This window comes from Paraburkholderia sp. GAS82 (assembly GCF_050436285.1).
GTDB classification, from domain to species: Bacteria; Pseudomonadota; Gammaproteobacteria; order Burkholderiales; family Burkholderiaceae; genus Paraburkholderia; species Paraburkholderia phenazinium_B.
In genome coordinates, this window is sequence record NZ_JBNDLX010000007.1 from 172455 (window position 1) to 229589 (window position 57135).

Below are 57135 nucleotides of genomic sequence, written 5' to 3' on the forward strand. Positions count from 1 at the left end.
TTCGGTCGCGCGGTCAAAACCGCCGTCGGGCATGGGCTACTCCTTGTCGTTGCAAACCGGATCATCACTGAGACGAACCTTCCTAACAAACGAATCGGGCAGTTGCGGTCGATCGAGTTTTAACTTGCTCGGTTGGACAAAAGACCACCCCAAAGTATTGCGAGTGAAGCGTTGCGGGCTGTGTGCGATAACGTACGCAGCCTTGAATTCTGAGGTGTCTGCCTTGGTACTGACTGTTAATAGAGCGGCGCGGGGATAACTGAATCGTGCGTCTCCCCGCAATGACATTTGTCCAATAGCGGGTGAGCGATGACGTCGAGCGGCCGATAGTGGCCGGCTGGTGCCAACTGTTTGGCATCAGTGACCTGCGCCGACGTGCGGGCCGCACATCCCTTGCTGGCGGCGTACTGCCTTTGCTGTGCCGGTTTGGGGCGTAGTGCGGCATAATGTGGCTCTGTCGGGTTTTGGCGCGGCCCTCGGAATAGCCGGAATCATTAGCCGACCTTAACCCGGTCGGCTTTTTTTCGACCCGAGCGTACCCCATCAGCGGCTACGAGCGTTCGCGAGTGGCCGCACATTTGCTTGCCGGCCATCGGCAGCACGCGACCCTGAGCGGTCCTTCGATTCCCCCCAAAGCGGCCGTTCCTCTGTTCGTCCTCCCTTCGCTTGCTTTGTAGCAAGGTACGCTAAAGCGCGGGCCGAAAATGCCAGCGGTTTCGACCCGCCGCCTTCCAGAAAATCGATTACACGGCCGACAGGACATGACTTGCTTGTGCCATCCGGGAACCCAATCCCGTGGTCGTCGCCCCGATAATCATGCCGGTAGTGTGCGATCAAACGACTGTCTTCGTAGATGCGGTACCGGCAGTCCCCGAAGACGCGCCTGTAGGAGCGTTGGAGGGATCAACGATCAATGTCGCGTCATCGAATGACCGTAGATAGCCGGTTCCTTAGTCCCGCTTATGGTTCGGCATCAAGCAGGGCATTCCGTACCTCAGGAAGCGGATCCGATTTGCCTGCTTCAATCCATCGGTCCAGCGTCCCGTCGTCACTGATCCGCGATTTCATTGCGTACGCAAGTCTAAGGCATTCAGCGCGGACTAGCGATAGCGAGATCGCCCTGCGGCTTGTAGCTTCAGTTTCGATGTATTGAGTTTCGAGCCATAGGTCTTCAAGTGCTGAGAGTAAGCGCGATACCCCCGCCTCAGGGATAAGATTCCGTTCGAGGAAATATCTGGCGGTGTAGAGTAGCGCAGGCAGCCCGTGCTCGTGCCGGATCTCGATCGTCGAAACAAGCTGGTCGATCAGATTATCTGGTAGTGCGACGCGTGAGCCGTCCTGTACCAGTGTCGCCCATTTCCGTAGAGCTATCACCCCATTCTCCACGCGATGACTGTATGAGCCGACAAGCGCACGGCGAATCAGAGTCGCCAAATCGTCAGCAAGGTCCGGCATGGTGTCCAAAAATGCCGGCATCCCGGGCAAACCATGCCATTCGCGAGACTTCAATATCCAGGTGCGCAGCGTTGAGACTCGCTCCCCGGTTTTTGACGTCGGATCCAGCGCTGGAGCACACAGTTCAGCCAATACTGTTCCAACGTGGCGGCGCATTCCATCCAGAAAATTTTTCCTCCATGAATCATCCATTGGAGATCTGGACTCAACGAGAGCAGGATCCCACGCAACAAGTTCATCAAATAGCCGTCGCGCCTCCTGAGGTTCCGGTCTGATACCAATCTGTGCAGCGAGGATATAGGACTGAATGTTTTGCAGTTTCTTGTCTAGCACTCGCGTATCGAGCAATTTCGGTGCATCAAGATCGCCTGTTTGACCGCCTTGAAACAGCACTGCACGAACCATCGCCCTAGGGTCGATAGCATCCGGTGAGGGAAGGTTAGCGAGCGCGCTACTGAGTAATCCTGTGTCGGCGGGTAGTCCACTTTGGGCGTCCACCTCAGACCATAAGACGTTTCCGAAAGATGCATGCTCGTCAGCCTGTAGCGATCCCCGCAATGACAGGTAGCTGAGTCGATGTACCGCTTCCTTCCTGGAAGGCTGTCCACGCTTTGCCGCATCCAGCAACTGCTGGACGCGACGCTGGCATCGCGCGTCATCACCGGGGCGGTCTGGCACAGAGTTCCAGATACGGTTGATAACATCCGGCCACCATCGAGTGTCCGACTGGACTTCTGCCGCTAACGGAAAGTCAATGATCTCCCATGCGAGTTTGCTCTGCCTAGATGGCGGGAGCCCTGCCACGGACTGGTTTGCTAGTTCGTCCAGTGCCTCCAGTATCCAGTGGAATTGCATCGAATTACGTCTTGCGAGGCTGAGAGCATAGAGAAGCGTCGCCTGTGCTTCATCTTCCGACATTCGCACAGTAAGTCGCGATAGCACAGTGAGATGAAGTCTCAGGCGATCGATCGCGCCGCTCCTGTCCTCGGCTTGCTCCTTACCCTGCGATGCCTCAAGGCGGCCCACCCAGAAATCGGCTCCTGCCCTGACGACGGATATCAACCCTGAGCTCACTTCATCGGGTAGTTGAGCAACGGCAATGCGGCTGAAATAGACGTCGAAAGTCTTGTCATAGTGACTCTGCATTCCCCGTATCAACCAGATGTACCAGTCAACGGTTCGCTGATAGGTAATCTTTGCAACTGCGCCGACCGCATCTGCGCAGAAGCTAATGCCGCTCGTCCTGACGGGCAGACCGACGGCCTCCATGAGCTGATCAAGCTGGTAAAACGCGGCTGCAGCCGAACTGTCTACGGTATCCGGAGCCCGTTGTCGGGATTCACGATAATGCCCGGGCTCGAAAAGCAGCTTCAACCCCGTCTCATCCAGCCTGTGCTCGGCATAGTGCTCAGCTGCCATCGTTTCGATCCGCTCAATCTCGTCGCGGGGCGCAACCAGCAGTTCCTTGAACTCGCGGGCTTTGGGCGCATCAACGGGTGCCTGGAAAGCCCCCGCATAGGTTCCGCGTGAAATCCATTCTGCCCACCCCAGCCGGGCCTTGATCCAGATAGAGCTATGGTCGAGCCTGTATCGCCGCTCCAATTCTGTCGCGGCATCCCTGATCAGTTTTATTGCATGGCCATGAAAGCCGATTTCAGTCAGCAGGCCCGCCCGGCGAAGCATCCAGACGGGATCAACGGATTCAAGTAATGACGCAGAATTTGCCAGTTCATGAAGCTTGAGCTGGTCCCGTTCGAACAGGCATTTCTGATATCTTGCCTCCATGCGAATCTCGTCCGACGAGGGAACAAGCTGTGTTACGAAGTCCTCCCACTTCAGAAAGGCCTTTTCATCCTGGTGCAGTCTCGCTCGTCGCATCAGCGCGACGGCGAATTCGCAGAGAACGTCTGCATCTACGTTGACGGGACGAGAATCGAGTAAGGCGATCAGCGCCTCGAATAGCTGGTTTGGAATCCAGGAATAGGAAACTGTGCGCTGCCAGAGGAATTCACGCAGGATAGCTACCCGCTCAGTCACTTCGAAGCGTTCCAGAACGGACGCACGCAACAGCCATGCTTCATCTGAACGGTGCCTCATCTGGTTCCGCAGACTTGCAGGGCACACCAGCCAACTCGGATACGTTTCCCGGTCCCTCCTGATTACGGCGGCAGTTTGCTGCAGAAGATCGGCAGCGAAGGCGTCATCCTTGCGTGCCTTCGTATGTGCGTCTTGGCCTGCCTGCAGAAGAGGGAAACTGCTGGACTCCGCCGGCGCCCAGTCGTGCAATAGACTCGGGTGAGCAGCATGTAGCGCTTCGAAGAAAAGCTTCGTTGCTTCCGCATGTCGGGCCGCTTTTGGTATTGCGCCGAGAGCTGGTGCGAAATCGATTGGCGCGATATTGCGCGATTCTAGGAATTTTCGCGTCGCAGGGGCAAGGTCCAGATTTCCGACAAGGTAGACGCGACGGGCCTTACCTCCCAACTGGTCGCGCACCCACCCCGTCCATTCGAGGAAGTTGGGATCGTCACCCGAGAATCCGACCAGGCAGAGCTCGTTTTCGATAAAGATCTGTCTTGCTAGGTTCACGAACGCAGCGTGTTTGCTCGGATAAGTCCGATAGTCCTCTTCAGCAAAAATAAGTGGTCCTTCGTCTCCTATTGATCCATGCAGTTTAACCACACGGGGCGCCCGCGCATGTGGCAGATCTGCTTCCAGCCTTACGAGATCGTATCTCTGGTCAAAAGTATTTTCTGCGGCCCGTTCCAGTAATGTGTCCCAGTTGGTAGTCAGGACATCGGACCAAGGAAACTCGAGAAGTTCCGTGTGTAAGGCGCCGGGCTGCCAAGCGCGGTCGGGGAAATGAGACCGGATAAAGTCGTCAAGGGCCGCTTGCCCGAAATAGGTCCGATACTCCTCAGCGATCCGAAGAGGATTCGTTGGCGCGCTGCCTTTTCTCCCCGGGTAGAGCTGTTCGACCATGGCGTCACATAAGTCCCACCACAACGGAGGTTGCCGGCTGTCCTTCGCGGGAAAGAGCGCATTCTTCGAGAAGCCTGCGCCTACCAGAACGGCAGCCCCCCGGGCTGTCCCATCGCGCCATAGTGCTCGAGCGAATTGCTGTAATGCTGAATAGTCAGGCAGCGAGTCGATCTTAAAGGTCATTTTGAGTTCCAGCGTGTACGGTCGAACCACTTTAGTGCGAGTCAGCCCTTTCCATTGGCATACATCCAGAATGCCACTTTGATTGGCCGGTAGACATGGGCTATAACCTATCGGTCGTGATGCCGAATCGCCAATATTGGTGTGCATTGTCAACAATTTATGCCGCGATGTCGAACGACGGCTCATGGCCGCACTGGGCCCAATCGTGATTGGCTCACGTCGACCCGAGCGGCCGATGGCATCTCAAGGTCCAATGTCTGCTGATACCCGCAGACCGGACGTCGCCCAGGTCACGCGCGTTGACGAACGCCGCGCGGCCACTTGCCCACGCCGCCGCTCTGTTCTTTTGGTCATCCCCCATGCCCAGCAGGAATGACAGTTATGCATGCATGCTGTCTTCTCCGCGGGTTTGCATTGACTGACTATTCCTACCACGCAATGTGCGTTAAACCTCATCAGGAAAGGAATCGACATGTCACTTCAAGCCAGGCTCGACGCATTCAAGACCGATTTCAAAGGCGGAAAGGCCCCGTACTTTGCACCGCCGGAAATCCATCCGATCATGGAACGTGCGACAGCCGAACTCGCGGCGTCCGGTCAGGCTGCACGCGCTCTGAAAGCAGGCGACGTCGCGCCGGAATTTACCCTCAATGATCCGGATGGCAAACCCGTGTCGTCTGTCGAACTGCTGAAGCAGGGACCGATCGTGATCAGTTTCTACCGTGGCGTATGGTGCCCGTATTGCAATCTTGAACTGACGGCCCTTGAAGAAGCGCTACCATCGTTCAAGGCCGAAGGCGCCAGCCTGATCGCGATCTCGCCGCAGAATGCCGTGAACAGCCGCAAGTCCATCCGTACCAACAAGCTGAGCTTCCCGATCCTGAGCGACACGCACAACGATGTGGCAGCCGCATTCGGCATCCGCTTTGCTTTGCCCGACTATCTGGTGGATCTGTACAAGAACCTCAAGAACGATCTACCGGCGTTCAACGGCGACGATAGTTGGACGTTGCCAATGCCGGCGCGCTACGTGGTCGGGCAAGACGGAACGATCGTGTACTCCGAAGTCAACCCGGACTATACGCGCCGTCCGGAGCCTCAAGATATGTTGCCGGTTCTCCGCAAGAAGCTTGATTCGGTATCCTGAATCGGTCCTGCTTCGTTCCCGGCCGTAAGCCGCCGGGAACGATTGAACAGGCAAACCGTTACATCAACATCGAGGCAAGATGAAATCACGCACTTTTCTTGTAACCGGTGCCAGCAAAGGCATCGGCAGAGCCGTCGCGGCGCGGCTGAACGCAGACGGGCACCGGGTAGTGGGACTGGCGCGTCAGGCAGACGACCATGCCTTCCCAGGAACACTCGTGTCTGTCGACCTCTCCGACCGCGTGAAAACGCAGGATGTGCTCGATAGTCTTGTGGCGAAATACAAGTTCGACGGCCTGGTCAATAACGTTGGCCTCGTCAAACCGCAGAGGCTGGGCGCCATCGATCTGCACACGCTTGACTCCGTCATGTCGCTCAATCTACATCCAGCTATACAGGCGGCGCAAGCTCTGCTGCCCCATATGAGCGCCCAAGGCTGGGGCCGAATCGTCAACATAACGAGCCTCACTGTCCTTGGCATCGTGGAACGTACGGCTTATGCGGCCGCCAAGTCCGCCCTGGTGAGTTTCGCGCGCTCCTGGGCGCTTGAGCTGGCGACCGCCGGCATCACGGTCAATTCCGTCGCACCCGGCCCCACGGAAACCGAACTGTTTAGAGCCAACAACGCGCCAGGAAGCGAAGGAGAGCAGCGGTATCTTGCTGCCGTCCCAATGAAACGCTTCGGCAAGCCAGACGAGATTGCCGCAGCCATCACTTTTTTGCTGTCCGACGATGCTGCTTTCATTACGGGTCAAACGTTGTTTGTCGACGGCGGCGCCTCGATCGGCAAGGCTTCAATCTGAGGGCCGAATATCTCCTCGGTCCAGGCGACGAAAGCGCGCGCCTTTGCACTGACCATGCACCCACTGGGCAAAACCGCTGTCTGGCGAACCGCTACCAGGAGAGGTCTGACCGACAGCAAATCGCCGTTGTGGCTCGCTGCCGCAGTTGCAAGAGCCATCGAACGTGTTACCGCACTCGTGCCGCAAGCCGGTGCTAGCTGATCCGCAAGGAGTAACTTCATGAGCAAGTTGTTTTCAGCCGTCAAAGTAGGTCCTTACACGCTTTCCCATCGCGTCGCGATGGCGCCATTGACACGCATGCGTTCGGAGCCCGGCGATGTGCCGGGCGATCTGATGGTTGAGTACTACACGCAGCGCGCAACCGAAGGTGGTCTCATCGTCACGGAGGCAACCCCCGTTTCGGTTCAAGGCTACGGCTACGCAATGGCCCCGGGAATCTACTCCGACGATCAGATTGCAGGGTGGCGCCGCATCACGGATGCCGTGCACGCCAAAGGCGCGCGCATCTTCCTCCAGTTGTGGCACGTAGGCCGTCAGTCTCACCCCGATCTTCAGCCAGGTGGCGCGCCGCCCGTTGCTCCGTCCGCGCTGAAAGCCGAAGGCCATGCGTATTCGGTGAACGGCGAAGTCGAATTCGCGATGCCCCGCGCGCTTGAATTGAACGAAATCCCCGCCATTGTCGAGGACTTCCGCAGGGGTGCCGAGCGGGCACTGCGCGCGGGCTTCGACGGTGTGGAACTGCACGGCGCAAACGGCTACCTGCCGGACCAGTTTCTCCAGGACGGTTCGAATACACGCACCGACGAGTACGGCGGACCGATTGAAAATCGCGCCCGTTTCCTCCTCGAAGTGACGGACGCACTGATTTCGGTGTGGGGAGCGGATCGGGTTGGCGTGCGCATTGCACCAAGTGGCACCTATGGTTCGATGCATGACAGCGACCCAGAAACCACCTTCGGTTACGTGACGGAGCAGTTGGACAGGCGCGGCATCGGCTATCTCCACGTGGTCGAGCCACGTATCAAGGGCACGGAAACGATCGGCGAAGTTCACGATCCGGTCGCGGCGCGCCATCTGCGCCCGAAGTTCACCGGCACGCTAATCGCTGCAGGCGGCTTCACGAAAGAGACTGCGGACGCGATCATCGAAGCGGGCCACGCGGACATCGTCGCGTTTGGCCGCCAATTCATCGCCAATCCCGATCTGCCCGAGCGCCTGCGATTGAATCTGCCGCTCAACCGGTACGACCGGAGTACTTTTTATGGCGGAAACGCACGCGGTTACACCGACTACCCATTCCATGCTGAAACGCAGGCGGCGTAATTCTGCACCCCACCATCCAGACCCGGAAGAGCGGATTCCGGTACTTGACTCCCTTCACACAAGCACGCCCTGAACGACGCAGCGACCTGCGCTAACGTAGCGCCAGTCGTTGCATTGGCCACTACGGCACGGCAGGGCGAGAGTTTCCCACCTATCTCGCAGGACTCGATATGAGCATTCTGGTTACCAGCGCTTCTGGTTCGAACGGCGATGGATACGGGGCGCTCCTGTCGTTCCGACTCGACGGTACTTTCATTGGTTCGTTCAGCGACGACCCTCGCATCGTCGATCCTCGCGGCATGAGCGTCAGTCCGGATCGGCAGCATCTTTATGTCAATAGCGGAAACGACCGCATCCTTACACTCGACACCAAAGGGACGGTGGTACGCGACACAGGTGCCGTTCCAGGACTGAATGCCGGAGGTGGCCACCTGGGACCCGATGGCCGCTATTACGTTGGACTGCGTAGCGCGCGGACAATTGCCGCGTTTCCCCCCTATCTCGACGGCGCCGCGCAATCCGTACTGCCCGCCGGTGTGGTTCCGTACCCTCGCGGATTCGCCTTCGGCACGGATGGCAAGCTTTTCCTCGCGTCCGGCATCGGTCCGGACGGTGAGGGTGAAAACAACATCGTCGTGTTTGATCAGGACGGTGAACTGCATGCTTCTCACTTCATTACGGACGACGCAGTGAGTCCACTGGATCTCACGATCGGGCCGAACGGAAACGTGCTTGTGTCCAGCGAGTTTCCCTTTGGAAAACCGGACGCGGTATGTACCGTCCGCGAGTACGACAGTTCAACCGGTAGCCTTGTCCGCGTGTTCCGGGTGGATCGGAAGACGAACTTTCATCGTCCTCGGGGTCTGCGCTTCGACTCCGAGGGATATTTGTTTTGCGTCGCTCAGGACACCGTCATTGCGTTCGACTTCGCCGACGGGCGCTGCCTGGGCCCGATTGTCGATAAGCCAAAGTTGAACGGCCAGGCGATCGCTTTCTTTGCTTGACACACCGATTCGACACGGACGCTATTCCTATTCACCGATGTGGCTTTTCGATCACGAACTGGCGAGCGGCGAGGTTCAGTAACTCCTGCCGGACTGGACGCCGCCCGCCATCCCCATCGTTCGCTTCCTCGCTGGCTTGGACGGTTTGTGGCCGCAATGAGCCCGGTGGTGGTCGACTCAGAACGACCCACAGGGGACGGTTGACCGAAATTCACGAGTCGCGATCGCGGCGGCCGGATTCGGAGTTATGTATTCGGGCCTGTACGATGTGTCGGCTGCATCGGGCCAAACGCTGAGCCCTATTGGCCAGGGCATTTTTCCGATTGCGCCGGAATTGCTAACATTACGGCAACATCCGATGCATGACCTGATCGCGAAGCACAAAGCGGTGAAACAACGCCGCAGCAACATGTACCGCGATCAGTGCAAACAGCACCCACGCCAGGACTCCATGGACGTCCCCCATCGCGTGTCCGAATGCGGAACCTGTCGGGGTCAAGCCGGGGAATGGCACGACGCCTAAAAAATTTACGGTCCAGCCACGTGAAGATGCGTTGATCCATCCCAACACCGGCACGATAATCAGCGCGGCGTAGAGAAGCAGATGGGTGATTCGGGAAGCGGCACTCAATATTGGCGACAATGCGTCGGGCGGAGGCCGATGCGTGAGTCGCCAGATGATTCTTAGCGCCATAGCGGCAACCAGCGTCGCACCGACGCCGAGATGCCACGCGATCAGTCCAACCGGCTTTGTATCGTGATGAACATCAGGCATCGTCCAGCCAATCACGAACTGAATCGTGATCAACACTACGATTGACCAGTGAAGGAGACGCGCTACGCCGTCATAACGTGCTTCAGCCGATCGTCGAAAATCCGCCATGGAGTGGTCGCCTGGTTTGATTGCGTTCATTGCTCGCCCGTGGATTCAACGGAACCCGCGAACATCAGTTTCGAAGATGCTACCGCCAACACCTGGCCCACTCGAAAGCTTTGCGATCGAACCGGAGATGAAGAACCACAGGCATCCGGACAGAACCGAAGCAATCGCGGGCGCGCAAGTCGTCTTGTGACCAGCAGCATGCACGCAATGGCCACCTCCGTTGCTGCGCGAAAGGTCATCCATGTAAGCACGTCTTCGGAAACACGGAACGGGCCGATAGCCAGAAGTGCCGCGGCTTCGATCGCGATGGCAGCAGTTACCGCTGTCAGGAGACAGGCTCGTAGCATGTCGATCGTGGATGGTGTCATGGCGCAACTCGCCGATGCGGATGAACGTAGATATCGAAGGCACTTTCATTTTCCTTGTAGCGATCGATCGACCGATGGACCTCGGCTGGTTCCAGGTGACAACTGTGCATCCATGCGCGGTTAGCTGATACTAATGGCCGAACCTGAAGGAAATCTTAAGCAGGTCGGCATCATGCGCTTTCATTGCCCCAACGTGGTTACACTGGCAAATATGGCCAGGCGCGTTGCCGCGTCGATGACAGTTTTGCCGGATGCTTCTCTGGGCGCACCTGTATGCGAATACTTCTTGTCGAAGATGACGATCTGATTGGTAGTGGTGTCGAAGCAGGACTTCGTCACGCAAATTTTGCGGTCGACTGGACGCAGGACGGTCGCAACGCGCAACTGGCTCTCGAAACCACCGACTATGCGCTGGTCGTGCTCGATCTCGGACTGCCCCGAATGTCGGGCCTCGAACTCCTGGGATGGTTGCGGGGCTGTGGGAAGAATGTGCCAGTGCTTGTGCTCACCGCAAAAGGGACGGTTGCCGACAAGGTGGGCGGCCTCGAGGCGGGTGCGGACGACTACCTCGGCAAGCCCTTTGACCTGACGGAACTCATTGCACGCTGTCGTGCGCTTTTAAGGCGCTCACAGGGGCGCGGCGTCGAAGTCCTCCGATATCGCGCTCTGACTGTCGATCCGGCCGCCAAGACCGTATTGCGCGACGATGTCCGCATTCCGCTGACTGCTCGCGAATGGGCCGTGCTGCATCAGTTGCTGACGCACCAGGGTGTGCCGCAATCCAAATCTCGTCTTGAAGAAAGCTTGTACGGATGGCACGAAGAAGTCGAAAGCAACACGATTGAAGTACATATATCCAACTTGCGTAAAAAGCTTGGGGCGGATTTGATCAAAACCGTCCGGGGTATCGGGTACGTGATGGAGCAGGCATGATGCCAGGATCGATACGCGGTCGACTCGCGCTGCTAGTGCTCGCGAGCATTATCCTGGTGTGGGCTATCGCCCTCGGCTGGAGTTACCGTGAGGCGACGCGCGAGGTGGGAGAATGGGACGACGCGCGCCTTGTTCAACTCGCGCAGTTCATCGTTCTGCTCGATCAGAACGACCTCTCGGTCCTGTCCAGGACGCGTATCGACGCGCGTACCGAATACGGCCGCGGTCCCGGCCACACAAACGGCAACGATGGCGACAAGTCGCCGCGCGAAGCGCTCTTCCAGGTGCGCGATGCGCAGGGACGCGTCCTGGCCAGCAGCGCGCAGCTCGAGTCCCTGGATGCGTTCGAGGTACCAGCCGACGCCACAGCAAGCGCGCGAACGGTAACACTTGGCGGCCAGCCGTGGCATACCTATATGCTTCACGATGGTGTGTCAGGTCGTACGGTACGAGTGCTAGAGTCAACCAATCAGCGCAGTGACCTGACCACCGGGGTGGCACTTCGTATTGCGAAGCCGATCGCTCTGGCGTTGCCAGTTCTCGCATTGCTGGTCTGGATCAGTATTGGTCACAGTCTGGCGCCTCTTGAGGCGCTCTCGAAGGCGATCCGGACAAGAGATGCCAGCAAACTCGAGCCGATCAGGATCGGGCCGACGCCGGTCGAAGTCCGTCCACTTGTCGATGCAATCAATCAACTGTTGTCACGACTAGGACTTTCAATCAACCGCGAGCGAGCATTCACCGCTGACGCTGCGCACGAGCTGAAGACACCGCTGGCCGCGATCAAGGTTCAGGCACAAGTTGCGCTCGCGGCACAGGACGCCGCCCAGCAACAACTTGCCATGCAGCGGGTCGTACAGGGCGTGGATCGCAGCGCCCATCTTGCCGAACAGTTGCTTCTGCTGGCCCGGCTCGACGAACATCGCAAGGTACCTGCGCAACCTGTTGCACTTGCTGCGCTCGTCAAGGATGCCATTGCCACTAACGAGCCAGACGCTCGACGAAAAGGCATGACCGTCGCTATGGTCGGCGACACTAACTACATGGTCATGGCAGAGCCGGTTTTGATGGACATTGTGCTCGACAACCTGATTGACAATGCGATCAAGTATTGCGATGAGGGCGGCCGAGTCGAGGTCTCTATCAGGCGCGATGCCGATGCGGTCGTGCTGACAGTCGGAGATAACGGCCCCGGCGTGGATACGGAGGACATCACGCGTCTGACCGATCGCTTCTTTCGCGTGACTGGCAATGGTGCGAACGGCAGCGGACTCGGCCTGTCAATCGTCGCCCGCATCGCGGAGTACTTTGGAGCAAGGTTGGACTTTGATACTGGCATCGGCGGCCGGGGGCTCGCAGTCCATGTTTCATTTCCCGGCGCCGATGCCAATCGCAATCTCAACGAGCCACGATGACGGCGCGGTGGCACTTCACACCCACGTATGAAAACTGATATCGCATCACCGCACTCGAGTCGAGGAGGTGCCGTCCTGGAAGTTCTCGCGGTCTTCCTCAAGCTTGGACTGACGTGCTTCGGCGGTCCGATTGCTCATCTGGGCTATTTTCGCCGCGAATTCGTCGAGCGGCTTCGCTGGCTTGATGACGAAACCTTCACAGATCTGGTCGGACTTTGTCAGTTCCTTCCAGGACCGTCCAGTAGCCAGGTGGGATTTTCGATCGGCCTTCTGCGAGCAGGGTGGCTTGGAGGACTCGCTGCCTGGTGTGGCTTCACGCTACCCTCAGTCCTGCTGTTACTCTGCTTCGCTGCCATCGCCCCGAACCTGGGTGGCCCGGTCGGTAGTGGCCTGATACACGGTCTGAAGCTTGTCGCTGTCGCCGTCGTCGCTCAGGCAGTTTGGGACATGGCGCGTCGCCTTTGTCCCGATCACCGCAGAGCGGCCATCGCGCTCATCGCTATAGCGGTACTCAGCATTCTGACGACCGCTTATGCGCAACTCATCGTTATCGGCCTCGGTGCTGTGCTCGGATCTGCGTTGTGTCACACGACGGCATCGTCAGACGGCGGCCATGTACCACAACACACACACGAATTCCCTGTTTCCCGCACGGTGGGCGCCGCCGCGCTGATCCTGTTCTGTATCTTGCTGTTCGGGCTTCCTGTCCTTGACGGACTTCGCGCGGGTCAGGCATTCAAGGTCTTCGAGGCATTCTATCGTTCCGGTGCCCTGGTGTTTGGCGGCGGTCACGTCGTGCTCCCGCTTCTGCAACAGCAAACTGTCACAACCGGCTGGGTCACTTCGAACGATTTTCTGGCAGGCTACGGCGCCGTGCAGGCCGTCCCGGGCCCCTTGTTTACATTCGCGGCATTTCTTGGATGGATGATGATCAAAGCGCCGAATCACTGGACCGGCGCGTTGCTCGCTACAGTGGGAATATTTCTGCCAGGCCTTCTACTTGTGCTTGCAGCGCTACCTTATTGGCGAGCGCTACGCGCTCGCCAATCGATGGCGGCAGTGCTTGCAGGAGTGAATGCTGCGGTCGTTGGACTCCTGGCCACCGCGCTGTACTCGCCGATCTGGACCAGTGCGATTCGCTCGGCACTCGACTTTGCCGTCGCGGCCATCGGCTTTTTCCTGCTGACGCGCTGGAAGATTCCACCGCTCGCCGTCGTTGTGGTCTGCGCGCTGGCCGGCATTGCCGAGGCGACCCTGCACTGAATCGACGATGCCCGCAGAAGCCCAGAGAGCTTCCAGGGAGGAACTCGACGCTCACAGTGGACTACATCGATGCATGTCGCCTTGACTGCGATGGATAGCTCACGGCGCATTGAGTTGCTATACGTATATGCCTGGTGTCACAGTTGCGCCAGACCACCGTCAACGGCGACCTCGCTAGCGGTCATGAAGCTGCTGTCCTGCGACGCGAGAAAGGCCGCCGCCGCTCCGATCTCCGCCGGATCGGCCATGCGCTGGAGTGGCGTCATCGAGGCATAGGCCTTCTGACCTTCCTCGCCCAGCGCCTCCTTCGCGAGTTCCGTGGCCGTCGCGCCTGGCGACAGCACATTTACCCGGATGCCAGTGCCCTTGAGATCTTGCGCCCAGGTCCGCGCGAGGTTGCGCACGGCCGCCTTGCTCGCGCTGTACGCGCTCATTCCTGGCGCACCTGTGGTGCCCGCGCTCGATCCGGTCAGGATGATCGAACCGCCCTCGTTCATCAGCGGCAGCGCCCTCTGGATTGTGAAGATCGTACCCTTCACATTGGTGTCGAAGGTTTCGTCGATGTGCTCGGCGGTGATCTTGCCGAGCGGAAGCATGCTTCCCGCCCCGGCATTGGCAAAGACGATGTCGAGTGTTCCGCGCTCGGCTTGCACCGCCGCGTAGAGTCGGTCGAGGTCGGCCTCATCGGAGACCGAGCCTTTCACCGCGCGGACATTGGGCCCAAGTTCGGCGACAGCGGCGTCGAGCGCCTCCTGCCGGCGGCCGAAGATGAAAACGAAGGCACCTTCCTCGATGAAGCGTTTTGCTGCGGCCCGGCCGATGCCGGTAGCCCCACCGGTGATCACAGCGGTCTTTCCATTCAGTCTGGTCATCATGTGCATCCTTCCTTGGCGTGGTTGGGAAGCAGCGAACTGCTTACTTGAGACCAGTATGCAGTTCTGATAACCTCAGTACAAGTATGCACCTTTTGGTAACTGCCAAATGAATGACTGCTCTGAAAAATGCGGTGGCCGGTACTCCTACGGGCTCGCCGCCACCCTCAGTATCATCGCGGGCAAGTGGAAACCGTTGATCCTTTACTTCCTGCTCGACGGCCCGAAGCGCTACGGCGAACTCAAACGCAATGTCCACGGTGTCAGCGCCAAAGTGCTGATCCAGCAATTGAAGGAACTGGAGGCCGATCGTGTGCTGGCGCGGACCGACTATAAGGAGGTGCCGCCACGCGTGGACTACGCGTTAACTCCGCTCGGTCGTAGTCTGGCCGATAAGATCGTCCCGCTTTGCACTTGGGGAACCGAGAACATGGCAGAGATGGTGAACACTCTTGCCGAGCGCGACCGTTCGCTTTAGCAGAATATCCGGAGAACCGCATGCGCCCCTTCGCGTTCCTGGGAGGCGCCTGCGCGTCGACGCCGCGAACGGACTCCAGATAGAGGTCGAAGCCGTGAGTTCTGATGCCATTCAAAGAGGACACATTCAGCTCGCCTAGAGAGAGATTCAGTTATCAAGGAGTGCTGCAACCTGGCTCGCCGTCGCCTTGGCCGATTGCGGATTCCGACCGGTCACGGGTTCCGAAATGTCGGGCGTAATGCACTCTTTTCAATCCGGTCGCAGAATTTTCATACGCGACATAGCGGTCGCCACTGGTTGATCGCTTCACTATCTATGCGGTGTAACGGTCATCTTTAGCGCAAAACGGGACACCGCCGCGGTTGCCGCAAAATTCTCTCCTCGACGTATCGCATCGAATCGTTCTGGTTGCATGCACTAGCGGGATCGCCTCTTGCTGCGACCGATTGAGGACGCAGCACGTAACTTCACGTGGCTCGCGATGTTGAATTCGACGGAGAATGTCATGTCCCACGCCAATCGTCCCGCCCCTCCCTTTCCGGCACAGCAGCAAAGCGACGTGCCAGGCCATACCGCTTCAATGGATCCCGTGCCGGATCACGGTGAGGAATCGTACAAAGGCTCAGGACGGCTCGCCGGCAAGGCTGCGATCGTGACCGGCGGCGACAGCGGCATTGGCCGTGCCGTGGCGATTGCCTTCGCACGCGAGGGTGCCGATGTGCTGATCGCCTATCTCGACGAAGACGACGATGCCCACGAAACCGCGCGCTGGGTCGAAAAAGCTGGCCGGCGGGCCGTATTGTCACGTGGCGATGTGACGGACGCTCACCATTGCAACGCCATCGTGCAGCAGGCGGTCGATGCCTTCGGCAAGCTCGACGTACTGGTCAACAACGCCGCATACCAGATGACGCATGCCTCGCTTGACGAGATCACCGACGAAGAGTGGCATCGTACTGTCGATACCAATATCGGCGCCATGTTCAGGATCACACGGGCCGCGGTACGGCATATGAAACCGGGCGCGTCGATCGTCAACACGGCGTCGATTAACGCCGATCATCCGAATCCGGCCTTGCTCGTCTACGCGACAACCAAAGGTGCGATCCAGAACTTCACGGGAGGACTTGCGCAACTGCTTGCCGGGAAAGGAATCCGTGCGAACTGCGTCGCGCCGGGACCGATCTGGACACCGCTGATTCCGGCAACGATGCCACCGGATAAGGTCGAAAATTTTGGCGCGCAGGTACCGATGAAGCGCCCGGGCCAGCCCGCCGAGCTGGCACCCGCGTACGTCATGCTGGCCTCCGACGAAGCGAGCTACATCTCCGGCGCGACCATCGCCGTCACTGGCGGTGCGCCCATCCTCTAGGATTTCCAAAATCAGGTTCCCGCCACCCAGGCATGTGCCGGTGCCCGAGCCGTCCTCGTCATCTGTTTATTGGGAGATCGCAATGAGCCAGACCGTTGGTGACTTCATCGTCGAACGACTGCATGCCTGGGGCGTAAGGCGTATCTACGGCTACCCGGGAGACGGCATCAACGGCGTATTTGGCGCCCTCAACCGGGCGAAAGGAAAAATCGAGTTCGTGCAGGTACGCCATGAGGAAATGGCCGCCTTCATGGCCTCGGCGCATGCCAAGTTCACCGGCGAGCTGGGTGTGTGCATCGCCACCTCGGGACCGGGCGCGTCGCACCTGGTCACGGGTCTGTACGACGCCCGCATGGATCACATGCCTGTGCTGGCCATCGCCGGCCAGCAAGCTCGGGCAGCAATGGGCGGCCACTATCAGCAGGAGCTCGATCTGGTCTCGATGTTCAAGAACGTCGCCGGCGCCTTCGTCGAACAGGCGAGCGTGCCTTCGCAGGTACGCCATCTCGTCGACCGCGCGGTGCGAACCGCACTCTCCGAGCGCAAAGTCACGGCGATCGTGCTTCCAAACGACCTGCAGGACCTGCCCTACGAAGCGCCGGCCCGCAAACACGGCACTCTGCATTCGGGTATCGGTTACCGCGCACCGCGGGTCACGCCCTACCCGGATGACCTGCAACAGGCAGCGGACGTGCTCAATGCCGGCAAAAAAGTGGCCATCCTGGTCGGTGCCGGCGCACTGCACGCGACGGACGAAGTGATTGCTGTCGCAGAAAAACTCGGCGCGGGTGTCGCGAAGGCCCTGCTCGGTAAAGCGGTCTTGCCTGACGATCTCCCGTGGGTCACCGGGTCGATCGGCCTGCTCGGCACCAGGCCAAGCTACGACCTGATGACCGGGTGCGACACGCTGCTGATGATCGGCTCAGGGTTTCCGTATGCGGAGTTTTTACCGAAAGAAGGCGCTGCACGCGGTGTGCAGATCGATACGAAGGCCGACATGCTGAGCCTGCGCTATCCGATGGAAGTCAATCTCGTCGGCGACAGCGCGGAGACGCTGCGCGCGTTGCTGCCCTTGCTCGAACAGAAAGAGGACCGCGCGTGGCGCAAGAAAATCGAAGGCTGGACCGCTGACTGGTGGAATACGCTCGACAAACGCGCTCATGAACCCGGCAAAGACGGCATCAATCCACAGCGCAGCGTCTGGGAGCTGTCCCCGCGCGTGCCTTCCAATGCCATCGTCACGAGCGACTCTGGTTCGTGCGCGAACTGGTATGCGCGTGACCTCAAAGTGCAGCGCGGCATGATGTGCTCCCTGTCTGGCGGACTCGCGTCGATGGGTGCCGCCGTGCCCTATGCAATCGCAGCCAAATTCGCCTATCCGGAGCGTCCCGTGATTGCACTGGTCGGCGACGGCGCGATGCAGATGAACAACATGGCAGAACTGATTACCGTCGCAAAGTACTGGAAACAGTGGGCCAATCCACGCTGGATCTGCATGGTACTGAACAATGGCGACCTGAACCAGGTGACATGGGAACAACGCGCAATGGAGGGAGACCCGAAGTTCGAGGCATCACAGGATATCCCGTCGGTACCCTACCACCGCTTTGCTGAACTGATCGGCCTGCGAGGTATTTACGTGGACGACGCCGAGCGCATGGGCGCCGCCTGGGACGAGGCGCTCGCCGCCGACCGTCCAGTCGTGCTCGAAGTGAAAGCCGATCCGAACATCCCGCCGCTACCGCCGCACATCACGCTGGCGCAGGCCAAGGCTTTTGCGTCCACATTGATCCGGCGCGACCCGAACGAGGGCAACGTGATCGTCGAGACAGCGAAGCAGGTACTGGATGCGGTAATTCCCGGGCATCGCGACAAATGACGGCGACCGCGTTAGCCAGCAGATATCTTGCGCAAAGGCCGGATACTCTCCATTCAATCCATTCCTCGTGGCCGCTGCGGCATCATCGTAGTTCTGGGCAAGGTTTGCGTAACTGAGGGCGTCGTAGGTATTCAGGTTCACCGAGCCCGCGTACAGCTCTGGTGGAATGCCCTCCTTTGGAGAGCTTGCGCCGCTTTGGACAAAAGTGATGTTAAAGACCGTTAGCTTGCCCCGCCCGTTGCCGTCCTCAACAATCCGAAGGCTCGCATCGAAAGCGACCGTCCCTCTGTAAAACCATGACGTATCCGGGCGTATCGGGACGCTCGAACGGCTCACTACGCAACATTTAGTTATACCGAACAAATAGATATTTATAAAAGCATCGATATTTCGATGCGGATAAAAATGGAGATGCCGCATGAAAAGGTTGATTACTTTCGCATCCGGCCTAGTCTTGTCCTGCGTGTCCACCGCCGCCGGCTTTATCCAGAACAGGAATCGGGCGGCCTACACGCTGGCCGGCACGGCATATTCGGGCCTGGCGATCACTCCCGGCACCGACACGCGCGGCATCGGGGTCGGCCTCGTACACAAATTCCGAGACCACAGCAGAATTCCCGCCCGGCCCACTCGCAGCCGTTTAAAAAAATGCTTCAAGCGACAACCAATCGGGGCCGAAGCTGAAGTACGACCTCGACCTCGACCTCGATCTGCGAGAGGTCCCAGCGCGGCCCCCGTTCGGGATACGACGCTCTCATCTCGCCGCAAGCAGATCCTCGATCATAACCGGCAGCTTGCGCACGCGCACGCCCGTTGCGTGGTACACCGCGCTTGTGATTGCCGGTGCGATTCCGGCGAGCCCGATTTCCGCGATACCCCGGGCGCCAAGTTCATTGAAGATCGTGTCGGGGTGGTGGAGGAAAGTGACGTCGAGTTCAGGCGTGTCGGCGTTCGTCGCGATGATGTAGTCGGCCAGATTACTGTTGATCGGCGCGCCTGACTGCGAGTCGTAGCTCGTGTGCTCGAAGAGCGCCATGCCTACGCCCATCACCACGGCACCCTCGATCTGGTTGCGCCCCGCCTTCAAGTTAAGGATGCGGCCGGCATCGATCACGGTCACCACACGCGACACGCGCAGTTGCGCGATCTCCGGCTGCCACGTCACTTCGGCAAAGTGCGCACCATACGAGTGGAGCGAATATTTCTTCTTGAGCGGGTCGTCGAAACCGCCTTTCGCGCTGCCGCTACCAGAGGCCGAGCGCATCTTCGCCGCGCACAGGATCTGCTGGAACGGCACGCCTTTCTCCGCCGGCTCGTGCTTGCGGTGTACCCGGCCATCGCTCATGCGCAGTTCGTCGGGGTTCATACCGGCAAAGGGAGAGTCGCTTAGCGTTCCGGCGCGCGTCAGCAAAACCTTTACCGCGGCGCGCGCTGCATCCGACACCGCCGGCACGAGTGACGCCGTTGCGGCCGAGCCTCCCGAGATCGGGCCAAGCGGCAATGCCGTATCGCCAAGACCGACTTCGATCCGGTCGAGCGGCAGGCCCGTCTGGGCAGCGACCAGCTGCGCGAGAATGGTATACGTGCCCGTGCCGATGTCTTGCGTACCCGAGACCACGCGAGCCGTACCATCGTCGCGCAAGTCCACAGTCGCCTCCGCCGAAAAGCGCAGGGCGGGCCAGCTGCACGCGCCCACGCCCCAGCCAATTACGACTCCGTCGTCGCGTTTCATCGAGCCGACGCCGGGCGTGCGTTGAGCCCAGCCGAACTTCTCGGCGCCGGTCCGAAGGCATTCGACGAGGTGCCGGGACGAAAAGGGCAAGCCGCTTGATTCATCCACCTCCGGCTCGTTGCGGATGCGCAGCTCAACTGGATCGATGCCGAGCTTGACCGCCAGTTCGTCCATGGCTGACTCAATGGCGAACAATCCTGGCACTGCGCCGGGCCCGCGCATGGCGGTGGGCGAGCCCACATTGCGCTTCACTGTCGTCGATGCAACCCGCAGGTTCGGTACGCTATAGAGGCCGGGAGTGAGTTCACCGCAGGTTTCGGCGTAGACATCGGCGATTGCTGTGTGATTCAGGTACTCATGCGCGAGCGAGCTCAGCTTCCCATCCTGGGACGCCGATAGCCGCACGCGCTGCTGCGTGAGCGGCCGGTGACCGACGTTCTGAAACATCATCTTGCGGCTGACAACGAGCTTCACGGGGCGGCCCGTATGGCGTGCCGCAGCCGCGGCCAGCAGCGAATGTGGCCACATCCAGAGTTTGCCGCCAAAGCCAGAGCCGAGATACCGCGATACGACCCGCACTTTTTCCTTCGGAAGGCCTAGCATTTGCATGAGCGTCCCTTGATGATTCGAGACCGCCTGCGACGTCTCATAGAAGGTGTATGCGTCTCCGTCGAGGCGCGCGACGGTTGCGTGCAGCTCGATCGGGTTGTGCGTCTCGACGGGCGTCACGTAGGTTTCGTCGAGGGTAACCAGCGCGCTGGCAAAGGCCGCGTCCGCGTCCCCGCGCTCGCTCTCCACCGTCAGTTCCTCGTCGGTGGAGAGCGCCGTGCTCACGTCGTGCGGCGCCGTTTCATAACTCACATGGACGGCCGCCGCGGCTGCGCTGGCCGCCTCAAAGGTCTCGGCGATAACGAGCGCCACGTACTGGCCGTAGTAGCGGATCACGTCGTCCTCAAACGGTGGCCGCGCTTCGTCGACAAAGCCCGTATCCATGGAGTTGCCGGAAATGCGATAGAACTGGCCGATGTTGCCGCGATGCAGCACCGCATGCACCCCAGGCATCGCTTCGGCGGCGGCGAAATCGAGCGAGACGATTTTGCCCGCGGCTATCGCGCTGCAGACCGGCACGGCATGCAGCATGTCGGGGAAATGGATGTCGGAGGTATAGGTGGCTTCGCCGCTTACCTTCACGGGACCGTCGATGCGCGAATGCGCGCGGCCGATGACTTCGTGTACGGAATGGAGAACGTCGGACATGGTTGCTTCCTGTTTGGGGGAACGGGCGGGATCAGGCCGGCGTCGTGACGAGCGTCAGCGCGTGCACGAGGCAGCGTTGCGCAAGCTCGACCTTGAAGCCGTTCTCCGATTGCGGCTGCGCATCAGCGAGGGCATCGGCTGCGGCGCGCTGGAACGCCTCCGCGCCCGGAACGGCCCCTGTGAGCGCGGCTTCCGCCTCTCGTGAGCGCCATGGCTTCGTGCCCACACCGCCTAGCGCCACGCGCGCATGGCTTACCTTCCCGTCTACCACGGTGACTATTACCGCGGCGGAGGCGAGCGCGAACTCGTAAGACGCCCTGTCGCGCAGCTTGAGGTACAACGAACGGCCGCCCGGCGCTGGCGGCGGCAGCGTTACGTGTGTGATCAGGTCACCGGGTTCGAGTACTGTCTCGCGTTCGGGAGTATCGCCCGGCAGCAGAAAAAACTCGTCAATGGGCACGCTGCGTTCGCCGCGTGCACCCTGGATGTGCACGGACGCCTCGAGAGCCATCAGCGCTACGTTCATATCCGATGGATTCGACGCAATGCAAGCATCGCTCACGCCGAGGATGGCCTGTGTACGGTTAAAGCCCGTCTTCGCGGCGCAACCCGAACCGGGGTTACGCTTGTTGCACGGCATGGCCGTATCGCGGAAATAGACGCAGCGCGTGCGCTGCAGGAGATTGCCGCCGGTCGTCGCCATGTTGCGCAACTGGGCGGAGGCACCCGAAAGCAGCGCTTGGGAGAGCACCGGATAGGCTCCACGGATCAGCGGATGATGGGCGAGATCGGCATTGCGCACGGTTGCGCCAATCTCCACGCCTCCAGCGGCCGTCGCTTCGATGGCGCCCAGCGGGAGGCGGCTGATGTCGATCACGCGGCCAGGCTTTTCGACATTGAGCTTCATCAGGTCGAGCAGCGTCGTGCCGCCCGCGAGGAAGCGCACTTCGGCGCCCTGTTGTGCGGTATGGGAGGTCGCGCCGACGCGGATGGCATCTTCGACATTGGAGGCGCGGGACAGTTGAAAGAGTTCCATGGCACGCTCCTCAGGCCTTGCCGCGCACGATCTGGATCGCGGCGACGATGTTCTGGTAGGCGCCGCAGCGGCACAGGTTGCCACTCATGGCTTCACGCACGTCGGCGTTGCTCGGGCCGACGGGCTCATCGAGCAACGCGACCGCCGACATGATCTGGCCCGAAGTGCAATATCCGCACTGATAGCCGTCGCATTCGACGAACGCGGCCTGCATGGCATGTAGCGACTGCGAATTGCCGATGCCTTCGATCGTCGTAATCTCGTCGCCTTCGTGATTTGCCGCGAAACACAGGCACGCGTTCACGCGTCGCCCATTGACGTGCACGGTGCATGCACCGCACTGGCCGTGGTCGCAGCCTTTCTTCGTGCCGGTAAGTAGCACGTGCTCGCGCAGCGCATCGAGCAGCGTGGTGCGCGGGTCGAGCGCGAGTTGGTACTGCTTGCCGTTTATCTTCAATTCAACGGGCATGGTCACCGGCTGGGTGGCACGCGTATGGCTTTGCGCCTGCGGGACCTCGGCCTTCGGCCCAACGGTCGGGTCGACGATACGGATGGGAGCGGACTGCTCGGTCATGACGGAACTCCTGACGGTTGGGACAAATCGCCCTGCTCGACGGCTGCCTCGAGGTAAGAATTTTGAGGTTTCTGCAAGCCAGTTGCCAAGCAAACCTCATTCCCGTGAGCGCTCATATTGGCGTGCACGGCTGGAATCCGCCAAGGGGTGCGCGCAAGGCGCAGAAACTTACGCCTGTTCCCGCCCGAAAAACGTGCAAATTCGCGTCTGATTGCTCCTGACGTGCTGGCGCCGCGTCGCGGCGCTTTCATTCTGCCCGTTGTCGCAAACGGGACAGGCGTTCTGATTGGTGTCACGGGCACTCCCGAATAGTTGAAACTGCGACCTTGGCGGAGGCGGTGGAGATGGTAGCGAACACGCCTTGGGCTGTCGCACACGACGTTGTCGAGGTGTTGCCGGTCAAGCCGACACAATAGGTCCACTCACACACGGGCCACGTTCTCGCGCGTTATTGGCCCGCGCGTGTCGAATAAGAGGCTAATGGCCTATCGGCGTTGCGGGACGGGAAACATGATCCGGACGTCAGGCGGAAGAGCAAGCACGTCGTTACCCACAAAGCGCTTTGAAATCAGCGACCTGGATGACGTCTACCGAAGATATTGGAATGCACGGAAAGCCCGAACTGGCGGAAGGCAGCCGATTCCAACGGTTGCCCGCAAAGCGCCGCCAGGTTTGACTCCCGCTCTGCCTTAACACGGACGCGCCGCGCGTCCCATTTTGATCCGCGTAAGAAAAAATTTTTTGCCTGCTGTAACCGTATCGGGCCACGTGACGAACTACCTTACAGATGCGCGAGGATAACGCATCGGTAGTTGCTGGACAGCAGGTTCACCCGATACACACATGGGCCGCATACGCCGCATTGGCCGCACCGGCCCGGTCAACAATATCCAAGGAGTCGTCATGAAAAGTATTGCAATCGCAGCATTCGCCGCAGCGTTGCTCGTCAGCGGTGGTTCGGCGTTCGCACAGGCGAGCGGCGCCATGTCCAATGATTCGATGTCGAAAGACGCGATGAGCAAAGACTCGATGGCCAAAGGTTCGATGTCCAAAGACTCAATGGGCAAGGACGCAATGGCCAAAGATTCGATGAGCAAGGACGGCAGCACGATGAAACCCGACGCGATGAAGAAAGACGACGCGATGAGCAAATAAGTGCTCAAGGTGCGTTCCCGGCATGCCGGGAACGCACCGCCGGATCGTCATGCCGCTTCGCTTATCCAGCGGGAGTCAGTCATGCGGGTAACATCATTTCTGTCTGTCGCCGCGGCGTTGATTTCAGGGAACTCCCAGCGTGCACCATCATGAAGCAAACGAAGTTTTCTCCCGCATCGACGCCAATCCCGGAGATTCGACATGAATGCAATCCTTAAGCCCCGTGCATCGCACGACGCGGCGCGCACGATTCAACCCGCGTGGGTACGGATCACGCACTGGCTCAACGCGCTGGCTGCGGTGCTAATGATGCTGTCGGGCTGGCGAATCTACGACGCGTCGCCGGTGTTTCAGAACTTTATGATTCCGCCCGGCATCACGCTCGGCGGCTGGCTTGGAGGTGCGCTGCAATGGCACTTCGCGGCGATGTGGCTGCTGTTCTTCAATGCCCTCTTCTATCTGGCCATGAACCTCGTCACCGGACGGTTCATGTCGAAGTTTTTCCCTCTTTCGCCTCGCGCGATCTTGCACGACCTCGGCGAAGCGCTGAAAGGTCGTTTGTCGCACGCGGACCCGAGCCATTACAACGCGGTGCAGAAGTTCGCGTACCTGTTCGTGATGCTCGACATCGCCGTCTTGATCATATCCGGTCTCGCGATCTGGAAATCGGTGCAGTTTCCGTTGCTGCGCGAATTGATGGGCGGATATGACCGCGCGCGCGTCGTTCACTTCTGCGCGATGTCACTGCTGGCCGGATTTATCGTCGTCCATCTGACAATGGTCGCTCTTGTGCCGCGTTCGCTGCTTACGATGATTCGTGGCCACTAGCCGAGGTATTCCATTATGAAGCTATTCAAACCTTCCTCCTGGAGCGTCGATCACGAGTCGCTCAGTATCGACGTGCGTCGTAACCTCGATATGCCGTCACGGCGACTGTTCGGCAAGCGCATTATCACGCTCGGCGGCCTTGCGATGCTGACCGGATGCAGCCTATCGGACGACAAGTCGGTTGAGACGTTTTTATCGCGCGTGTCGAGAATGAACGATAGCGTGCAGGGCTGGCTGTTCGATCCAAGCCGTCTCGCGCCGACCTACACCGAAGCACAGATCACACGCCCGTTCCCGTTCAATGCGTTCTATGGCATCGACGATGTGCCGCAGGTCGATGGCAGCGATTTCCGCCTGAAAGTGAGCGGTCTCGTGCAGGACAGGCGGGACTGGACTCTTGCCGATCTTTACGCACTGCCGAAGGCCGAACAGATTACGCGGCATATCTGCGTCGAAGGGTGGAGCGCCATCGGCCGATGGGGCGGCACGCCGTTCTCGGAATTTCTCAAGCGCGTCGGTGCGGACACATCGGCGAAATACATCGGCTTCAAATGCGCTGACGATTACTACGAAAGCATCGATATGCCAACGGCGCTTCATCCGCAGACGCTGTTGACCTTTACGTATGACGGTCAGCAATTGCCTGCAAAATACGGTTATCCGATGAAACTCAGAATGCCCACGAAACTCGGCTACAAGAATCCCAAGCACATCATGGAAATTTTCGTAACCAACACGTTTCCGGGCGGCTATTGGGTCGATCAAGGCTATAACTGGTTTGGTGGATCGTGAGCCTCGCAAGCCCGTACGAAGACGGCCGTCCGCGCCGACCTGTTGTAGGAACACGCGGCGGTGTTTCACCTGCAATAGCAACCAGCCTGCCAGCGTCAGATGCCATGGCACCCCTAAGCGGCAGCTGAGTCTACGTCCGCCTGCCCCCCGATGCTGCCAACCCGATCATATCGATGTTGTCAGCGCGGTTAGCCACGCCGGACTGGCGGACAGGAGAAGGGTTTCCAGTTGACGGTCGAAGCCAGTGATGACGATCATCCCCATCACCACGAAGAGCGTACCGAGCGTCCAGCGGACCGTACTACCCCACGTGGCGAGTGTGCCCCGCATCTTCATGAGCGAAACTCTCGAGATCGTTCCGAGCAAAACCAGCGGCAATGCCGCACCCAAGCCAAACAGCGCCATCAGGATGGCGATGTGTCCGAGGTCCTGACCTTGTGCCGCCAGCGAAGTCGCCGCACCCAAAGTTGGCCCGACACAGGGGGTCCAAACGACTCCGAGCAGCAATCCCACCATCATCTGCCCGAGCAGTCCGTTTCCTTTCACATCGTCGAGCGCCTGCTGGCCCTTCACACCGATGACGGCGCTCAGCCGGGAGAAAGCCCTTTGAAGGGTGCCCGATAACATGACGAGGCCGAAAAACACCATCACGCCCGCAGCGCCGCGTCGAAGAACCTCAGGGTCCAGCCCGACTGACGCTCCTAGAGTGGCGAGAAATATGCCAACACCCGCAAACGAAATAGCCAGCCCCCCTGCCAACGCGACGATGCCGAAGCGATGTTTAGCCAACGCTGACGTCGCGAGTATTGGCAGTAGCGGGAGCACACAGGGGGACAGTACCGATGCCGCCCCCGCGACGAAACCCAATCCGTACGTTGCGATGGCGAATTGCATCACAGCGCCTTTTCAAACACGGCCCGGATTGCAGCCTCCTGGGTTTGCCCTGTCGAACGCGCCACTTCGTGGCCGTTCTTGAAGACGACGAAGGTCGACTGCTGAGTCACCTTCAGTACTCTTTTCAGTTTAGTTTCCGAATCGAAGTCAGCTATGAAAACCGTCACCGCCTTCAGCTTGGGGTCGACAGAAAGACGGTCGACGATCGGCTGTTGAACCCGGCAAGTGGGACACCAACTCGCATGCAGGTACACGACGGCAGGCAGCCCCGCTGAGACCGTCTGATCGAAGCTTGCCTGAGTAAAGGCCATCTCGCCCGCGAATGCAGTGGCTGATACGGCCAGGAGCGCTGCGCCCACGATATGTTTAACGAATCGCAATCGGTTCATGATTAGGCCCCTTTGGTGGTTGGGAGAGAGGGAAAAAGTCGGTACCCCATCCTAGTTCGGATATTTGGCAACATCGGTTACAGCGCGGCTCAAATCCGTTGCCCCTGTTCGTAGATCTCGACGAACCCAGACGCGTCCGGTGAAGCGGAGGCTATTTTCACGTTCGGATGTAACCGAAACGGGTTTCAGATCGAACTAGCAAAAGATCGATTGCAACCGCGGTTGGGCTGTCTTTCGTTTCCCTTTGTGTGTACCTGTATTTCGCTTTCTGAACCCCGAGATCGATATGGCCATGGATATAAGTTTCGCATGCACGATGTGCGGCGATTGTTGTCATAACCTTCGTCTGCCCCTCAGCGTTCACGAAGCCATACGCTGGCTAGAACGAGGGGGAGACGTCCAGGTGTTTTGCGAAGCGATGCCTTGGCCCGTTGAGCCATCGACGGATGATGGTCAGGTGAAACACAGGCGAATCCGCTCTTTTGCCGCCGAAAGCGGTGAACTTGCAATCCGCGTGCTGGTGACAGTCGTTGCCGCCTTCGATGGCGCCTGCCCGCACCTGCAACCGGATATGCGATGCGGCGGATACGAGGCAAGGCCAAATGTGTGCAGAATCTATCCGGCTGAAATCAATCCTTTCATTGAACTGATGCCAACACACAAGGCTTGCCCGCCGGAGGCCTGGGCCGCCGACAAGCCCTCATTTATCAAAGGCGGTCAAATTGTGGATTCCATCACGGCGGACCTGATCCGGAACTCGCGTGACGTAGCCATCCACGATGTTCCTGTGAAAGAGCGTCTGTGTGGCAACGCTGGTTTTCATACCGCATCTTTGGCCAATGAGGGATTTGTGACGTACACGCTCCCTCCTCGTGCAATGCTCGACGAGTTATACAGAGCGTTGGATCCGGCCTCACCTACACGAGCGGTGCCATGGCGCATCCTGTCAAATCGACGCTCGACAGTCAACACCCTCAATTCGGTGGGCGCACGTTCGGAAATGCACACTGCTCTATTGCCGACTGAGGGTTACATTCCGCTCCTTGAAGCGAACTAGCATATCAGTTCCGGACTCGGGCCACGGTCTTTGAAGGCCACGCCGATGAACCAAATCCGGCGGTGTGCGCCCAGACGCTGAGCCGGAAACGCTGGCGACTTGCTTCTTGCTGCAACATCACATGGATCGTATTGTTCGGAAGTCTTTGTACCGTCAGACTCCAGGCGCCCGGACAGGCCGGCCCCGAAACTATTAACGCCTGAAGCATGACCGAAGAGAATATTTTCCCATCGATGTAATCCGTTACAGCCGACCACCGAATTCACGTATAGACTGCCTCGTATGCTGGGGCATTGACCGGTACCACATTACGCAGACGTATCGGATTCCATCGCCGCACCGACGGCGCAAACGATTGATCAGGAGCATAGCTATGACAAATGTTGCGTTATTCGTGGAAATAAAAGCCAAGCCGGGCAAAGAGGACGTAGTGGCAGCTTTTCTCGCCAGTGCGCAGGCTCTGGTGCTACAGGAGCCGGCAACAACGGCATGGTTCGCCGTGCGGTTCGATACAGATACTTTTGGAATATTCGATGCCTTCGGCGACGAGGCCGGTCGGGAAGCGCATCTTAACGGTCGTGTTGCTGAGGCGTTGTTAGGACGCGCAGACGAACTGCTGACCAATCCTCCGTCGATACGGCGAGCCGACGTGCTGGCCGACAAGCTGCCTGGGTAAGCCTTAGAAATTCTAGTGTGCTAAGGGTTTGAGAGTCGAAACGCACGGTGTAGCCAGCGACCTGTTTGAACGCTGGCATACCGGTGTCTGTTAGATACAGAGAGTGCAAACGCACCGTTCAAAGGAATGGCCGGGTAGCGCTCTGCCCTGTCCATTTGACGGCGACCCCTTCGCCCGACGGCTGGCCGATCCATTTGACCTGGGTGGGGATGGCGGTGCCCGCCGCACCCATCAGACTGGCGTGGTTCGCACTCTCACTACCATTCATTACCATACTGCTCGTCGCCACGCTCATGGTGCCCGCGACCCGAGAACGCTATCGCTTGAAACTGATGCTAAGTACAACGTATAGAGTCACCACAACGAATATAATTCTGCTCGGTGATTCACGATCTATATCTGTAAAAATACGCTGATGCCGCCGTATTGTTAGCAGCCATTTCGGCGCCCAGATCGCGGGGCGGTTGAAACGCGTGTGTGCATGCGCGGGGAGATCGTGGGTATGATGTCGGATCAACCAGCCCATTCCGATTACGGGAACCTACAGAATGGCGACATACAGGAAACCAGTAGATCCACAGAGTATGCCGGATAAGGAAGACCTCGAAGCGATGTCACTTTTCCGCTATCGATTGCGTCGGTTTCTTCGCTTCTCGGAGGAGGTGACACATGCCGAAGGTGTCACGCCTCTGCAGTATCAACTGATGCTGCATGTCCGCGGTTTCCCGGGACGTGACTGGGCCACGGTCGGAGAACTGGCGGAGCGGCTTCAGGCAGCGCCGAATGGTACCGTCGCGCTCGTGTCGCGCTGCGAGGCCAACGGGCTTGTATTGCGTCGTGCCAGCAGGGCAGACGGGCGTCAGGTTGAAGTGCACCTGACGGCCAAAGGGGCACAATGTCTCGCTCGGCTCGCGTCTAAGCACAAACCGGAGATCGAAGCATTCGGTTGGGCGTTCAACCAGACGACTGGAGAAGACTGAAGATCCGCGGATCCGCACTCCGTCGATATTGCCAGGCTAGCCATCGTCCCTCATCGATCCAAACCGCCTGATCAGTTCCGCGCCTTCCGACGTCAGCTTGAACTCGGCGGCATCAATCGTTGTCGTGACCAGTTCGACCAGATGTTCCCGCTGGAGGCCTGCCACGTCGGGGTCCGAAAGTTCGACCGCGGTTGGCGAAGTGAGTAACACAAACAGCATCGCAATCTCGTGCGGACTGAGCAGTCTCTTCATTCCATACCTCGACAACTATCGTATAGACGGAGTTTGTTCGCATCGCTGCGGGGAAGGAGGAAGTCCGATGTCGAACACTCGTAAAACTCGGAATGGACGAACGGGACGGTGACGTGGAGGTGTGATTGTCGCGACGCGTCAGGCACCGTGTCACCCAGCATAAAAAAAACGGATCCGGCCTTACGTCCGGATCCTCAAAGTCAGCCCCGGTACAGGGAATAGGGCTGTCTGGCCACCTCTAGCAGTCCAGTTGCAACGAGCACGCGAGGCCGTGCTCTCAAGGTTCAGTTCCCGCCCGCAAGCATATTCGGACTTGCCGCATTCGAATATCAAGGCACATAGGCTTCTTCGGACATACTGCCAGACGACGATGCCATGAGCCGCTACCACCTGCTCGAATCTAGAGTGAAGGGCTTAAGCGAAACTTAAAGATGACATAGGGACAAACCCGCGAGGTTGAGGCGGTGTGAAAAATGGGACTCGCCCTCTGAATTTGAGCCATATCGCTCATGGAATCTTGCATGTGTCACGGCGTGACATAGAATTGAAGGGTGGATTTCGGGAGGACATCGTGTTCATTAACAGCGACTTCGGGATCAGCTATCTGCTCGTGACTTTTGCACTTCTCGGGATCATTTTCACCGACAGCCTGCTTACAGCGCTGCGTATCGAACGATGGCATCCGAAGCTGCGGAGTGCGGCGCTAGGCACGCTATTAGGCCTGGCGCTGATCGAGGCGGTTACAGTCTTCGGCTAGCTCGCCCGGCGTGGGTAGCTGCTGGTCGCGAACGTACCGGCGATACCTGTGCGGTGACAACGGATCCGCATGGGTGACGATCTCCGGCGGGTCGTTGGAGGTGATCTGGATAATGGCTCCGTTTAACCGGATTCTTCTTTGTTATGACGGCACCCCCGAAGGGAGGCTGGCGCTACGCTGCGGCTCGGCACTTGCGCGGCAACTGCAGGCCGAAACCCATCTGCTCGCGATTCTAAGTTTCTCGTGGTGTTCAGGTGGTTATGATTTCTTTTCTACGGTGAAGCCCGACATTGACGAAGGCACGGCAAAAGAGATACTCCAGGAAGGAATCGAGAAGCTTCATGCCTGGGGTGTCACGGCGACAGGGCATTTTGCTGTTGGGAGCGTCGTTGAAGAAATCGCACGTCTCGCGAACTCACTGAAAGTTGATCTGATCGTTATTGGTCACCATCCCGAAGGCTTCTTCGCACGCTGGTGGACCGGGGAGAACCATACTTCGTTGCTCAATCGTGTGTCCTGCGGCGTTCTGTTCGAAGTGTGCGATTAGCCGGAGGCATCCATCTACTCGTTCAAGGCTGGTCCAGAACGTCGCTATGGCAAACGCCGGGCCTGTTTCTGAAGAAGCCTCTTGAACCGGTATGGTTCTGTTTGTTCACTGCACGCTGAAGCACAATGAAAAACCCGCTTGCGTCACGTTCAGTCCTGGCGTGCTCTACACATCGTCTTGATCTTCGCGGTCAGGTATTGCGGGAATTTCAATTCGTACTATCATGCCAGTCGCCCGGGGCGAACGGGTCTCCAGTTCGACTGTTCCACCATAGCGCCTGGCCAGGGCCCGCGCGATTGGAAGACCAAGTCCGCTCCCGTTGCCTCGGTGCGTTTCATCGCGCTGAAATCTTTCAAACACCTGATCAATTTGCTGCGCAGTCATGCCGTGCCCGTCGTCGATGACCAGAATGACCGCAACGTTGTCTATGCACGATACTGTGATATCGACGTGTGCACCTGCACCGCTGTAACGGATCGCGTTATCGACGACGTTTCTCAGCAGGATCCTGAGATCTGCCTCTGACGCACGAACTTTCACTTCCTGTATTCGACCCGCGCCGAGGTCCACGTCGCGTTGAATGGCGAACGAGAAAAGGTTCGCGACGACGTCATGGACAACCCGGCTCAGCGCAACGTTGGTAACAATATCGCGGGGTGCTTCCCCATCCGCGTTCGCGAGATCGAGGAGTTGTGAGGCAAGTGACGTCAATCGCTCGACGCCTTGCTGCAACTCGGCCAGGCGCTCTTCATGCTGCCCGCTCGGCGCGTTGTTCAGATTGGCAACCTGAACGCTGACGGCCGCAATCGGAGTGCGCAGCAGGTGGGCCGCATTTCGCGTAAATCGCCTGTCCACTTCGCTGCGCGATGAAAGCCGCATAGCCAAACCATTGATGGTATCGACGATGGGCTTTAACTCGAGCGGCGCATCTCCCGCTTCAAGCGGTTTTGGTCGTTCAGGATCAAGCGAAGCGACAAGGTGCTGCAACTGATCCAGCGGGCGCAGACATCGGCACACTATCAGGACATTTGCGAGCGCCAGGAGCAGCAGGGACATGGCAATTGGTGCGACGCAGTCCAGCGGCAATCCACCGCCCTTCTCATTGTTTCCACTGCTTGCGATATCTGACCCGCGTGCTGTATCTACGACCTCTCCCGCGTTCTGCGGCGCAGCAGCCCCGGCGGATTGGCTGACGCTAGTTTCGAACTTGCGAGCAACCAGGACGGTTCCGGCTATTCCCGCACAACCGACGGTGAGCAATGTGCAGAGTAGCCAAAAGCAAAGACGCCGGCTCAGAGAATTCGCAGCGAATCTTCCATACATAGCGAACTCCTGTACCGGCGGTTCCGATCTGTCTCCATCGCGTTTTGCGACTACGGTTGCGACGCCTGGGCTGCAACCGTCATCTGAGCCTGGACCACAAAACTTAGAACAGAATTAGCTGTTGCAAAGGCGCTGAATGGTGCGAGACAGCGGTGACAGGTAGTTCGACAGCAAATGTGGACGTCTCTGCGGCAGATCGACAATGCGTAACAATCAAGCTGGGGACGGGGTTGATCCATCTGCGGCTGGCCGGGCTTAAACGGAGCTGGGCGGAACGGGCCTGGCGAGTTGCAGGTCGCCCGTTTGTTCAATGAACATCAACCGTTGTGTGCAGCAGGGTCTCGTGTCCTCACCGAGAACAAAGTCACGCTGCCGGTCACTTCGAATTTTCGCGCCACGGCCATTTAAACCTGTCACCGCCGGCGTGCCGACTGGTGCCTTGCGCATACCGTGCCAAAAAGCTTTCTCACTTGAAAGAATGTGGAAATTTAGCCGACGAAACAGTATGGTAGATCATGAGGTGACATATAGCCAATGTCGACCGTAGCATCAGGGGATTGGACTTTGATTCAGGACCAACAGCCTCCTTTTCGATGGTCGCGATCGTGTTCGTGCTGTACGCCGTGTACTACCATGTTGTTATGCGTGGACCGACGCGTGAGGCAACCAGGGGCCTCGCGCGAGTGAGCCAGCGAACAAACCCGTAGTCCTGTGAGGACACCATACGATGCCGGGCGACTCCGATCAGGCCGATCAGGCAGCGAAAAGCGAGCCGCGCCACGTCAAGGTGGCTCCGCTTCAGCCGCGCGCGGTCACCCATCCAGACGACGATGCTATCGAGCCGGTCGCGTTGCGCTGGCTCTGCTGTCTTGCGTTCGTGGTCGGCATCGTTACAGGGTTCGGGGCCGTTGCATTTCGCGCCCTGATTGGACTCGTACACAACGCGTTCTTTCTCGGCCGTCTCTCGTTCGCGTATGACGCGAGTCACTTTACGGCCGCCTCGCCGTGGGGCGCGCTCGTGATTCTTGTACCCGTACTGGGCGGTCTGGTGGTCACGTGGATCGTCAGCACGTTTGCTCCGGAAGCCAAAGGGCACGGCGTACCGGAAGTGATGGATGCGATCTACTACAAGCGTGGCGTGATCCGCCCGGTTGTGGCGGTCGTGAAGTCGATTGCGTCCGCTCTCGCGATTGGTTCCGGGGCCGCGGTGGGGCGCGAGGGACCCATTATCCAGATCGGCTCGGCGCTCGGCTCGACGCTAGGACAGGTCGTGCGTATGAGCGCAGGGCAGCGCATTACGCTGGTCGCAGCGGGAGCTGGGGCAGGCATTGCGGCAACCTTCAACACGCCGATCGGTGGCGTTCTGTTCGCCACTGAGCTGATGATGCCGGAAATCAGCGTCAATACATTTTTGCCGGTGGCAATCGCGACCGGCACGGCGACGTTTCTGGGCCGGCTGTTCTTCGGCGCCGCCCCTGCCTTCTTCGTACCCGCGCAGCTCGGTGCCATTCCGAATCAGCCTGGCAGCGCATTGACCCTGCTTCTTTACGCGTTGCTCGGCGCGGTAACAGGGGCCGCGGCAGCGTTGCTGATTCGTGCGTTGCACTGGGCCGAGGACGCCTTTGACCTCATACCCGGGCGTTATCAACGGCACGCATGCGGGATGCTGATGGTTGGCGTGACAATGTACCTGCTATTCCGCTTTGCGGGTCACTATTACGTGGAGGGCGTCGGCTACGCGACGATTCAGGCCACGCTCTACGGTCAGTTGCAGGGCGGCGCCTTTCTGCTGATGCTCGCGGTATGCAAGACGCTGGCTACTTCCGTCAGCCTCGGGTCGGGCTCTTCGGGCGGTGTGTTTTCTCCGTCGCTGTTTATCGGTGCCACACTCGGGGCAGCTTTCGCGTCCGTCGTACAGATGGTCATGCCTGGGGCGCCGGTCAGCGCACCTGCGTTTGCGATGGTGGGCATGGGCGCAATGGTCGGCGGCGGCACGGGCGCCGCGATGACCGCTGTGGCGATGATCTTCGAAATGACGCGTGACTATGACATCGTGCTACCGATGATTCTTGCGGTAGCGTTTAGCCTTGGGGCACGTCGGCTACTGTCGCAGGAGAGCATCTATACGCTCAAGCTGGTGCGGCGCGGTCATCCGATTCCGAATGCCATGCACGCCAACATGTTTCTCGTGCAAAGCGCGGGTCAGGTGATGGAAACGGACGTTTTCGTGCTTGATGCTCAGGTGCCCTTTCGTGTCCTGCTGGCTCGATCCGAAGGCCCTGCATTTCGCCACGTCGTGGTCACGCGCGAGCATGAAATATTTGGTGTGCTGCGTATCAATACGGGCTTGCGGCGTGCGGTCAGCGAGAGCGATTCGGATATCTCGCTCGGGGCACTGGCGCAGCGCAATTTCATCGTCGTGCGAGAAAACGAAGTAGCCTTTGGCGTGATCACACGATTGTGGAAACAGCACGCGATGATGGCGGTGGTGGTGGGGCGGCACGAGGGTCACGGACCCGACCGCGTGCTCGGAATTATCGCGAAGGAACACATCGCCGACGCTGTGGCGAGCAGCATCAGGATATTTCCCGGCTAGGCGAACTGGTAGCGGCTACCGAGTGGTTGGGGCAAGCCGTCGACGTTGGCAAGGTTCGGGGCGGGCTTGCTGCGAAGGAGCGACAAGTGAAACTGACGAATGAACTGGATGCCGCACGAAAGCGCATCAGCAAGGCATTGCACCTCGATGCATGGATGGGCGTCTTAGGTAACAGATGGGCGGCGAGAGAGACACCCACGCCCGATTGGGTCATTGTCTACCGCACGGCGCAGGGGTTCTGTTGCATGTACCACGACGTGCCGGTCGAATTCAGCGAGATGCTGGATGTGCAGATCTGGGCCGAAGAAATGGACGTGCAGACCTATTTTCTTGGTCTTTGAGCATCGGGGCCGCGGAACACTGAGCCAGGACCCCGGCAAATTCGCTAGCGGCGTTGACAACGGGACATCCAGCTTTCTTCGGGCCACGCGGTCTCACCGGTAGACGAGGTCTGCGCGCCGGTTCTGTGCCCACGATGCCTCATCGTGGCCCAAAGCGAGCGGCTTTTCTTTCCCCAGGCTAACCGCTTCCAGCTGTGAGTCGGGTACGCCAAGGGTCTCAAGATCATGGAGTACTGCTTCCGAGCGTTTTTCACCCAGCGCGAGATTGTATTCGCTCGTTCCGCGCTCATCGGTGTTGCCCTGAATCAGAACATGCCGGTTCGGGTGAGCCATCAGATATTTCGCGTGGGCCTCAAGCAGCGGTTGATAGTCGCTTTTGACGATATAGCTGTCGAAGTCGAAATAGATGCTTCGCTTCGCGAGCGGGCTATTAGGATTGTTGAGTTCATCGGCCGTTATGGGCGCCACGTTTGCCGGCTGGCTGGCGGTGGAGCTGCCCTGGGTGGCACCGCTTTGCGGCTCCACCCTGACACCCGAATGACACGCGGCGAGCGTGATCGCAATGAGCGTGGCAGCGAAAAATCCAGTCCTGGTCATGGTAGGTCTCCTCTGACCGAAGGCGCGATCGCGCCTCTTTATGATTACCGTGATCGCTCCAGAGCGTAGGTTGGTTAACCTCGCGAACAGCGATGGGCGATTAATACAAATGACGGAGAGTCATGTTTTCAAATCCGTTAGGGTGGCCGCACGGAGAGCTGGGCGCGCATTTCCGTCCTCCCAACCTGGCTGACCTGTCACAGGCGTTCTGCGGCTTGTGCCGTGCGCGGATCGTCAGTCGGATCCCCCTGCGATGAACTTTCCCCGGTAGCGCTGGGTGGTACGACATCCGGCACCACATCGAGCCTGCTGTAACGTTCAGACAACGCTTCGTAAAGTGCAGGCGCAAACAGTTTCGATATCTGGCTGGCGATCAACGCCGTGGCCATGAGGGAGATGACAAGCGCATGGCCGTTGATCATCTCGATCACGATCACGAAAGCGGTAATGGGGCTTTGGGTAACCGCTGCCAGATAGCCCACCATGCCAAGGGCGATCAGCATGGGCAACTGCATCTGGCCAAACAGCAGGTGTAACGCATTCCCGATACCGGCGCCAATTGCGAGCGACGGCGCAAACAGGCCGCCGGGCGCGCCTGGCAGATACGATCCGACCATCGAAACCATTTTGACGACCGGGTACGCAGCGCTTAGTTGCGCACGTCCTTCCAGCATCGCGCGCGCTTCGGCGTAGCCGCTACCGAACGTGTGGCCGCCAGATGCGACACCGATCACCGCGACCACCAGGCCGCATGCCGCTCCGAATGCCACCGGCCGGTTCGCGCGCCAGGTGACCACCGACGCAGGCATCCAGCGATTGGTATTCAGTAGTAGCCAGCAAAAGATGCCACCGGCAACGCCCGACACAGCGCCAATCAATACAACCGCCACTGCCAGCAGATCGGGGAAGCGACTGCCGATGTCGATCGTTCCGAAATACGTGTAGTTGCCCTGCAGGCCCAGCGAGACGACCCCAGCAAAGATGATCGCAGTAATCAGCACGCCACTCGTGCGCTGCTCAAAGCTGCGGGTCAACTCTTCGATGGCAAACACGACTCCCGCGAGCGGCGCATTGAACGCCGCCGACAGACCTGCGGCGGCACCGGCGAGAGCCAGACGCCGCTCCAGTTCGATGCCCCGGATGGCCCGGAATCGCTGTGGATAAAAGCGTCTCAGGTTGAACATGAGCGCGGCACCCACATGGATCGTCGGCCCTTCGCGGCCGATCGTGAATCCCCCGAGTATCGAGAGGAACGACACCAGGATCTTGCCGATCAGGATCCTGATGCTCAGCAGACGTGGCGCAAGATCGCCGCTGTCATGGAGTGTGGCCATAACCTGAGGGATGCCGCTGCCTTCGGCGCCAGCAAAGTAGCGTCTGGTGAGCCACACACCCAGTGCGCCGATTGCCGGGGTGACGGGAAGCGGTAGCCACCAGTACCGCGTCGCGTAGCGAAGGAAGGTGTCATAGCCGACGTCGATCAGCTTCGCGTAGAAAACGGCCACCAGCCCGGTAGCGATGGCGCCCAACCAGAAGACACCGTAGTGCAGCCATAGTCGCCGGGCGTGTTGTAGCGCACGTTTGTCGATAAGTTCTGGAATATGCATGCGGCCACCGGAAACGCTTCAGCAAGTGAAATATAGCACAGTGTGCCATATTTGCCCGCCGACGACATTTTGCAAGGCAGTTGACCATGGTCCGCGCAAACTATATCTATGGCAGCTGGGTGCCTTGGCGGAAGCAGCAAGCATGCAGTTACCCACAACCCGCTTTAAAGTCAGCGACCTGGAGGACGTCTGCGGAAGAAAAGGAATTGGAATGGCCGGGTTAGTAAGATTCACTAATCAAACGCGCGCGACATCGCCGTAAGATTGACTGGTGATTAAATCAGCCGCATCACGGGTGCGTCTTTTCGAGCGACGATGTACTGAACGAATGAGCAAAAGGTATGAGCAGGGCTAGGCAACGCGCTTTCGATACGCGGGCGAAGATCATCGCCGCAGCGGAACGTATCTTTCTTCTGCGAGGCGCGACACGTACGTCGCTCGACGACATCGCGAAGGAGGCCGGTATGACGCGCGGCACGATGCACGGCCACTTCAAGAACAAACAGTCGGTGCTTCATGCGATGCTCGAAAGCTCCAGCCTGCCGCTCGACCCGTTCTCGATCGAACCATGCAGCAGCGACGGCGATCCGCTTGGATTGTTGCGCACCGATCTGCATCGGTGTCTGCGCGACGTGTTGCAGAACGCGCGGACGCGGAGTCTGTATGGCATTGTGTTCACCGCATGCGAGAGCGCATCGGAGACAGCGCAGTTGTGCGAACGCATTCACATGGCGGGTATCCACGCCCAAGCACAGATCGAGGCTGCGTTGAGCTGTGCGGTGGCGCTCGGCCAACTGTCCGCGGATTTCGACACGAGGCAGGCGGCCGCCTTCATCCATGGGACGTTGAGCGGGTCTCTTCGCAAGTGCCTGACGATGTCCCCGCGAACGAACACCGACGCGGAAATCGATCAGATCGCGGAGGCCGCGTTCCTGTGCATTGACGTGATAGACAACCACATCAGCAAGTCAATCAGTAGTGGACATGCAGCCGGATGAGTCAATGCTGGTCGTCTACTGACGCGTGAGCGCAGAATATCCAATCTGGCGGATGGGCCAGTCGGAATTGCCGCAACGGAATCGCGCAAATCCGAACTAATGGTCGCAGCACCATTCACTACCATCCGCCTCCGAGCACTTTGTATAACGTGACGAGATTGGACTGGCGCGACAAGCTATCCGACGCCAGTTGCTGCTGCGCGGTGTAAAGCGTGCGTTGCGCGTCGAGGAACGTGAGGAAGCTATCCGTACCCGCCTTGTAACGCCCTTGAGCCAGCGTGTAGTAGCTCTCGGATGACGCCACATACTCGCGGTCCGCCTGCACCTGATCGACATACGTGGCCCGCGCCGCAAGCGCATTCGCCACTTCCTTGAACGCCGTCTGGATAGTGCTTTCGTAATCAGCGACGTCGATATTCTTTTCGATCTTGTCGACATCGAGCGTTGCCTTGTTGCTGCCGTAGTCGAAGATTGGCACGGAGATGCTCGGCGAGAATACCCACGCGCCACTGCCTGCCTTGAACAGACTGGAAAGCGTCGAACTCGACGCCCCGGCAGTAGCTGTCAGTTCGATCTTCGGAAAGAATGCCGCGCGGGCGGCGCCGATGTTCGCGTTTGCCGCCTTCAACGTATGCTCGGCTTCCACGATGTCCGGACGACGCGTCAGCAGCATCGACGGCACACCTGCGCCGATGTCGGCGAACATCGAACCGTCGTCGAACGCATCGTCCAGTTTGGGCTCGGGCGGCAGATCGTCCGGAAGCGGCGCGCCGAGCACCGCAACCAGGTTGTTGCGATCCTGCTCCACCGCACGCCGGTAAGACGCAAGGCTTGCCTTCGCGCTCGCCAGCGTGTTCTCCGCCTGCCGCACATCCAGCAGCGAAGAATTACCCAGTTGCTGGATGCGCTTCGTCACGTCGTAGGTGGCCTGATCCGCTTTGACCGTGTCCCCGGTCACCTTCAAGAGCCGCTCGTCGGACAACCACGTCAGGTAGTCGGTGGCCACCGTTGCGATCAGGCTGATCCGTGTGCTCTCGCGCGATGCGTCGGTGGCGAGATAGTTCTCCAGTGCCTGGCGCTTGAGGCTCCTTAGGCGGCCAAAGAAATCGATCTCCCACGACGTCGTGCCGACATTCAGTTCATTGTCACCCGTCGTGACGCCTTCGACGCGCTCACGCGTCAAGCTGCTGCTCGCGCTAATGGTCGGCGCGAGCGCAGCGCGGGTGATCCGGTATTGCGCCTCATACTCGGCCACGTTCAGCGCGGCTACGCGCAGGTCACGGTTATTGTCGAGGGCGATCTGGATCAGCCGGCGCAGACGGGGGTCGCGAAAAAACTGATGCCAATCGGTATCGGTTGCAAGCGGCGCGCCGGCGATCGTCTTTTGCGCCGCGGTCGTACTCTGGTAGGCGTCGCCTTGCGGATAGGCGGCCGGAACCGGAGCAGCGGGCCGTTCGTAATGCGGATCGAGCGTGCAGCCCGTAAGCGCGGCAACCGCCAGTGCCACACTGCAGGCGGCCAGTTTGAGTTTCATCATTCATTACCTTCGTTTTTCGGGGTATGGCCGTGCTCGCCGAACAGCCGCCGTACGACGACGAAGAACACCGGCACGAAGAAGATCGCGAGCAAGGTCGCGGCGATCATGCCGCCCATCACGCCGGTGCCGATCGCATGCCGGCTAGCCGATCCCGCCCCCGTACTGATGACGAGCGGCAGCACGCCGAACACGAAGGCAAGCGAGGTCATCAGGATCGGTCGCAGGCGCAGGCGCGCGGCTTCGAGCGTGGCGTCGATCAGGCTGTGGCCCTGCGCCTGCAGGTCCTTGGCGAATTCGACGATCAGGATCGCGTTCTTGGTTGAGAGTCCAATGGTCGCGAGCAGGCCGACCTTGAAATAGATATCGTCCGAGAGGCCGCGTATATGCGCGCCGAGCACCGCCCCCAGCACGCCGAGCGGTACGACCAGAATCACGGCGATCGGGATGGACCAGCTTTCGTACAGGCCCGCGAGGCACAGGAACACCACGATCACCGAAATCGCGTACAGATAGATTGCCTGTGAGCCAGCGATACGCTCCTGATACGACTGCCCGGTCCAGTCGATGCCAAAGCCGGCCGGCAGCTTCTTCACGAGCGCGTCGACGGCGGCCATAGCCTGGCCGGTGCTCGCGTGCGGGCCGGTCTGCGCGGTGATCTCCATGGCCAGCGTGCGGTTAAAGCGCTCGATCTGCGGCGGTCCGAAGGTCCACTTGCCGGTGGCGAAAGCAGAAAACGGCACCATCTCACCGTCGTAGCTGGTCGTGGTCGTGCTGCTGGAATCGCCCGAGCTGCTGGCGCTGCTCGAACTACCGGAACTGGTCGTCGTGCTGGAACTGCTCGACCTCACGTACCAGCGCCCAATGTCCGACGGCATCATCCGGTACGGCGCGTCAGCCTGAACGTAGACCTTCTGGATACGTCCCGTATCGACGTAGTTGTTGACGTACGTGGAGCCGAACGCCGTTTGCAACGTGTCATTTACGTCGGCGATCGAAAGGCCGAGTGCACTCGCTTTCTCGCGGTCGATATTCACGTTGAACTGCGGCGTATCGTCAAGACCGCCCGGGCGCATACCGGACAACGCGCTGTCGTTAGCGGCCAGGGCAATCAGTTGCTGGCGCGCCGCCATCAGCTTGTCGTGACCTTGCCCTGCTCGATCTTCCAGTTCGAAGTCGAGCCCGCTCTGCGTACCGAGCTCCTGAATGGCCGGCGGATTGAGCGCGAAAATCTGCGCGTTGCGGGTGGCCGCGAAATGCATGTTGGCGCGCTGGATAATCGCCGCCGCTGAATTCATTTCACCACGCCGTACACTCCAGTCCTTCAGTCTGACGAAGGCGAGCGCGTTGTTCTGTCCCGAACCGTTGAAGCTGAAGCCCGTGATCGAGATGATCTTGTCCACCTGCGGCAGCCCGAGGTAATACGCTTCAACCTGCTTGATAGTGTCTAGCGTGACCGAAGCCGGCGTGCCGACGGGCGCCGAGATCGACGTGATAACGATGCCCTGATCCTCATCCGGCAAATATGAAGAAGGCAGTTTCATGAAGAGCAATGCCACCACACCCGCAATCAGCGCGTAAATCACCATATAGCGCAGAGGCCTGCCGATCACGCGTGCCACCGCCGCGTCGTACCGGTGAGTGCCGCGCATCAGCACGCGGTTGAACCACCCCAAGAGACCGCGCTTCTCGTGATGCTCGACATCCGAACGTTTGAGCAAGGTCGCGCACAGCGCCGGCGTAAGCGTCAGCGCAAGGAAGACGGATAGCAGCATGGCCGCGACAATCGTGATCGAGAACTGCCGGTAAATCGCGCCAGTCGAACCCGAGAAAAACGCCATCGGAATAAATACCGCAATCAGCACGGTAGTAATGCCCACCAGCGCGCCGGTGATCTGTTTCATCGCCTTGCGCGTCGCTTCAACTGGCGAAAGCCCCTCCTCTGCGATGAGCCGCTCCACGTTTTCCACGACCACGATGGCATCGTCCACCAGCAGCCCGATGGCCAGCACCAGCCCGAACATCGACAGCACGTTGATCGAAAAGCCGACCAACGACATGACACCAAAAGTGCCGAGTAACGCAACCGGTACGACGATGGTCGGAATCAGCGTGGCACGCAGATTTTGCAGGAACACGTACATCACGACGAACACCAGCATCACCGCTTCGATCAAGGTCTTGAAGACCTCTTCGATGGAGATGCGCACAAAGGGCGTCGTGTCGTACGGGTAATCGACCACCACGTTCTGTGGCAGTTGCGCGCCCAGTTCGGTCAGTTTCGCGCGCACCGCCTTGGCGACATTCATCGCGTTGGCGCCGCTCGCGAGCTTGATGGCGAGCGACGCCGCCGGCTTGCCGTTCAGACGCGAATCCGTGCTGTAGTCGTCGCCGCCCACTTCGACGCGCGCCACGTCCTTGAGCTGCACTTTCGAGCCGTCGCTATTCACCCGCAACAGGATGGCGCCGAACTGTGCGGGCGTCGTGAGGAGGCTCGAGGACGAAATGGTCGCGTTGATCGCCTGAGCCGTGGTGGACGGCTTGCCGCCGATTTCCCCGACCGAGAGTTGGACGTTCTGATTGGTGATGGCTGTCGTGACGTCGCTGGTCGTCAAGCCGACGGCCTGCAACTTCACCGGGTCGAGCCAGATGCGCATGGCGTGCTGCGCGCCGAAAAGCGTCACGTCGCCGACGCCGTTGATCTGCGTAAGCGGGTCCTCGATCTGCGTGGCGATGATGTTGCCAAGGTCGATCGAGTTCACACTGCCGTCGCTCGAAGACAGCGAAACGATCATCAGAAACGCGTTGGCCGCCTTCGCGACCTGCACGCCTTGATCCTGTACCGTCTGGGGTAGCGACGAGGTTGCCTGCTCCACCTTGTTCTGCACCTGCACCTGGGCGATGTCCGCGTTGGTGCCTTGCTGGAACGTCAGCGTGATGGTGGCCTGTCCGGCTGAACTGCTGGTGGACGACATATACAGCAGATGATCGATACCGCTCAGCTTCTGTTCAATCACCTGCGTGACAGTGGTCGCGACGGTTTCAGCGGAGGCACCCGGATAGGTCGCCGTGATCTGCACGGAGACAGGCGCCACGCTCGGATACTGCTCGACCGGCAGTGTCGTCATGGCAGCCCCGCCTATCATCATGATGACGATGGCGATGACCCACGCGAGGATCGGTCGATTGATAAAAAATCCAGCCATGAGAGTCTCGCTTTAGCTACCGGTTGTCGGAAGTGCGGCCAGCGCTCCGGCGGCCGGCGCGCGGGTCGCTGCAGTGGCAGCGGTGTCCGCCGTGGCGGGACTCTCCACCGGCTTGACGAGAGCGCCCGTACGCGCTTTCTGCGAACCCGCGACGATCACCCGGTCGCCGGCTTTCAGCCCGCGGGTGACGATCCAGTCGGCGCCGTTGGCGGTATCTGCGGTGACGTGTCTCTGCTCCACCTTGTTGGCAGCATCGACCGTCAGCACGCTGGCCAAGCCGTCGGAGGCGCGCGAGACGGCCAGTTGCGGCACGGTGATCGCCTGCTGGTTCACGCCCTCTTCAAGCCGGGCACGCACGAACATGCCGGGCAGCAATACGCCATCGGGATTCGGGAACACGCAACGCAAGGTGACCGAACCGGTGGTCGAATCGACGGTGATATCGGAGAACAGCAGCTTGCCGGCCTGCGCATAGGGAGAGCCGTCTTCCATCACCAGATGAACCACCGCGCCATCCTTGCCGGCCTGCTGCAACTGACCGCTGGCGAACTCTTTCTGCAACCGCAGCCAGTCCGCCGACGAGCGGGTCACATCGAGATACATCTGGTCCGTGGCCTGAACCGTGGCCAGTGCGGTGGTCTGTTCCGCCGTGACGAGCGCACCTTCTGTCACGCTGGATTTGCCGATGCGTCCGGCAATCGGCGCGACCACCTTCGTGTAGCCAAGATTGATGGCTGCCGTCTTCAACGCGGCGCGGTCGGCGACCGCATCCGCTTGCGCTTCCTGCAACGACGAGATCGCGTCGTCATAGTCCTGCTGGCTGACGCCCTGGACCTTCCACAGCGCCGTGTAGCGCGTGGCTTTGGTTTGCGCCGCGGCGGCCGTGGCCACCGCTTTCGCGAGCGTGCCAACGGCCTGATCGTAAGCGGCCTGGTAACTATCGGGATCGATCTGATAAAGCACGCTGCCCGCCGCGACCACCGCACCTTCCGTGAAGAGGCGCTTTCTCACGATGCCCTCTACCTGCGGCCTGACTTCGGCCACGCGTATGGCGGAGAGCCTACCGGACAGCTCCGTGCTGGCGACCACAGCGTGCGGCGCGATGGTTACCACGCCGACTTCGGGGACCATTTGGGGTGGCATCTGCGGCGCCTGTTGACCGCAACCCGCGAGGGCGAAGGCGGCGATCGCCGCCACGACGGCAAGCGGGCTTACTACCGTTGCACGCGGCGAACGTGCCGGCAAAATATGAACTCGTGTCATGCTCAGGGCATCCTTCGACTGGGTTCGACAAAGGGCCGCCTGGCATGCAATGACGCATGCGTCCTTCAAACGCGTAAGGAGAACGAGGATATGTCGCCTGCGAATGCGCCTGATTTCGCGCACAACGGAGCGCGGCGCCAGAAGCGGCGCCAGGCTCGAGGGAAACCGCGCAATGCCATGCCAGCGGCTATGGATGACCCAGATTAGCGGCCAGTCGATTACGGTGGCTTAGGGGTTGATTACAACGTGTAACCCAATGCCCACCCTCTACTTTGCCGCCGCGTAATAAACTGTAAGCGCCGCTAAGAACCAGCAACCGGCGCGGCCCGGTATTTCGCTATATTTCGGTGTGCGACCGGCCAGCAACCGGCGCGGCGGAATCTCCGCCCTCGTGCGCCTCGCCATGCTCTTGTGCGGATACACACCGCCCCTTACAGCGTCAACAGCGCTCACCTCGTCAGGCCCAACCATGTCCGACACGCCAATCCAGGTCCTGCTGGTCGACGACGACGCCGATCTGCGCGATCTGCTGAGAACGTTTTTCCAGCAACGCGGCATCGAATTTTCGGTGCTGCACGATGCGAACCAACTGATGCGCCGCCTCGAACGCGAGCGCCCATCCATCGTCGTGCTTGACCTGATGATGCCGGGCATCGACGGACTTACCGCGCTCAGACAACTCCGCACGAGCGGCAACACCATTCCTGTGATCATGCTGACGGCGCGCGCCGACGGCGTGGACCGCGTGATCGGTCTCGAACTCGGCGCCGACGACTATCTCGGCAAGCCGTTCATGCCGCAAGAACTGCTCGCGCGCATTCACGCCGTACTGCGCCGCCACGCGCAAGCTCCGTTAGCGGTCCAGGCGGAACGGCGGGAAGCGTTTCGCTTTGGGTGCTTTCGTCTCGACTTCGCGACGCGCACCCTGTATCGCGATGACGAGCCACTCAAACTCACTGGTAGCGAATACGCGCTGCTCGAAGTGTTCGCGCTGCATCCCATGGAGGCGCTCTCGCGCACGAAGCTGGTTGACCTGCTGCACGGCCCCTACGCGGAAGTGACCGAACGCGGCATCGACGTACCGGTGTGGCGCCTGCGCCGCCTGCTCGAGGACGACCCCGCCAATCCACGCCGGATCCAGACATTGCGCGGCATCGGCTACATGTTCGTACCAGGCAACAGCGACGATGAAAAACCCGCTTAACACGCTGTTCGGCCGCCTCGCGCTGATGACGGTCGGGCTGATCGTGCTGGTTCACGTCACCTTGCTGATCATCGTCGACTCGGAGCGTGGTCAGCTCGATGCGACTCATATGCAGCACGCGGTACAGCTTGCCATGCAGGCTGAGCACGACGGCTCGCTCGCCGTCTCGAGCATCGCTGCGACGCTCGGCGTGACCTACGTGCCGGCGGACAAGGCGATCCAGTACGGCTGCCCCGCGCCTTGCACGAACACGAACACGCCGTTCGACCGCGACCTGCGCAGCAAGCTGCCACCGGGCAGTCAGGTCATATTCGATCCCGACAACGGCGCCGTGTGGGTGCGTTATGCCGGCAATGCGGACTGGGCGAAACTGCAAAACGCGGCGTTGCCCGGGCGGCGTTTCCTGAGCGCATCTTTATTGATGCTCGCGCTAGCCGTGATCATCGCGCTGCTCGGCGCATGGTATTTGCAGCGGCCGCTGCACAGGCTTGCGCGAGCCTCGCGCGAATTCCGTGTCGGCCACCGCGCGCCCGTGGTGCAGCCAGGTGGTCCGCGTGAAGTGAAAGAGTTGATCGGTGACTTCAATCAGATGGTGCATGAACTCGCGCAAGCCGAACAGGAGCGCGCAGTGATGCTGGCGGGCGTTGCGCATGACCTGCGTGCCCCGATCACGCGAATGCAGGTGCGCGCCGATCTCCTCCCCGACGAAGCGAACCGCAGCGGCTTTCTGCGTGACGCCGAATCGCTGTCGCGCATCGTGACGCAGTTCCTCGACTTCGCGCGTGAGACGGCCGATACGTCCCCGCACGCGGGCGTCGACGCACATTGCCACCGTCACTACGGCGACAGTCTCGCAGACGATGCGCTGGTGCGGCTTAACCTGCACGCCGGTGATGGTTTCAATTTGCCGCTGGTCGACCTCGACCGGATTCTCGCCAACCTGATCGAAAACGCGTTGACGTACGGAGAACCACCAGTGGACATCTCAACCTTCAGGCGCAACGGCCAGTACGTGTTGAGCGTGCGCGATCATGGCGGCGGCATCCCTGCCGGGCAACTCGAGCGTGCCTTGCAACCCTTCGTGCGGCTCGACGAAGCTCGTGGAGGTAACGCCCATTGCGGACTGGGACTTGCAATCGTCCGACGCCTCGTGCGGTATAACGGCGGGGCATTTAGCGCGGAGAATGCGCCCGATGGGGGATTTGCAGTGTCGTTGACGTTTCCTGCTGCACACGGCGGCAATCGCGGCGGCGCGTGACACCACACGCTGGCAATAGAAAACGCCCTTCGCGCGATAGAAGCCTGCCCCCTCCGGACCAATCACGGTTGTTCGCCGCAAACTTGAGGATGTCAACGGGTGACACACGAGCTTCCGGGAAGCCAGGAGACATTGAAACGCGTGTGCGGCAAGAGTGGGAAGATTTGGACGGAACTGTGCCGTTGAACATAAAGCGTCCACAAAATAAGGCATAAGCTGTCCGCAAAATATGGTGCAATCTTGAAATACTTTGCACGCAATAAACCATAAATTGACCTATCAAAACAAAATAAATCATATCCTGTCCAAAAAAATCACCGATAAAACAATCTACTTTTTTATTTTATCTGGGCGAAAATCCGACTAACATGAACTTAGGCTCAATCCTTACGAGCTTCTGCCCCAAGGACCACAGTTCCGCGATGGTCGAGGATGAGATGGAGTCATTCATGCAAATTTGGCAAGCATCGTCAGTGGCCTTGCAACCCGAGCTCTCATTGTCGCCCTGGCAGATATTCGAAACGGCGAGTGGCTCGAGGCATTTTTTTCGGCATCGACGTATGAGACGGAACCGGTCGAGTCAGTTCGGCCATATGTCAATTCGATTCTGTTGCGGTTAAAGGCCTCACGAACTCCGGGCGTGTGTATTAACTACGAGGACCATTTAGCCACTGTCAAGATACCCAAAACGTTTTGAAACGCGCGTGTAAATGGAACGGTGTGCCTTCCCACGTTGATGTCTCGGCGCAGGTTACTGCAGAGAGACCCGATGGCTATGGAGTGTGTTTATTCATAGAACCGGCTCGATTTCCTGGCTGGCGGCAGGTACCGTCATCGATATTGAACAGGCGGCTCCGCCATGAAATGGCTGACGCGTTTTGCTTCTTCGCAAAAGAATATTGATGGCGTTGCCAGGTGGCTCGGCGCGGCGATAGCGTTGCTCGGCGTGGTCCTCGTGCTCGTCATATTGGTCCCGAGGATTTTTAGATGAATGAAACCGTGGTGATTTCTTATGATTTCCAGAAGACGCTGCGGCCGGGACTCTGCTCCGGCGCGATACCCAAGACTTTGAACGTGGCAAGAGGAGCGCCATTGCATCCGAACCAACCGAGACAAGAGATGAAGCGGCTCAACCCTTTTTCAGAATGGCTCCTCCGCTTCACCTCGTCGCAAAAGAACGTTCACCGCGTCGCGATATGGCTCGGTGGGACAGTCTCCGTCCTCTGCATATTGTCCGCTGTCGCATTCGTAATCTTATGCTAGTCCGTTAAACCGTTTGTTATAGGAACCGGTGCTTCAGCAGACGCAGTCACTTTTCTTGAGGGGGTTTCAAATGGCGGTGTGGAACGTAGAGAGTGTCAATGGAGACCCAGAAATCGTCCTGCTTTGCTGGCGCGTTATGGAGACTGATGTCGGCGAGCACCACCTTGTCGGCGTCCGAGATGACTTTACAGGACGGGTAAGCACTGCCATAAAGCCGTCCGACCCTTCGCGGATGGTGGCGACGACCGAGTCGGGGCGCATCTATCAGTTGCGCGGCGCGCCTGGCGACAACGCCGACGCCCAGTATTTCTGGGAGAAGTGGCGCCTTTTGAACGGCGTCCGGAAATCCTTTGACGTGAGTGCAACAGCTTACTAGGGGAGCAACAGCATCGGCTAAACACGAGTTGGCGCGGCTCGAAGAGGCGTCACATTCGACATCGAGCATGCAGTGGACTATGTCGCGATGCAATTCCCCCAAGGTGTACGACATGAGTTCGCTACCGTCACTTTTTACATCGGGATTTCTAAACAAGACGGCCCGCAGCCGCCTGCCTTGAAGTTCGCGTTTTGTTGACATTGGTTTCGCTTGCGGCTGGGTGGTCTCGGAGACTGGACATGAACATCGCAGAAGCAGCCAAGTACCTCTTCGTAAGTCGCCGGCACGTAAGGCTATTGCTCGAACGCGGCAAGATAACTGGCACTCCCACAGAGAACGGAGACTATGCCATTGACGATGCATCTGTCGAGAAATACGCGGCAGATAGGAAGCGCGCCGCCAAAGAATATTTGGATTCGCAAACCGAAGACAAGGGCCCTCTCGGCCTATAAGGCCGAACTCGCTATGCGAATCCGACGTCCGAGCCGGTTGAGGCGACTATGAAATGGCTGTTTCAATTCGCCGAGTCACAGAAGAATGTCGATTTCGTGGTCGAGTGGGTCGGCCGGATTGCCGTAGTGCTCGGACTGATAGTTGGCTTCATTTTTGTGGTCGCAATCATCCGGAAATGACCCTCTTTCTCCGCGCGGGCGCGGGCGATGTCTATCAAGGAGCCAGATGACGACCTATGACGAGGATGTCTGCGCGTGGGCATTTGAACAAGCCCGATTTCTGCGGGAACGTCGTTTCGACCTGCTGGACATCGAGCATCTTGCTGATGAGATTGAAGATATCGCGAAGGCGGAACTGGTTGAGCTAGCCAGACAGATGTCGGTCCTGCTCGCCCTTTTACTCAAGTGGAACCACCTGCCCGCCGAGCGCACCGACAGTCGTTCGGCAATGATTGAGGCGCGACGGCTGGATGTTGCCGATATTCTGGACGACTCACCGAGCCTGCGTGCCCGGATTGGCGAACCCCGAACTTTCCAGTTGATATGGTCGGACGCACTCGCTCAGGCGACGACTGAAAACGGACACGATTCGTTCCCGTCGGAATGTCCTTGGGCAATCCACGATGTTCTTTCTGAGGGCTGGTTGCCAGCCGATGCCGCGAAGCTTCGCCACGTGGACCTGACGACCCTGGCGTTCGACATCGATGCTACTTACCTACGCGTTGGTGGGAAAGATGGTGCTCGCATCCGCTACCGCCGCATTAATGTTGGGCGACCCACGAAAGGCCTTAAAGCTAAAGCGGAGAAGATAATTTCGCGTATGGCACTGATGATTTGCATGCTCGCGCCTGATGTGGTGGATACGATTCTCACCATGCCGTCTGGGACGCTCGAACGTTTGGTCAAAGCGAAGGTCGGTCGCGCACGAACACCGAAACACACTCGAGGATTGGTCAAGCGTCGTCCAGCAAGTACTGTCTTTCGTATCCGGGACAGTCAGCGCTGATGGACCAATTCGCTTCAATACCGGATATCAGCTCATTGCGAAACTTGCGATGTCGACGAAGGAGGCGAAGATGACCCAAGTCTTTGCATGGGGCTATGTGGGGTGGATGACGCAGCGGGCCTCGGGCTATTCGTTATCGGGGTACATCGACGGCCTGGAATTCGACATTGTCACGGACCTGCCGCGAGAGGCCGAGACGGCATTCGCTCGCGCAGCACGTTCGGCGTGGTTGCGCCGCAAATCTCGGCGCCTCCGGGGCCTACCCGCCCGGGAGTCTCCGCCCGCCAATTCGCTAGATACCTACCATGAAATATCTCTCAGAATGATTTTCGTGGCTGTCGTGACCACGTTATGGAGCCGTGTATTCAGGTGACCGACTAAAAATAAATCAGATGAAAGTGCACGAATTCAAGCGTGCGCACAGCTGCGTCACGCTCGGTCCCGCATACTTACCTGGTGACGAAGCGACGCTCGTGTTGCATGTGTCCCGGGTTTGGTTTGATAGTCTGGTGCGGACGGGCGAGTTGATTTGCAACCCAACGCGGGGGTCTTACCCATCGACACGCCCCCCGACTGCACGTGGGCGCCGAATACCGGGGCGTGACTCGTACACCTCATGGTGGGCTTGCCAACACTACGGGTGGCGTATTCCGCGCAGAATCAAAGACCGCTTTTCTGTGAGCTTACTAACATGAGCCTTTCGACACTACCTGCTACCTTTGTCTGGTCGAGAATGGGCATTGAGTCAGGTGAAGCGCTTGACGCCATCATCACGCGAAAGGATTGGGAGAGACAACTAGGTGGCGGCGTGTTTTACTGGGGTATTGGCCAGTCACTTGGTACCGCTACGGCGAGGGCTGCGATGACTCATGGTTCGCTGAAGGCAGTCTTCAGTCCCATGCGAAGTGCTGCTAAAACGCATGATGTGAATCCGGACAAGGTCGTGGTGTGGACCGCCGCCGGGTCAGCCGGAGGAGAAGTCACGCCGCTGCCTGCGCATGTGCTTGTTACCAGCCGCTCAACGCTACCGTCAGGTAAGCCGAAGGTGAATCATTACGCTCTCGTGTGCGCATCGGATGACTCGCTCAAGAAAGCTCTGCGTGTTCGGCTAGCACTTGCGGATATTCGCAATTTCGAAACAGGCCGGGGCCTTGGCGGCTCACAGGTAACGGCTGTTGTCGAGTATCGGGAGCCCCATCCGGTGCCAGCCGACGGATACCCGGTTGCCTTCATCGCAAGCCTCGCGCTTCCCCACCAGGTAAAACTCGCGCTTCCTCGCATCTTGTCGCGCGACGAGCAGGAGACCATCGAACGCGTCTCCCGCTCTGGGTCTCTCGATGATTGGCGCACGCTGGTGAGCGAACTGCGTTCTTAGACGACGCGTGCAGCCGCTGACACCCGTGTTTTGCAGCAACATCAAATGAGTCGTATGGTCCGCGGCGGCGTAGACAATTATCTCCGGCAACGGAGCACTACTCTCGTAGTAGGTAGGGTATCCGTAATTCGTTCCCCGGAGGAAGACCTGGTACACCTATAGGTGGTCGGGCGTACAGAAAGGCTGGTCCAGCGCGTGTAATTTGCCGCCACAGCGGCAATAAACTCAGCGGGGGACCAGATGACAAGCATGTACCTGGCGGATGACGGAAAGCTGGTCCGCTTTGACCGCAAGCCATACGGACAGGAGAAGCAGTTGCAGAACCTCCTCTCGACTTTCCCGGAGTTGCTCGCTGATGGTTTGCCAGGTCCAAACAATAACGGGCGAAGCAAGTGGCTGCGCGTGAGAGACGAATTTCCGTTGAGCGACGGCAACGGTAGCTCCCTCAGTGTTGACCATCTGTTCCTCGACCAGGAAGGGATTCCCACGCTCGTTGAAGACAAGCGCTCGGCAAATTCGGAAAACAGACGGCAAGTGGTGGCCCAAATGCTGGATTACGCGTCGCTTATGGTCGGTTGCAGCGTTCGCGACATCCAGAGCCAGTTCCGGGCTTACCGCCCAACAGAGGCGGATACTCTGCTATCTGAGTTTCTGGGGGAGCAAGATGCAGACAACTTCTGGAAGACAGTTCAGACCAATCTCGAAGCTGGTCGGGTGCGACTGGTGTTCGTTGCCGACGAGATTCCCGCAACATTGCGTCGACTCATCGAGTTTCTCAATGAGCGGCTTGACGTCGAAGAAGTGGTTGGCATCGAGATACAGCGACTTGAGAGCGGTGGGCGCGAAGCATTTGTCCCAACTGTTATAGGCCGCACGGCGCGAGCAGAGACCCGCAAGTCTGCCGAAACCGGACAGGGGGTGTCGCGCACAGTCGATGACTTCGTCGAATTGGTCCAGAAGAGGGAAAAGTTTACGAAGAACGGTATCAGCAAGGGGGAATACAAGACGGCCATGCTCGCCAACCTTGAACGGTTTCGCGATTGGGGCAGGCAAAATAACCTGGAATTCGCTGTCGGCACATCCTCAGGAGACAACCCTCGCTTCACATTGTGCCGTGCCGGCGGACAGCCGCTTGTCGGGGTGCACGCGGACGGTGGTCTGTACGTACCCAGTAAGAGGTTGAAGACCGACACTGCAGCACTTCAAGATTTCGGCAAACGTCTTCAATCAGAAATCGGCATTGCCCTTCCGCTCAATCTCAATTGCGAACTCTGCAAATTGTTCGAGCTCTCGCCGGAACGCCTGGAGAAGCTACTGACCTTGCTGTACGAATACGCTTAGCCATCGCGCAATCAACGCGAAGATTGCAATTGCTGATTGCACGAGGTGACCTTGTGCGTTCACACACCTGGAGTGGTAAGTGATTGCCACTCTTTGACAAGCTCAAAGTTCTTCCGAAACCACGGTCCGCGAAACACACTTAAACCCATACGTTGAATGCGGCCAGCGAACTCGCCCATCAGCCAGAAGTGACGGATTGCAACGAATGCCATGATGGCCTCAAAATCGACTGCCGGAATCGGTGCGACACTGCGATAGCCGTTCACGAAATGTCCCCACTTGGTCTCGGCTTCCTCATCCGGCCTTTCAAGCTGCCGACCTAGCAAATTGTTCCAGAGATAAACGGCCAGGTCATAGGCCAGGTAGCCTGGGCCACCATCGTCGAAGTCGAAAAATGAGGCCACTCGCACGCCTTCCGGTCCATCGCTCATATGCGTGTTCCATCCGTGGCAATCGCCGTGGCAAGCGACGGATGTGAGGCCATTGAGTGTTGCTATGCGTCCTTCGAGGCTGCGCGCAATCGAGTTCAGCATCTCGCGAACTTCTTCGCCCAAGGCCCTCGTCGCTAACAAACGCGCTAGCGGGCGGCGCAGAAGATGGTCAAAATCGAGCTGGTAGTTACTCGGAGGCCCCTTGTAGTCTCGAGAGAGCACGTGGATGCGCGCGAGCTCCGCGCCCATCGTTGCGATGTCTGCAGCCTCATCGCCCGGTGCTTCGCCTGAAAGGAAATCAAAGACGACCAGGGGACGTGGCCCTTCAGGCGCGGCGACCTCTGCGCTGAGTGCGCCGCTTTTAGCTACCCAAGGCGCAGCGACCGCTGCTCCGGCGCGTTTCAGGTGGTGGAGCAGCGCCGTCTCGTAGTCGACATTCGGCACGCCTCTTTCCAGCCGCGAGCTCAGGCGCGCGACGCAGCGTTGGCCGTCAGCCAGAGCGACCTCGTACATGTCGTTAAAGCCCGATTGCAACAAGGTGCAATCATCGATTGGTGCGATATCGAACGCCTGTTCAAGCACTCTGCGAATCTCATCGCCCCCGATGGTCGAGTAGACGACCCGCATCGGGTTTGAACCATTCGTCTGTGTGGTAAGCATCGTCGATATCCATCAGGAAAGAACATCAGCGAGAGATTATGCTCCACCTGTTCGGCCGAGAAAATCGGCGATTCATATCGGAACGTTGCTCTCAATCGCGATTTGATGCATTTCGCATTATTCCGTCAGTCAAGGTGCACAAGCGCCCATATCTAATCTGCGCCGATAGGGCCACTTCGCTTTTCCGCCAACCTTGACACGGCGGCCGTCTCTTTCTATCTTTGTCGTGTGGGCTAGTTGCCGCCCGTCAGCGTGTGCGCTCCCGTCTCGGGAGTACGGCAAAGGCAGATTCCGCAGCACCTCAAAACCGAGTTTCCGTCAACGAGCCCGGCAAAGCACACCGTCGAAATGGCTCTGTCGACTGGAGACTGGTATGTCCTCCCTTGGCCGATTGCCCGTGGAAGCGCAAGCTTCTTCTCTTGTGTCGTTTCTTGCTCAGGCACAGCACATCCTTCCCCTTCCCATTGCTCTTGAAATCAGCGCAGCAATGCGTTCGACTGACGAGCCGCCGCCGCGCTTTTTGCAAGTCGCGTTAGCTGGTTACGGTATCCGAATCAAATACTCGTCCTGCCTGAAGGCTGTCGCATTGATGGATGGCTTTCAAGGACACGTTTCGAGACCGAGACCCGTGTGGCTGACGGCCCATTACATGTTCGACACACCGGCCTTTACGCCTCGGGTAAAGCGTCACAGCAAAATCCAGGACGCAACTGCCGACCTATGCTTGCAACTCGCGGGAATCCTCTCCAGGGCCGGAGAAAGGCCATACGGTTATGTGAATCGCGCTGATGACTATGTCGAATTCATATTCGTAGGAAAGCCGCTGGTTGGAGCGCGATATATTCTTGCCCGTAAAGAGCCTGACGACTCTCCGTCAAAGATAGATGAACAAAGTACCCTGAGGGCAATAGAGCGCGTTAGACGACTTGTAGAGGGGCAGTTCGGTGGCTGGCTCGATGGCGCCGCGCAAGTTCCGGGTACGAACTCCGCTAGGCTCTGCCTCATTAAGGATGGCGTCCAGCTAATGACGGGCGCTGAGTCAAGCATTCTGGCGATTTATGAGCGCGATGAAGGTTACGAGCGTCAGGTAATGTCGTCAATGATGCGGCGTTCGGGTGAAAGCGTGCGCTATCAGGTATGTAGCGTCTCGGGCGATGGCAAACCAATACCTATCGACGACAAACTCGCCGAGCGCATGGGGCAAAGGCTGGCTACGTTCCACCGGGTCAACCGGACCGAACTTGCAGCCTTCATAGATGAAAAACATAAAGAGCAGTTTCAGGGTGGCTTCGGGGTCGACGCTATTAACGTAGGTCGCCTGAACGAACTGCTTGCTGCACGCAACATCTCAACCGAACAGGTGGCTGGGATGGTTCAAATGGACGCAGCTTCGTGGTCGTCAGCTCTGGCCAGACTGCAGTTGTCTCGTGAGACGCTCTTTAAATTGACAGAAGGTCTCGGCCTGCCTTCGGCTAACGACCTTTACTTTGACTCTCGCCGACCCATTAGCCAGTTCGTCGATGGCAAACAGATGGACGAATGGATGCGAAGTTTCGAACACTTACGTCTCGTCGTATCGGAAACCGCAAGGCTCTCTCCGCTCGCGCAGCGGCTAATCGAAAGGCTCCAGCGGCTGGACCGACGTGCAGATAACTCTGTTGTCTTAAAGGAAGTCTACTCACAAGCGAAGGCCGGCGGCCTGCAGTTTACGGTAAAGGTTGAGAGGAGATTTGTTCGGGACCTGCCGATTACCCGTGAACGACTTGCGCTAGTGGGTGAGCTTTCGCTCTGGGACATGAAGTTTTTCGACGCTCTACCTAAAGGTAAGGACCGTGCCGACGCAGACCCAGCCGCCACTCAGGCCTGGACCGAAATGAAGGACGCAAATCTTTCAAGCTTAAATTCCGTGGAAATTACAGCAAACGACTTGATAGCCCTTCAAACGGAGATTACCCAGAGATGTCGCGAAGGTAAAAAGCAGGGATGGGAAACAGCAACCCTGGCGTCAGCCAAGGTGTTTAAACAGACAACGAACCCAGCTCACACAGCGCAAGCAGCAACGCTGCGGGTGACTGCTCTCGGGCGGCTCATCCGGAGAGGGACTGTCAGAGAGTGGGTTGGCTTTCCGGATAAATCTGCCGACATGGAGTCCATCCCACTAAATCTGTTGGAAGCTGCTGCACGGTGCCCCTTGATTCGAACGGGTGAGTTGGCCGAGGGTAACATCGAGCTCTCGTTCGACATACCATCGTTCCGCCGTTTGGCAGTTGAATTCGCTAAGCGAGGTTGAGGCGGAAAGCCGTGGCTGGCCGTCCCGGGAGGCCGGTCACTAGCCAAAACACAAGAGCGCGACGATGTCATCTTCCTAGCGCTCTACGACACCATGAACGGTACGGAGCAGTGGAAGGCGGGGTGCGTGGGGCTGACCATCGCCTACTGGCCTTCTGCTGTCGCAGGAGTCGCGCTCGAAATCTGTTTGACCGGCGGCGGATTGGCTCGTGGCTTCTGCGACTGACCATCCTGCTTATCGCCATGCGGCTGGTCATCATGCATTTTAAAACACGTGTGCTGAAGGGGATTCTGGGTCGCAGCCACTTCGGCACCAACAAGAAAGACAACAAATACCGTTCGCTGGCGGAAGAGCAAAAGGCGTACGCGGGATTAGGAGCATAAGCGATGGCATGGGAAGGTAGATTGTGGGTCAAGTTGCGCCGGCAGTTAACGGACGAGGAAAAGTCCCGCCAGCTCAAGGTCGATAGTCCGGCCAGCGGGAAGGCGCACGATGACGATTCGATATTCGGAATGAATGACACATGGCTCGAAACCATGAATGCGGCGTATCAACAGCGTGGCATGCTGACGTATGGCTGTATCTTTATCTTCGCGATGGGAGTGATGTTCGTCTGGGGGATGGTCTGGGCGCTCAGTAATCCTCCGCCGAATACCAGTGGTGCAGAATTGATGGCAGCAATGGCTTTCGTCGTTGTCTTCATGCTCTTTGGATTCGGTGTCATTCTCGTGT

Annotated in this window: 51 protein-coding genes (2 of these 51 running past the window's edge); 31 read left to right on the forward strand and 20 right to left on the reverse strand. The window is 59.0% G+C overall.

Annotated elements, in window-relative coordinates:
• Together P3T17_RS22665 and P3T17_RS22670 are read right to left on the reverse strand one after the other, a co-directional pair.
• Positions 1-33: the 5' end (the start) of a hypothetical protein gene (locus P3T17_RS22665; RefSeq protein ID WP_429408976.1), read on the reverse strand. The gene continues 525 nt to the left of window position 1, outside the view; only the first 33 of its 558 coding nucleotides appear in the window; the start codon lies at positions 31-33; its stop codon lies off the left edge, out of view.
• Positions 34-960: 927 nt separating this feature from the next.
• Positions 961-4617 (reverse strand): SIR2 family NAD-dependent protein deacylase, encoded by a 3657-nt coding sequence (locus P3T17_RS22670; protein ID WP_429408977.1) that lies wholly within the window; start codon positions 4615-4617, stop codon positions 961-963.
• A 472-nt stretch (positions 4618-5089) separates the two neighbouring features.
• Between P3T17_RS22670 and P3T17_RS22675 the strand changes: the two genes are divergently transcribed.
• From P3T17_RS22675 to P3T17_RS22690, 4 genes are all read left to right on the forward strand, one after another.
• Complete coding sequence (locus tag P3T17_RS22675; protein WP_429408979.1) at positions 5090-5764, forward strand: peroxiredoxin-like family protein; 675 nt, start codon at positions 5090-5092, stop codon at positions 5762-5764.
• Positions 5765-5843: 79 nt separating this feature from the next.
• Positions 5844-6566, forward strand: coding sequence for an SDR family oxidoreductase (locus P3T17_RS22680; protein ID WP_429408980.1), 723 nt, complete (start codon positions 5844-5846; stop codon positions 6564-6566).
• Positions 6567-6785: 219 nt separating this feature from the next.
• On the forward strand, positions 6786-7889 hold the full coding sequence (locus P3T17_RS22685; protein WP_429408981.1) for an alkene reductase: 1104 nt from the start codon (positions 6786-6788) through the stop codon (positions 7887-7889).
• Between the two features lie 299 nt (positions 7890-8188).
• A complete protein-coding gene (locus P3T17_RS22690; protein WP_429408983.1) occupies positions 8189-8893 on the forward strand; it encodes a hypothetical protein in 705 nt (234 codons plus the stop codon).
• A gap of 343 nt (positions 8894-9236) precedes the next feature.
• Here P3T17_RS22690 and P3T17_RS22695 read toward each other — a convergent pair whose 3' ends face one another.
• Positions 9237-9776, reverse strand: a complete 540-nt coding sequence (locus P3T17_RS22695) for a cytochrome b (protein ID WP_429408985.1) — start codon at positions 9774-9776, stop codon at positions 9237-9239.
• 26 nt (positions 9777-9802) lie between these two features.
• Positions 9803-10144, reverse strand: a complete 342-nt coding sequence (locus tag P3T17_RS22700) for a hypothetical protein (RefSeq protein WP_429408986.1) — start codon at positions 10142-10144, stop codon at positions 9803-9805.
• Positions 10145-10417: 273 nt separating this feature from the next.
• On the opposite strand from P3T17_RS22700, the gene P3T17_RS22705 reads away from it, so the two are divergent.
• Genes P3T17_RS22705 through chrA form a run of 3 tightly spaced genes read left to right on the forward strand, consistent with a single transcriptional unit; the run spans position 10418 to position 13755 of the window.
• Positions 10418-11077 (forward strand): response regulator transcription factor, encoded by a 660-nt coding sequence (locus P3T17_RS22705; protein ID WP_074267775.1) that lies wholly within the window; start codon positions 10418-10420, stop codon positions 11075-11077.
• Complete coding sequence (locus P3T17_RS22710; protein ID WP_429408987.1) at positions 11074-12492, forward strand: ATP-binding protein; 1419 nt, start codon at positions 11074-11076, stop codon at positions 12490-12492. Before P3T17_RS22705 ends, P3T17_RS22710 begins: the two co-directional genes overlap by 4 nt.
• Positions 12493-12519: 27 nt before the next feature.
• Positions 12520-13755, forward strand: coding sequence for a chromate efflux transporter (chrA, locus tag P3T17_RS22715; protein ID WP_429408988.1), 1236 nt, complete (start codon positions 12520-12522; stop codon positions 13753-13755).
• A 137-nt stretch (positions 13756-13892) separates the two neighbouring features.
• Here chrA and P3T17_RS22720 read toward each other — a convergent pair whose 3' ends face one another.
• Positions 13893-14627: an SDR family NAD(P)-dependent oxidoreductase gene (locus P3T17_RS22720; RefSeq protein ID WP_429409147.1), complete on the reverse strand. Its 735-nt coding sequence runs from the start codon at positions 14625-14627 to the stop codon at positions 13893-13895.
• A gap of 109 nt (positions 14628-14736) precedes the next feature.
• Here P3T17_RS22720 and P3T17_RS22725 point away from each other — a divergent pair, with 109 nt between their 5' ends.
• The 3 genes from P3T17_RS22725 (at position 14737) to P3T17_RS22735 (ending at position 18356) form a co-directional block, all read left to right on the forward strand.
• The gene (locus P3T17_RS22725; RefSeq protein ID WP_074267772.1) at positions 14737-15105 is read left to right on the forward strand and encodes a winged helix-turn-helix transcriptional regulator; all 369 of its coding nucleotides are present in this window, start codon (positions 14737-14739) and stop codon (positions 15103-15105) included.
• 505 nt (positions 15106-15610) lie between these two features.
• On the forward strand, positions 15611-16477 hold the full coding sequence (locus tag P3T17_RS22730) for a glucose 1-dehydrogenase (protein WP_429408989.1): 867 nt from the start codon (positions 15611-15613) through the stop codon (positions 16475-16477).
• 82 nt (positions 16478-16559) lie between these two features.
• Positions 16560-18356: a thiamine pyrophosphate-requiring protein gene (locus tag P3T17_RS22735; protein WP_429408990.1), complete on the forward strand. Its 1797-nt coding sequence runs from the start codon at positions 16560-16562 to the stop codon at positions 18354-18356.
• A gap of 754 nt (positions 18357-19110) precedes the next feature.
• Here the strand turns inward: P3T17_RS22735 and P3T17_RS22740 are convergent.
• From P3T17_RS22740 to P3T17_RS22750, 3 genes are read right to left on the reverse strand one after another with little or no spacing between them, the layout of a single operon-like run.
• Positions 19111-21345, reverse strand: a complete 2235-nt coding sequence (locus P3T17_RS22740) for a xanthine dehydrogenase family protein molybdopterin-binding subunit (RefSeq protein ID WP_429287986.1) — start codon at positions 21343-21345, stop codon at positions 19111-19113.
• A 31-nt stretch (positions 21346-21376) separates the two neighbouring features.
• On the reverse strand, positions 21377-22381 hold the full coding sequence (locus P3T17_RS22745; protein WP_429408991.1) for an FAD binding domain-containing protein: 1005 nt from the start codon (positions 22379-22381) through the stop codon (positions 21377-21379).
• Positions 22382-22391: 10 nt separating this feature from the next.
• On the reverse strand, positions 22392-22955 hold the full coding sequence (locus P3T17_RS22750) for a (2Fe-2S)-binding protein (protein ID WP_429408992.1): 564 nt from the start codon (positions 22953-22955) through the stop codon (positions 22392-22394).
• A 903-nt stretch (positions 22956-23858) separates the two neighbouring features.
• Between P3T17_RS22750 and P3T17_RS22755 the strand changes: the two genes are divergently transcribed.
• The 3 genes from P3T17_RS22755 (at position 23859) to P3T17_RS22765 (ending at position 25730) form a co-directional block, all read left to right on the forward strand.
• Positions 23859-24110, forward strand: a complete 252-nt coding sequence (locus P3T17_RS22755) for a pentapeptide MXKDX repeat protein (RefSeq protein WP_429408993.1) — start codon at positions 23859-23861, stop codon at positions 24108-24110.
• Positions 24111-24311: 201 nt separating this feature from the next.
• Positions 24312-24938, forward strand: a complete 627-nt coding sequence (locus tag P3T17_RS22760; protein ID WP_429408994.1) for a cytochrome b/b6 domain-containing protein — start codon at positions 24312-24314, stop codon at positions 24936-24938.
• A gap of 15 nt (positions 24939-24953) precedes the next feature.
• Complete coding sequence (locus tag P3T17_RS22765; protein ID WP_074267766.1) at positions 24954-25730, forward strand: molybdopterin-dependent oxidoreductase; 777 nt, start codon at positions 24954-24956, stop codon at positions 25728-25730.
• 165 nt (positions 25731-25895) lie between these two features.
• Here the strand turns inward: P3T17_RS22765 and P3T17_RS22770 are convergent, their stop codons facing one another.
• Together P3T17_RS22770 and P3T17_RS22775 are read right to left on the reverse strand one after the other, a co-directional pair.
• A complete protein-coding gene (locus P3T17_RS22770) occupies positions 25896-26624 on the reverse strand; it encodes a cytochrome c biogenesis CcdA family protein (RefSeq protein WP_429408995.1) in 729 nt (242 codons plus the stop codon).
• Positions 26624-27013, reverse strand: coding sequence for a thioredoxin family protein (locus P3T17_RS22775; protein WP_429408996.1), 390 nt, complete (start codon positions 27011-27013; stop codon positions 26624-26626). The genes P3T17_RS22770 and P3T17_RS22775 overlap by 1 nt, the downstream gene beginning before the upstream one ends.
• Positions 27014-27299: 286 nt before the next feature.
• Between P3T17_RS22775 and P3T17_RS22780 the strand changes: the two genes are divergently transcribed.
• Both P3T17_RS22780 and P3T17_RS22785 read left to right on the forward strand, forming a co-directional pair.
• Entirely contained in the window at positions 27300-28070 is a 771-nt protein-coding gene (locus P3T17_RS22780) for a YkgJ family cysteine cluster protein (RefSeq protein WP_429408997.1), read from the forward strand.
• A gap of 373 nt (positions 28071-28443) precedes the next feature.
• Positions 28444-28746 carry a putative quinol monooxygenase gene (locus tag P3T17_RS22785; protein WP_074267763.1) on the forward strand — a complete coding sequence of 101 codons (303 nt, stop codon included), beginning with the start codon at positions 28444-28446 and terminating at the stop codon, positions 28744-28746.
• A 118-nt stretch (positions 28747-28864) separates the two neighbouring features.
• Here the strand turns inward: P3T17_RS22785 and P3T17_RS22790 are convergent, their stop codons facing one another.
• Positions 28865-29014 (reverse strand): hypothetical protein, encoded by a 150-nt coding sequence (locus tag P3T17_RS22790; protein ID WP_429408998.1) that lies wholly within the window; start codon positions 29012-29014, stop codon positions 28865-28867.
• A 316-nt stretch (positions 29015-29330) separates the two neighbouring features.
• Here P3T17_RS22790 and P3T17_RS22795 point away from each other — a divergent pair, with 316 nt between their 5' ends.
• Positions 29331-29726: a MarR family winged helix-turn-helix transcriptional regulator gene (locus tag P3T17_RS22795; RefSeq protein WP_083611650.1), complete on the forward strand. Its 396-nt coding sequence runs from the start codon at positions 29331-29333 to the stop codon at positions 29724-29726.
• A gap of 36 nt (positions 29727-29762) precedes the next feature.
• Here P3T17_RS22795 and P3T17_RS22800 read toward each other — a convergent pair whose 3' ends face one another.
• Positions 29763-29978: a hypothetical protein gene (locus P3T17_RS22800; RefSeq protein ID WP_429408999.1), complete on the reverse strand. Its 216-nt coding sequence runs from the start codon at positions 29976-29978 to the stop codon at positions 29763-29765.
• A gap of 571 nt (positions 29979-30549) precedes the next feature.
• Between P3T17_RS22800 and P3T17_RS22805 the strand changes: the two genes are divergently transcribed.
• On the forward strand, positions 30550-30735 hold the full coding sequence (locus P3T17_RS22805; RefSeq protein ID WP_429409000.1) for a hypothetical protein: 186 nt from the start codon (positions 30550-30552) through the stop codon (positions 30733-30735).
• Positions 30736-30847: 112 nt separating this feature from the next.
• Positions 30848-31282, forward strand: a complete 435-nt coding sequence (locus P3T17_RS22810; protein ID WP_074267759.1) for a universal stress protein — start codon at positions 30848-30850, stop codon at positions 31280-31282.
• A gap of 165 nt (positions 31283-31447) precedes the next feature.
• Here P3T17_RS22810 and P3T17_RS22815 read toward each other — a convergent pair whose 3' ends face one another.
• Complete coding sequence (locus P3T17_RS22815; RefSeq protein ID WP_429409001.1) at positions 31448-32605, reverse strand: sensor histidine kinase; 1158 nt, start codon at positions 32603-32605, stop codon at positions 31448-31450.
• A gap of 727 nt (positions 32606-33332) precedes the next feature.
• On the opposite strand from P3T17_RS22815, the gene P3T17_RS22820 reads away from it, so the two are divergent.
• The gene (locus tag P3T17_RS22820) at positions 33333-35201 is read left to right on the forward strand and encodes a chloride channel protein (RefSeq protein WP_429409002.1); all 1869 of its coding nucleotides are present in this window, start codon (positions 33333-33335) and stop codon (positions 35199-35201) included.
• 86 nt (positions 35202-35287) lie between these two features.
• Positions 35288-35542, forward strand: a complete 255-nt coding sequence (locus P3T17_RS22825) for a hypothetical protein (protein ID WP_429409003.1) — start codon at positions 35288-35290, stop codon at positions 35540-35542.
• A gap of 93 nt (positions 35543-35635) precedes the next feature.
• Here the strand turns inward: P3T17_RS22825 and pal are convergent, their stop codons facing one another.
• Positions 35636-36139 carry a peptidoglycan-associated lipoprotein Pal gene (gene pal, locus P3T17_RS22830; protein WP_429409004.1) on the reverse strand — a complete coding sequence of 168 codons (504 nt, stop codon included), beginning with the start codon at positions 36137-36139 and terminating at the stop codon, positions 35636-35638.
• A 197-nt stretch (positions 36140-36336) separates the two neighbouring features.
• Entirely contained in the window at positions 36337-37746 is a 1410-nt protein-coding gene (locus P3T17_RS22835; protein WP_429409005.1) for a chloride channel protein, read from the reverse strand.
• 341 nt (positions 37747-38087) lie between these two features.
• Between P3T17_RS22835 and P3T17_RS22840 the strand changes: the two genes are divergently transcribed.
• Positions 38088-38744, forward strand: coding sequence for a TetR family transcriptional regulator (locus P3T17_RS22840; protein WP_429409006.1), 657 nt, complete (start codon positions 38088-38090; stop codon positions 38742-38744).
• Positions 38745-38862: 118 nt separating this feature from the next.
• Here the strand turns inward: P3T17_RS22840 and P3T17_RS22845 are convergent, their stop codons facing one another.
• The 3 genes from P3T17_RS22845 to P3T17_RS22855 are packed head-to-tail and all read right to left on the reverse strand — an operon-like array spanning position 38863 to position 44747.
• On the reverse strand, positions 38863-40281 hold the full coding sequence (locus P3T17_RS22845; RefSeq protein ID WP_429409007.1) for an efflux transporter outer membrane subunit: 1419 nt from the start codon (positions 40279-40281) through the stop codon (positions 38863-38865).
• Positions 40278-43484 carry an efflux RND transporter permease subunit gene (locus tag P3T17_RS22850; protein ID WP_429409008.1) on the reverse strand — a complete coding sequence of 1069 codons (3207 nt, stop codon included), beginning with the start codon at positions 43482-43484 and terminating at the stop codon, positions 40278-40280. The genes P3T17_RS22845 and P3T17_RS22850 overlap by 4 nt, the downstream gene beginning before the upstream one ends.
• Positions 43485-43496: 12 nt before the next feature.
• Entirely contained in the window at positions 43497-44747 is a 1251-nt protein-coding gene (locus P3T17_RS22855; RefSeq protein WP_429409009.1) for an efflux RND transporter periplasmic adaptor subunit, read from the reverse strand.
• A gap of 469 nt (positions 44748-45216) precedes the next feature.
• On the opposite strand from P3T17_RS22855, the gene P3T17_RS22860 reads away from it, so the two are divergent.
• On the forward strand, positions 45217-45951 hold the full coding sequence (locus tag P3T17_RS22860; protein ID WP_074267752.1) for a response regulator: 735 nt from the start codon (positions 45217-45219) through the stop codon (positions 45949-45951).
• Positions 45935-47209 (forward strand): ATP-binding protein, encoded by a 1275-nt coding sequence (locus tag P3T17_RS22865; RefSeq protein WP_429409010.1) that lies wholly within the window; start codon positions 45935-45937, stop codon positions 47207-47209. Before P3T17_RS22860 ends, P3T17_RS22865 begins: the two co-directional genes overlap by 17 nt.
• Positions 47210-48518: 1309 nt before the next feature.
• Here the strand turns inward: P3T17_RS22865 and P3T17_RS22870 are convergent.
• Positions 48519-49049, reverse strand: a complete 531-nt coding sequence (locus P3T17_RS22870; RefSeq protein WP_429409011.1) for a hypothetical protein — start codon at positions 49047-49049, stop codon at positions 48519-48521.
• 38 nt (positions 49050-49087) lie between these two features.
• Here P3T17_RS22870 and P3T17_RS22875 point away from each other — a divergent pair, with 38 nt between their 5' ends.
• From P3T17_RS22875 to P3T17_RS22895, 5 genes are all read left to right on the forward strand, one after another.
• Positions 49088-49300 (forward strand): hypothetical protein, encoded by a 213-nt coding sequence (locus P3T17_RS22875; RefSeq protein WP_429409012.1) that lies wholly within the window; start codon positions 49088-49090, stop codon positions 49298-49300.
• A 48-nt stretch (positions 49301-49348) separates the two neighbouring features.
• Positions 49349-49480 carry a hypothetical protein gene (locus P3T17_RS22880; RefSeq protein WP_429409013.1) on the forward strand — a complete coding sequence of 44 codons (132 nt, stop codon included), beginning with the start codon at positions 49349-49351 and terminating at the stop codon, positions 49478-49480.
• A gap of 46 nt (positions 49481-49526) precedes the next feature.
• Positions 49527-50306, forward strand: coding sequence for a DUF29 domain-containing protein (locus P3T17_RS22885; protein ID WP_429409014.1), 780 nt, complete (start codon positions 49527-49529; stop codon positions 50304-50306).
• A gap of 691 nt (positions 50307-50997) precedes the next feature.
• A complete protein-coding gene (locus P3T17_RS22890; protein WP_429409015.1) occupies positions 50998-51681 on the forward strand; it encodes a hypothetical protein in 684 nt (227 codons plus the stop codon).
• Positions 51682-51921: 240 nt separating this feature from the next.
• The gene (locus P3T17_RS22895; protein ID WP_429409016.1) at positions 51922-53022 is read left to right on the forward strand and encodes a hypothetical protein; all 1101 of its coding nucleotides are present in this window, start codon (positions 51922-51924) and stop codon (positions 53020-53022) included.
• 59 nt (positions 53023-53081) lie between these two features.
• Here P3T17_RS22895 and P3T17_RS22900 read toward each other — a convergent pair whose 3' ends face one another.
• On the reverse strand, positions 53082-54113 hold the full coding sequence (locus P3T17_RS22900; protein WP_429409017.1) for a phosphotransferase enzyme family protein: 1032 nt from the start codon (positions 54111-54113) through the stop codon (positions 53082-53084).
• A 373-nt stretch (positions 54114-54486) separates the two neighbouring features.
• On the opposite strand from P3T17_RS22900, the gene P3T17_RS22905 reads away from it, so the two are divergent.
• The 3 genes from P3T17_RS22905 to P3T17_RS22915 form a co-directional block, all read left to right on the forward strand.
• Complete coding sequence (locus P3T17_RS22905) at positions 54487-56403, forward strand: hypothetical protein (RefSeq protein ID WP_429409018.1); 1917 nt, start codon at positions 54487-54489, stop codon at positions 56401-56403.
• 257 nt (positions 56404-56660) lie between these two features.
• Positions 56661-56786 carry a hypothetical protein gene (locus tag P3T17_RS22910; protein WP_429409019.1) on the forward strand — a complete coding sequence of 42 codons (126 nt, stop codon included), beginning with the start codon at positions 56661-56663 and terminating at the stop codon, positions 56784-56786.
• 3 nt (positions 56787-56789) lie between these two features.
• Positions 56790-57135: the 5' portion of a DUF6708 domain-containing protein gene (locus tag P3T17_RS22915; RefSeq protein WP_429409020.1), read on the forward strand. 602 nt of this gene lie beyond the right edge of the window; the window shows 346 of its 948 coding nt (coding positions 1-346); the start codon lies at positions 56790-56792; its stop codon lies off the right edge, out of view.

Excerpts from the sequence above, each read along its gene's own strand:
- P3T17_RS22910 (WP_429409019.1), top strand. The coding sequence starts at position 56,661 with ATGCATTTTAAAACACGTGTGCTGAAGGGGATTCTGGGTCGCAGCCAC.
- P3T17_RS22720 (WP_429409147.1), bottom strand. The coding sequence starts at position 14,627 with ATGACCAGACTGAATGGAAAGACCGCTGTGATCACCGGTGGGGCTACC.
- P3T17_RS22820 (WP_429409002.1), top strand. The coding sequence starts at position 33,333 with ATGCCGGGCGACTCCGATCAGGCCGATCAGGCAGCGAAAAGCGAGCCG.
- P3T17_RS22885 (WP_429409014.1), top strand. The coding sequence starts at position 49,527 with ATGACGACCTATGACGAGGATGTCTGCGCGTGGGCATTTGAACAAGCC.
- chrA (WP_429408988.1), top strand. The coding sequence starts at position 12,520 with ATGAAAACTGATATCGCATCACCGCACTCGAGTCGAGGAGGTGCCGTC.
- P3T17_RS22695 (WP_429408985.1), bottom strand. The coding sequence starts at position 9,776 with ATGGCGGATTTTCGACGATCGGCTGAAGCACGTTATGACGGCGTAGCG.
- P3T17_RS22735 (WP_429408990.1), top strand. The coding sequence starts at position 16,560 with ATGAGCCAGACCGTTGGTGACTTCATCGTCGAACGACTGCATGCCTGG.
- P3T17_RS22880 (WP_429409013.1), top strand. The coding sequence starts at position 49,349 with ATGAAATGGCTGTTTCAATTCGCCGAGTCACAGAAGAATGTCGATTTC.
- P3T17_RS22905 (WP_429409018.1), top strand. The coding sequence starts at position 54,487 with ATGTCCTCCCTTGGCCGATTGCCCGTGGAAGCGCAAGCTTCTTCTCTT.
- P3T17_RS22730 (WP_429408989.1), top strand. The coding sequence starts at position 15,611 with ATGTCCCACGCCAATCGTCCCGCCCCTCCCTTTCCGGCACAGCAGCAA.
- P3T17_RS22755 (WP_429408993.1), top strand. The coding sequence starts at position 23,859 with ATGAAAAGTATTGCAATCGCAGCATTCGCCGCAGCGTTGCTCGTCAGC.
- P3T17_RS22840 (WP_429409006.1), top strand. The coding sequence starts at position 38,088 with ATGAGCAGGGCTAGGCAACGCGCTTTCGATACGCGGGCGAAGATCATC.
- P3T17_RS22870 (WP_429409011.1), bottom strand. The coding sequence starts at position 49,049 with ATGTCAACAAAACGCGAACTTCAAGGCAGGCGGCTGCGGGCCGTCTTG.
- P3T17_RS22810 (WP_074267759.1), top strand. The coding sequence starts at position 30,848 with ATGGCTCCGTTTAACCGGATTCTTCTTTGTTATGACGGCACCCCCGAA.
- P3T17_RS22670 (WP_429408977.1), bottom strand. The coding sequence starts at position 4,617 with ATGACCTTTAAGATCGACTCGCTGCCTGACTATTCAGCATTACAGCAA.
- P3T17_RS22890 (WP_429409015.1), top strand. The coding sequence starts at position 50,998 with ATGAGCCTTTCGACACTACCTGCTACCTTTGTCTGGTCGAGAATGGGC.
- P3T17_RS22865 (WP_429409010.1), top strand. The coding sequence starts at position 45,935 with ATGAAAAACCCGCTTAACACGCTGTTCGGCCGCCTCGCGCTGATGACG.
- P3T17_RS22875 (WP_429409012.1), top strand. The coding sequence starts at position 49,088 with ATGAACATCGCAGAAGCAGCCAAGTACCTCTTCGTAAGTCGCCGGCAC.
- P3T17_RS22745 (WP_429408991.1), bottom strand. The coding sequence starts at position 22,381 with ATGGAACTCTTTCAACTGTCCCGCGCCTCCAATGTCGAAGATGCCATC.
- P3T17_RS22855 (WP_429409009.1), bottom strand. The coding sequence starts at position 44,747 with ATGACACGAGTTCATATTTTGCCGGCACGTTCGCCGCGTGCAACGGTA.
- P3T17_RS22770 (WP_429408995.1), bottom strand. The coding sequence starts at position 26,624 with ATGCAATTCGCCATCGCAACGTACGGATTGGGTTTCGTCGCGGGGGCG.
- P3T17_RS22740 (WP_429287986.1), bottom strand. The coding sequence starts at position 21,345 with ATGTCCGACGTTCTCCATTCCGTACACGAAGTCATCGGCCGCGCGCAT.
- P3T17_RS22845 (WP_429409007.1), bottom strand. The coding sequence starts at position 40,281 with ATGATGAAACTCAAACTGGCCGCCTGCAGTGTGGCACTGGCGGTTGCC.
- P3T17_RS22680 (WP_429408980.1), top strand. The coding sequence starts at position 5,844 with ATGAAATCACGCACTTTTCTTGTAACCGGTGCCAGCAAAGGCATCGGC.
- pal (WP_429409004.1), bottom strand. The coding sequence starts at position 36,139 with ATGACCAGGACTGGATTTTTCGCTGCCACGCTCATTGCGATCACGCTC.
- P3T17_RS22725 (WP_074267772.1), top strand. The coding sequence starts at position 14,737 with ATGAATGACTGCTCTGAAAAATGCGGTGGCCGGTACTCCTACGGGCTC.
- P3T17_RS22790 (WP_429408998.1), bottom strand. The coding sequence starts at position 29,014 with ATGAATGGTAGTGAGAGTGCGAACCACGCCAGTCTGATGGGTGCGGCG.
- P3T17_RS22900 (WP_429409017.1), bottom strand. The coding sequence starts at position 54,113 with ATGCTTACCACACAGACGAATGGTTCAAACCCGATGCGGGTCGTCTAC.
- P3T17_RS22800 (WP_429408999.1), bottom strand. The coding sequence starts at position 29,978 with ATGAAGAGACTGCTCAGTCCGCACGAGATTGCGATGCTGTTTGTGTTA.
- P3T17_RS22765 (WP_074267766.1), top strand. The coding sequence starts at position 24,954 with ATGAAGCTATTCAAACCTTCCTCCTGGAGCGTCGATCACGAGTCGCTC.
- P3T17_RS22835 (WP_429409005.1), bottom strand. The coding sequence starts at position 37,746 with ATGCATATTCCAGAACTTATCGACAAACGTGCGCTACAACACGCCCGG.
- P3T17_RS22760 (WP_429408994.1), top strand. The coding sequence starts at position 24,312 with ATGAATGCAATCCTTAAGCCCCGTGCATCGCACGACGCGGCGCGCACG.
- P3T17_RS22785 (WP_074267763.1), top strand. The coding sequence starts at position 28,444 with ATGACAAATGTTGCGTTATTCGTGGAAATAAAAGCCAAGCCGGGCAAA.
- P3T17_RS22775 (WP_429408996.1), bottom strand. The coding sequence starts at position 27,013 with ATGAACCGATTGCGATTCGTTAAACATATCGTGGGCGCAGCGCTCCTG.
- P3T17_RS22710 (WP_429408987.1), top strand. The coding sequence starts at position 11,074 with ATGATGCCAGGATCGATACGCGGTCGACTCGCGCTGCTAGTGCTCGCG.
- P3T17_RS22795 (WP_083611650.1), top strand. The coding sequence starts at position 29,331 with ATGCCGGATAAGGAAGACCTCGAAGCGATGTCACTTTTCCGCTATCGA.
- P3T17_RS22700 (WP_429408986.1), bottom strand. The coding sequence starts at position 10,144 with ATGACACCATCCACGATCGACATGCTACGAGCCTGTCTCCTGACAGCG.
- P3T17_RS22850 (WP_429409008.1), bottom strand. The coding sequence starts at position 43,484 with ATGGCTGGATTTTTTATCAATCGACCGATCCTCGCGTGGGTCATCGCC.
- P3T17_RS22705 (WP_074267775.1), top strand. The coding sequence starts at position 10,418 with ATGCGAATACTTCTTGTCGAAGATGACGATCTGATTGGTAGTGGTGTC.
- P3T17_RS22815 (WP_429409001.1), bottom strand. The coding sequence starts at position 32,605 with ATGTATGGAAGATTCGCTGCGAATTCTCTGAGCCGGCGTCTTTGCTTT.
- P3T17_RS22895 (WP_429409016.1), top strand. The coding sequence starts at position 51,922 with ATGACAAGCATGTACCTGGCGGATGACGGAAAGCTGGTCCGCTTTGAC.
- P3T17_RS22685 (WP_429408981.1), top strand. The coding sequence starts at position 6,786 with ATGAGCAAGTTGTTTTCAGCCGTCAAAGTAGGTCCTTACACGCTTTCC.
- P3T17_RS22690 (WP_429408983.1), top strand. The coding sequence starts at position 8,189 with ATGAGCGTCAGTCCGGATCGGCAGCATCTTTATGTCAATAGCGGAAAC.
- P3T17_RS22675 (WP_429408979.1), top strand. The coding sequence starts at position 5,090 with ATGTCACTTCAAGCCAGGCTCGACGCATTCAAGACCGATTTCAAAGGC.
- P3T17_RS22750 (WP_429408992.1), bottom strand. The coding sequence starts at position 22,955 with ATGACCGAGCAGTCCGCTCCCATCCGTATCGTCGACCCGACCGTTGGG.
- P3T17_RS22780 (WP_429408997.1), top strand. The coding sequence starts at position 27,300 with ATGGCCATGGATATAAGTTTCGCATGCACGATGTGCGGCGATTGTTGT.
- P3T17_RS22860 (WP_074267752.1), top strand. The coding sequence starts at position 45,217 with ATGTCCGACACGCCAATCCAGGTCCTGCTGGTCGACGACGACGCCGAT.